Source organism: Paenibacillus oryzisoli (assembly GCF_050467285.1).
GTDB classification, from domain to species: Bacteria; Bacillota; Bacilli; order Paenibacillales; family NBRC-103111; genus Paenibacillus_E; species Paenibacillus_E oryzisoli_A.
In genome coordinates this window covers 1-42,049 of record NZ_JBCMUN010000023.1, presented here as the reverse complement: position 1 = coordinate 42,049, position 42,049 = coordinate 1, and the positions used below count along the sequence as shown (strand labels likewise).

Below are 42,049 nucleotides of genomic sequence, written 5' to 3'. Positions count from 1 at the left end.
ATCCCCCGTCTTACTCTACTTTTCAGCATGGTTGTTAAGCTAACTATTTTTGCGAAAAATGAAACATTTGTGACTTTCGTGCGTTTTAATTAACAGTTTGAATAAACGTGTAAGGTAAGGGAGGAAATCAGAATGACGATTACGTTTTATGAAAAGCTTCCTGGTGGCGAGCTTCGCAAAATCAGCGATCGCCCATGGGATGAAAAGGTGATTCAATCTTTGCAGTCGGCCAATTATATTTATATTGATGGGAAAGAGTATGAAATGATCGAGGGGCGGTTGAACCTGGATTTGTATGTTTTTGAGCTTTTGTTGGTCAAAGCCGGCTCTGAAGAGGGAGGCGCTGAAGCGTGAAGCGACCGCTAAAAGTATTCTCAGCCTCGCTGACGCTTTTGCTAGCAGGTCAATTGATGCTCGTCTCGGCTACTAACGCGGCTGAATCGTCATCTCCGGCTGCGAACGGAGCCACGCTGGTAGAGTGGTCGAACGATGAGGTCAAAGCTTATTACGACCCGACAGTAGACTGGAGTTTGCCGATTCCAGACGAAGCAGGAGCCGGTTCGCCAACGCCGACACCGACACCAACGTCAGGGTCCAGCTCCAGCAATAACACGACCATTATTAATAATAACAGTTACGGCTACGGAGGTTCCCATTTCGGTTGGGATGATCTGCTGCTGTATCATTTGATTTTTAACAGTATGCGGCCGTATTCTTCCAGCGGATGGACGAATACGCACACAACGACCTATTATCGGTCGAATACGCCGTATGTGAGCAAAACGTATCAACCAAGCCAATTCTCGAATAAAACGACGACCAAAGCGCCGACAACGTCCAGCGGAACAGGAACGTTTACGGTGAACAAAACGAGCGCAAGCAAGTCGAGCAGCGCCAGCACGCCGAAGAGCGGCAGCAGCACTGGCTCAAGCAGCGCGGGCACGGTGAGCGGAAGCAAAACGACCGGTACAACTTCGGGCAGCAGTACCGGCTCAAGCGCGTCCAGTTCCAAAACTAGTACCAGCACAGGTTCTAGTTCCAGCTCAAACATTAGCTCCGGCACGAGCTCAAGCACCAAATCAAGCACAAGCTCTAGCTCCAGTTCTTCCTCGAAATCGACATCGACGTCGTCAGGCAGCATCGGCGGCAAATCGAGCGGATTCAGTTCAAGCTCCAGTTCAGGGAGTTAATCGCCTATGGTATTTCAGATTATTGGAACGCCGGCAGCGGATCGCAAAGAAAGGGTTCGGCAGTTGGCGGAACTCGGGTTCACCTGGGCCGATTTGGAAGAGGAAGCCTACTGGATCGATCAACTGGTATGTATGGAGCGGGATGTCTATGAAGAGTTGATTCAAGCTGCGGAGAAGCTTTGGCTGATTTTTGACAAAGCCGGGCGCTATGTGCAAGGCAACAGAGAGTTTTACGCGCACCTGAGCATCCCCGAAGTGCTGTGGGATGGTTTGGATCGGCTGCCGATGAACGAAAAAGGCTGGATCAGCCGTTATGCCAGATTTGATTTTAGCGTGAATCAGTATGGAGAAATCAAGCTTCTGGAGCTGAACAGCGACACGCCGACAGGCTATGTGGAAGCCGCTATCGCCACGCCTTGGCTGTGTAAGGAGTATGGAGTGGACTCGCCGAATGCGGCGATGAAAGATTTCATTCGAAAGGCCTGGGCGATTGAACAGCCGGATTACGCTTCATGCATCGCGTACGGCACGCATTTGGAGGATTCGGGGACAATCGATGCACTGGTCAAGCACAGCGGCAGAAGCATCACCTGTCTGGACGTGTTAGATCTCTGGATTGACGAAGGCGTTGTTCGAAGCGGCCAAGACCATATTATCCGCAAAATGTTTGCCCTGTATCCGAAGGAATGGATGGGCGTCGATGATGGCGGCGAAGCGCTGTCCTATGCGATTGAGGAAGGTTTCGTCGAGTTGTTCAACCCGCTGCACGCGGTAATTTTGCAGTCGAAAGGGCTGCAGGCTTTGATCTGGGAGCTGCAGGAGCAAGGCGAGCTCTTTACGGAAGAGGAGCAGCTCTACATTAAGGCTTACATGCTGCCTACGTATACGGAGCCGGTGCTGGCTGGCAATTATGTGTCCAAAGCGATGTTCGGCCGAGAGGGCGGTTCGGTAGAACTGTATAATCATGAGGGCGAACTTGAGCAAAAGGACGACGCCGGTTACGATACGAGCATTTTTTTCAAACGGGTGTATCAGCAGCGGGCGGATCTTCCCGAGCTTCATTTTGCCCATGGCAGCGGGCATTTGCTCACCGGTCTGTTTATACTGAACGGAACGCCTTGCGGCCTTTTAGGAAGAGCGGGCGGTATCATTACAGGAAATGCAAGTCAATTTGTTGGAATTGGAGTGAGTTCAGCTTGAAGCATGAAGGGTTATCAGGCAAGTTTCTCAAGTTGATCGGAATTATTGCGGTTATCTGGTTCTTTGTGTGGGTTTGCCAAACGATTTATTCGAAAGCGAACCCGGAAAGCAAGAGCGTGGCATCAAGTAGCGAGACCGCCGCACCGGCAACAGTGCCGTGGGACTATCAAATTCAAGAAGCCAAAGTGAGCAGCATTGATGGCGGGGATCTGATTCTGACGCCGGGAAATGGCCGGATTTCCAATGATCAGAACTTGGCAATCGGCGACTCCCTGTGGGTCATGGATTATAAGCAGGCTACGACGGATGCTGACGGCAAAAGCACGGTTTCCGATTGGAATCCGATCAAAACTTTTAAGACCAAGGAAGATGCTGAGAAGGATTTAAGCGAGCTGAAAGTGGAGATTAAAACAGATGTTAAGCTGATCGGCGTGTACAAAACGGAGCTTAGCGGCAAATTCCGCTATTTTGCGGTCGTAGAGCTGCCGACAGGGCAGGCTGTGAAGCAGCCGGTCACAGAAGCGATCTACACAGAGTTTAAGAGCAAAAAAGAGGTTGGCGCTGTGCTGGAGGAAGTGCACGATTACAACAATTATGATGAATCCATGGCCAAATTCCGGGGGTGGGCGCAATGATCGCAGTTAATATTTTGATTAGCTTGGTGGTAATCGTGGTTTTACAATTCGCAGGGATGTTCGTGTTCAGTCTTATGACACCCTTCCGAGACATGGAGGAAATCAATAAAGGCAACGTCGCTGTGGGCATTACGATGGGCGGCAAATTCATAGCAACAGCTATCATTCTCGGAATTGCCGCCTATACGAACTCATCCATTGCACATATGAGCCTTTGGTTTGCGGTAGGGTATGTATGTTTGATTGCGTCCTACTGGGTGTTCGATTGGGTGACTCCCAAATTTAAGCTTTCCGATCAGTTAAAAGAAGGGAACGTCGCCGTCGGTATTTTGCTTGCTTCTGTCTATATCGGGATTGCGATCGCGGTGAGTTCCCTGATTATTTAAATACAAATGTTGGAAATTTCAATGTTAACAAGTTGGCTAAGATCCAGGAACTGGTTGTTGATTTTAATGAGCGGCCGGAAAAAATCGGTAGGATTGGTCATGACGATCGTGCCTTCTCTCCCGTCGCTCAGCACCACCTTTTTCCCGAGGAAGTTAGGGATCATGTTGCGGATAAACACCTGTGTGATTTTCGGATCCAATTCGCCGAAACTCATCCGGTGAAGCTCGCGCAGCACGAAGAGCAGATCGCGCTTGTCGCGGTATACACGTTTGGAAATCATGGCGCTGTAGACATCGGCCACCGCAACAATACGAGAATAGGAATGGATGTCCGTGCTGGATTTGCGAAGCGGGTAACCGCTTCCGTCCATACGCTCGTGGTGCTGCAGCGCAACAAGTGCAACTGTATCATCTTTCAGCGATTTACGGATAATGTCATAGCCGTAAATGGTATGTTTCTGAATTTCATTAAATTCATCCGCCGTCAGCTTGGACGGCTTGTTTAGAATCTCATGGGGAATTTTGCATTTTCCGACGTCGTGCAAGTAGCCGGCTTTCCCAATGAGGTGAGCTTCTTTTTCACTTTTATTCATCCATTTGGCCAAATAATAGGAGAGCATACCGACCTGAACGCTATGCTGCAAGGTGTAGTCATCCTGACTGTTCAATGTGAGCAGCAGGGAGACGACATCTTTTTCCTCTTTGATATTATCGAGAAGCGGATTGAAAGCGGATTCCACTTCATCATCATGAATCGTACTCCCGCCTTGAATCGATTCAAAAAGCGATTTAATGCCAGTGATTGCGTTTTCAAATAAACGAAGCTGAGTGCTATGTATAGGCCGGCCAGCCTCTTGGGGAGGAGCCGGCGCTGGATCGTCTGTTCTTGGATAAATCTCAACGTAATCGACGTTGTGACGGTTGAGCATGTGTATGTCTGATGAATCCAACACCGTGCCGGCCGAAAGGAGATGAAGCCCTACCGAATTGAAGGAATCGGAAACCAATTTGTCGCCAACGATCAATTGAAGCACATGAACACGCATAGAAGCTCCTTTCCAAGTCCTAGTCTCATGTAGGTATATAGTAGTTATACTACATCCCAATATAGCGGCTGTAAAGACTTTTGGCATGAATCACATCGTCTGTTCCTTGAATCACAACTCGCCCGCCTGGGAAGAGGATCATCTGAATGTCCGGTGTCGGACTGAATTTTAGCAGGAAGCGATTTTTCTCTACAGGTCCGAGAGGTTTAAGGCGGGTTTCCCAGTAATCAAGCGGCCCAGAATGAGGGACAACGGGCAAAATTTGCACGGAATTCCGGCCGCATAGTGACTGAATCGTATCGCTGTCCACGATCGCGTCCAAATAGTCATACTGTTCCTTCGCACAGGCCGGGCAATCGGCTTTTTTAGCCCCTCCGACACGGATGGCGGACTGTTGGTTGAACCATAAGTCCCACTGCTGCATGCCTAAATTAAGCTGCTCTCTGGCGCCGACCAGCAGCTTGAGCGCTTCCGTCGCTTGGAACGAAGCGACGAAATGAATGATGCCGCCAATGACGCCGGCGGTATCGCACGTTTCCGTCGTACCGGGAGCGGGCGCTCCTGTGAACAAACAGCGCAGGCAAGGCGTTTCGCCCGGCAGGATTGTGAGCGCGACGCCTCTTGAAGCGACAGCGCCGCCGTAAATCCAGGGAATGCCGTGCTTCTGGCTGACATCGTTCAGTAGGAAGCGTACGTTAAAATTATCGGTACCGTCGAGAATGACATCGACGTCCTGCAGAAGCTCCTCCGCATTCAGCGCATTGAGATCCGTGACGTGAGGCTCAATCACGACCTGTGAGTTGACGCGGGACAAGCGAGCGGCCGCCGCGATCGCTTTCGGCGTGGTGGAAGCGGCATCTTCCTCGTCGTAAAGCATCTGCCGCTGCAGATTGCTGCGATCGACAAAATCGCGATCGATGAGCCGGATAAAGCCAACGCCTGCGCGGACCATATGATTCGCCAGCACGGTGCCTAAAGCGCCCATGCCGACGATCGCGACACGGCTGCTCCCCAGCTTGCGCTGGCCTTCCGCTCCGATCGGCGCAAAGAGCACCTGGCGGGAATAACGTGCATCTATGTCAGCGGCATCTGAAGGTTGAGATGAGTGTAGGGTCATCGCGGTTAGCTCCGTTCTTCTTGGGAGACTGGCGGTTCGAGCGGGTTCCAAGGGCCGGTTTGGCTGCCCTTCCATGCCGAGCCGTCTTCCCAAATTTCTTTTTTCCATATTGGTACGATCTGTTTCAAGCGTTCAATCGCATACCGGCTTGCTTCATAGCAATCCGCGCGATGCGGGGACGAGACGGCGATGACGACGCTCGCTTCCGCGATGGCGACTTGGCCAAGGCGGTGCGTAATGGCGCACAGCGTACCCGGCCAGCGGGCGTCGATTTCTTCGCCGATCGTAGCCATCGTTTTGAGCGCCATCGGTTCATAAGCTTCATACTCGAGCAGCACGGTGCGCTGACCGTACGTCATCTCGCGGGTAGTCCCGATAAAAGCAAGGGAAGCCCCATGGTTGGGATGGTTCACTTTAGCTGCAACGGAGGCGACATCGATCACCTCATAAGTGATTTCATACAAGGTGGGCTGTCCGCCGGAAACGGGTGGAATGAGCGCCAGCTCGTCCGCTTCGGAAACCAGCTCCTGTTCGCCGGCATAGGCTTGATTGACAGCCAAAAAGCAGATGGCAAGCTGCGGCGCCGCGTTGGGGTAGTCGCGCGTCAGCTGCTTTTTCAGCGCCTCTACGGTAATGGACGGAGCCTCAACCTGTATATGAAGGACGTTCGTCCCCAGTAGATCGACAAGACCTGCAAAAACTTGAATAGAGAGGTTCATAGCTGCTGCTCCTAAAGGTTGGTGTTAGAATCCCTTACAGCATATCATATTTTGGCCTGAAAATGGTATAATGGGTGGTGAGTTTGCGTACGGAGTGCGGAACCACATTGACGTCGGGAGGGATGGGCAGCATGCAGAAGGAACTATGTATTGAAGTAGCGGATATTCGGAAAGGAACGGCTTCGTTTACTGTTCAGGAGATGGCGGCGATGACCGGCGAGCAGATTGCGCTTGAGGAGCGGGTGCCCGGCGTGAGCGGGGAAGCTTTTGGGTTAAAAGCTTGGTATCGCAGTTGGCGGCAAAGCGAGCCTGGGCAAGAACCTACGCATGTTCGCGTAGAGGCGGTGGACGAATTTCAGGCGCAGCTGCCTTGGGCGGAGGCGGATCTGGCGGTTTTCCTGTATGCGCAGGATGGCGAGCCGATCAAGAAGGGGTACCCGATGCGGTTGTACGTCCCGGACGGAAGCAGCGAGTGCCTGAATGTGAAAAGTATTGTGAAAGTCTGGTTTCTTCAGGACGCTTCGTTGGAAGCCGAAGCGACCTACGGCTTTAAAAATCGCGTGACGCTCAGCGACATGAAATTAAAGAAATGAGCCCCGCAGCGGGCGCATACATATCATAGACATGCTGTTCAGGCAAATACGAAGAGAGGTGACGGGATGTCGGACACGTTGCAGCGGCTTGTTGTCTTGCATACGAACGATTTGCACAGCCATTTTGAACAGATGCCCAAAATCAGCGCTTACTTCGATCGTGTTCGCAGGTTGTGGCCGCCGGATCAGGTGCTGACGCTCGATATTGGCGACCACATGGATCGGATGCGTCCGGAGACGGAAGGCACGAATGCGATTGCCAACATCGAAATCATGAATGCGACGGGCTATGATGCCATGGTTATCGGCAACAACGAGGGGCTTACCTTTACGCCGGAATGGCTGCGAGGCGTGATTGAAGAGCACGCGCGGTTTCCACTCATCGGCAGCAATATTCTGGAAAGCGCAACGGGCGAGACGCCGGGCTGGATGGTGCCGAGTCTGATCGTTGAGCGGTCGGGCCTGCGGATCGGCCTGATCGGCGTAACCGCGCCGTATCAGGCTTATTACGGCCTGCTCGGCTGGGAGGTGACGGATCCGATGCAAGCCGTTGCCGCATATGCGCAGCAGCTCCGGCCTGAAGTCGATCTGCTGATCGTCATGTCGCATCTCGGCTTGCGGATGGATCAGCGGATGGCGGAGGAGCTTGACGGCATTGACCTGATTCTGGGCGGGCATACGCATCACTTGCTGGAGGAGCCGCTGTACATCGGCGGCACCTACGTTTGTGCGACCGGCAAGTTCGGCCAATACGCCGGTCATCTGGAACTGGCGTACGACCCGGCGCAACGCCGGATCGTCCATATGAACGGCCGCGTCATCCCGATGACGGACGGCCGCGAAGAGGACAGCAGCATCACGACGCTGCTGGATCATTTTCGCATCGCCAGCCGCGCGGCGCTGGACGAGGAGGTCGCGCAGCTGCGGCAGCCGCTGCGCCTCGATTGGTACGGCGAATCCCCCCTGGGCAACTTGCTTGCCGCGGGGATTCGCCGCTGGACCAGCGCCGACATCGGGCTGGTCAACAGCGGGCAGCTCCTTCAGTCCCTGAAGGAGGGCCGGATTACGCGGGGCAGACTCCTCGAGATCTGCCCCGGGCCGATCAATCCGTGCCGCTTGCTGCTGCGCGGCTCGGACCTCCTGCAAGCGCTCGAAGAGTCGCTGCTTGATGAGTTCATGGAGAAGCCGATCCGCGGCTTCGGCTTCCGGGGGGAGGTGCTTGGCGTGCTGAGCGTGGACGGTTTGACCGTCCAGGTGGACAGCACACGCGCACCTTACGAGCGGGTGCTCGCCGTGCACGTCGGCGAGGCCCTGCTGGAGCCGGACCGATCGTACGTTGTCGGCACGATCGACATGTTCACGTTCGGCTCAGGCTACTTGTCCCTGAGCCGCGGGGAGCAGATTTCGTATATGCTCCCGGAATTTATTCGCGATGTGCTCGCGGCGCAGCTGCAGGACGTAGGGCTGATCGCGGAGGCGCACCGCGCGAGATTCGAAGATGTTGCTAGAAACAGCGGGAAAAAGGTAGAATAGAAGGCGGAATAGGAAGTTGAAGCTGAGCCATATCAAGTAGGGGGATACCATGCATAGTATTTTCGAAGCGATCGTGATCGGGATCGTAGAAGGTTTGACTGAGTTTTTGCCCGTTTCATCAACGGGACACATGATTTTAACACAAAGCTTGCTGGGCACGCATGACGATGCTGTCATGAAAACATTCGACTTTGTCATTCAATTGGGCGCGATCATGGCGGTCGTCATTATTTACTGGAAACGTATTTTATCGCTGTTCGGGCTTGTCAAACGCAGATCGGAAAGCAAGCACGGCAGAAAGCTGAACCTGCTGCACATCTTGATCGGCATTTTGCCGGCGGGCGTAATTGGCGTACTGTTCAACGATATCGTCGATGAAAAGCTGTTTAATTCCACGACGGTGCTCATCGGGCTCGTGCTCGGCGGGATTCTGCTGATCATTGCTGAAAGCCGTAAAGAAGCGCCAACGACAACCGTACTTGACGACATTACGTATAAACAGGCGTTCTTCATCGGGCTGTGGCAGCTTGTCTCGATCTGGCCGGGATTCTCCCGTTCGGGCTCGACCATTGCCGGTGGGATGCTCTCCGGAGTCAGCCGCGCGGCGTCTGCGGATTTTACTTTTATTATGGCGATTCCGATTATGTTCGGCGCATCGGGGGTATATTTCCTCAAAAATTACGACGCGCTGTCTTCCGCTGACTTGCCGTTTTTCATTACGGGCTTCCTCGTCGCCTTCGTCGTCGCGCTGCTCGCGGTGGTCACGTTCATCAAACTGGTGCAAAATATGAAATTAACTTATTTTGCCTACTACCGTTTCGCGGTTGCGATCGTTTTTGCCATCTATATGTTCTTCCAATAAAAGCGACAAAAACAGCCGAAAAAGCACGGCAGCATCATCGAACCGCGTCGAACGACGCGGTTTTTTGTGTTGAACTTTTGTTTAAAATCTATTACATTTAAGTAGAACGTAATGCTCACCTAGGCGGGGGTCCTGAAATGCTGTTAATGCCGATCAACATGTGTCGACCTGGAATGCGGTTGGCTAAGAATATCTACAACGACGATGGTATGGTCCTGCTAGCCGTTAATGTTGAGTTGTCCCAACGATTGATCGACCGGTTATTTTCTTACGGGATTGATTACATATACATCGAAGATTCGCGCACGGATGACATCATTCAGAAAGACATCATTCAGGATGAGACGAGAGTGAAGGCCGTAACTGAAATTCGCAATACGTTCAAGAAAGTCATGGAAGACTCCAATAAACGCGGTGCCGTCAGTTACTACGATATTGGACGGAATTTTCGCGATGTCATGAAGATGATCATCGATGACCTTAGCGCGCATGAAGGCGCGATGGTGATGCTCAATAATATTAATGTAAAGGACAACTACTTATTTCAACACTCCGTGAACGTCAGCATTTATGCACTTATGCTGGGTATCAGCTACGGCTATAGTCGGGACAAGCTGGAGGCGCTAGGGCTCGGCGCGCTGCTGCACGACATCGGCAAGACGAAAGTGCCGCTCGGTATTCTTCGCAAGCCGTCGCAGCTGACAACGGAAGAATATAACGAGATGAAGAATCATACGACGTATGGTTTTAACATCTTGAGGGAAGAACCGAATATTCCGCTTCTCTCGGCGCATTGCGCTTTTCAGCATCATGAACGGATTAACGGCACCGGATATCCTCGGGGGCTGCGCGGAGATGAGATCACGGAATTTGCCAAGTGGATCGGTCTGGTCGATTCCTACGATGCCATGACGACGACGCGTGTCTATCGCAGGCCGCTGCTGCCGCATGAAGCGATGGAGCAGCTTTTTGCCGGTTCGGGTACCCTGTACGATCAAAGTCAGATTGCCCTCTTTCGTGATAAAATTGCCATTTACCCACTCGGTATTACGGTTCGGTTGAACACAGGTGAGTATGGGATCGTATCGAAATTAAACATAGCCGTTCCGCATCGTCCGATTGTCCGTGTGCTGCACGATGCGGGGGGGACGGTGCTGAAGGAACCTTATGAGATGGACTTATCCAAAAAGCTATCCATATTAATTTCCGAAATTGGGGAAATTAAAGTTGGCGATATCAACATTGATGCCGATAATCCGACAATCTTAAAATAAATAGAGAAAACAGCGAGAAGAACCTGGGCAACCAGGTTCTTTTTGCAAACGGCCTACTTAACAAGAGATGGAAGCGGAAAGGAAGTCGACCATGAGGGAAACGACCGAGAAAGGCTTATTTTGGCAATGGGGCTACGCGATGTTTCGCTTTCGCTGGCTCGTTGTTGTGATTAGCGTGCTGCTGCTGATCGGGTTTGCCGGATTTGCCCAGAAAACGCCGAGCATGCTGAAGGATAACGGATTTACCCCGAAAGGCAGTGAATCCGATCGGGGGCTTGCGATCATGCGGGATGAACTCGGCATGTCGCAAACGCAGCTGAGCATCGTGTACGAAGGGAAAGCATTGAATTTGACCGACAAGGCGAATCAGCAGGCGATTATGGATTCGCTTCAGGATCTGAAAAAGCTGCCTTATGTAGCAAGCGTAGCTTTTGTAGCAGCGCCGCGCAGCGAAGGCTATGCGGATACGCAGGCGGTGGCGGTTTCGTTGAAGCTGGACACCGATCAGGCGCTGGACAAATATCCCGAGCTGAAGGCAGCGGTACATAAGCCCGCAGGGATGAATGTTTACGTGACAGGCGGCCCCGCCATTCTGTACGACATGCAGCAGGCGAGCAAGCACGACATCGCCAAGTCGGAGTCGATAGGCCTGCCGATTGCATTAGTCGTCCTGCTCGTTGTGTTCGGGACGCTGGTGGCGGCGTTCGTCCCGATGATCGTTGGCCTCATGAGCGTAACGTTTACGCTTGGGATCACGTATTTTATTGCCCAGCATCATTCGTTATCGAACTTCCTGCCGAATATGGTGACGATGCTGGGGCTAGCGGTCGGCATTGATTATGCGCTGTTCCTCGTCAGCCGGTTCCGTGAAGAATTAGGCGTTCAGAAGAGTGTAGCGGAAGCGGTTGCGATGACGTGCCAAACGGCCGGAAAATCGATCTTTTTCTCCGGAATCGCCGTGCTGATTGGACTTTTCGGTATGCTGTTCGTCAACTTGACGTTCTTCCGTTCGCTGTGCTTGGGCGGCGTCATCGTCGTGTCGATCTCGGTCATTGTGGCCAATACAATGCTGCTTGCCGTCCTTGGTCTCCTTGGGCACCGCATTAATGCGCTGCAAGTGCTGCCGAAGCGACTGCGTAAAAAAGAGTCTTCGATCTTCTGGGAGCGGGTCGCTTATGCGGTCATGCGCCGCCCCATTGTGCTGATCGTAGTTGTAGGCGGCTTGCTGATCTATAGCATGGTGCCGGTCAGCCATATGAAGCTCAGCGTGCCGAATGCCGAGGTGCTGCCGCCAAGCTATGAGTCGCGCTACGGGGCGGAGCTGATGAAGGAGGCGTACGATGCCCGCGCAATGAATCCGATTCAAATCGTCGCCATCTCCAAGGAGGATGTGTGGCAGGCCTCGTCAATTGCGCAGATCCGTGCGCTGACCGATCAGGTGAAGGGCGTGCAAGGCGTCAAGGACATGCAAAGCATGGTCACCGTGCTTGGCCCTGGCTCGCATACGGATGCCGAGCTGGCGCAAATGTTAGCCGGCGCGGATGTACGGGCCAGCTTGGAAGCGAAGCAGCTCGCCAAGGGACATACGGCACTGGTGGTCGTGACGCCAGCGTCGCAGCCGGATGATGAGGCCACGGACGCGCTTGTCAGGGAGCTGCGGAAGCTGGAGCAGCCTGGGCTCGATCTGGTCGTGACCGGCGGCGCTGCGTACCGGATCGACATTATCGACCGGATTCAGAATGAAATACCGGCCGTCCTGCTTTTTGTCATGGGCATTACGTACTTCGTGCTCCTGCTTGCTTTCCGCTCACTTGTGCTGCCGCTGAAGGCGGTGCTGATGAATATGCTGAGCCTGGGGGCCAGCCTCGGCATCGTGGTGCTGGTGTTCCAGCACGGTTACATGGCCGATATGCTGCATATTACGTCGATCGGCTCGGTCAGCGCCACGCTGCCGGTCATTATTTTCTGCGTCGTGTTCGGTATCTCGATGGATTACGAAGTGTTCCTCATTTCAAGAATTATGGAGGAGTATGAGGAGAGCGGCGACAATGACCGGAGTACGGCGCAAGGGCTTAAGAAAACAGGCAGCCTCATTACGAGCGCGGCGTTTATCCTTGTTGTCGTGGTGGGATCGTTTATTTTTACAGATATTGAAATCATGAAAGCGCTGGGGCTCGGACTTGGCCTTGCGGTGCTGATCGACGCCTCGATTGTGCGGGTGATGCTCGTTCCGGCGCTGATGAAGCTGCTCGGCGATGCGAACTGGTGGGCGCCGAAATGGCTGCGCGTAAAACCGCAAATCAAAGATACGCCTTAGCGGAAGGGAGGCCGTCATACATGACGGTTTCCTTTTTTGTCAATCATAAGTTACAATATAGGGCATAGGTATATAGGCAAGTAGCGTAGCGATACGCATGATTAGGAAATGATAGGTCAGGTGTAAACAGCATGAACAGGAACGGAAGTAATGTCATTTTACAAGCGATTACCCCGGAGTACGATCCTTGGGATCCCCTTCGGTCTATGCGTACATATGGCAGGCACGTGCTGACCAGCGTGGAGCTTACCATTACGAATTTGTGCAATATGCGGTGCGAGCACTGTGCGGTCGGCGACTCGCTGACGATGTCGGAAGGCCCGCGGATTCCCGTGGCGGACATCCTGCGGCGGTTGGACGAAGTCGAGCATCTTGAGACGCTCTCACTAACGGGAGGAGAACCTTCCTACCATATCAAAATCGTCAAAGAATACATGCTGCCGATTCTGAAATACGCCAGAGAGCGCGGCATTCGGACGCAAATCAACTCGAATTTGACGTTGGATCTGGACCGGTACGAGATTCTCGCGCCGTATCTGGACGTGATGCACATCTCGTTCAACTATTTAAATGCGGACGATTTCCATCGGGTCGGTTTTGTGAATTCGGAGCGGGCAGTCGGGTACGCTACGGCGTCTGTGATGTACGAGCGCATGGTGAACAATACGATTGCGCTGACCAAAGGCGGGTTGTATGTCTCAGCCGAGTCGATGATCAATACGCGCACACATGAGAAGTTGCCCCAAATTCATCAGCTTATTCATGAAATGGGTTGCCAGCGCCATGAGGTGCATCCGATGTATGCGAGCTCTTTTGCCGCTCATCTGCCGATGGTTTCGCTGGAAGAGCTCCGAACCAGCATTCATCGTCTGCTCGACAGCCGCCATCAAGAGATGTGGATGCTGTTCGGTACGCTGCCGTTCTTCGCTTGCAGCGAAGTCGAGGCGGATCGGGAGCTGGTGCGGAGGCTGCGCCAGGAACCGAATGTGACGGTGCGTAACGATCCGGACGGCCGCAACCGGCTGAACGTCTCGACGTTTACCGGCGAGGTGTTCGTGACGGATTTTGCGGACGAACCGCCGCTCGGGAGCATTCATCTCGATGATCTCGACACGATTTTTGCCCGTTGGGAGCACAATCCGCTAAATCAGCGTGTGAACTGCTACTGCCCCGCAGCTGCCTGCTGCGGACCGAATCTGCTGGTTGCGGATTCGTATTATAAAACAGTGGATTTTAAAAAACGCAAAGCAATCATTTAATTCTTTTAATTAAAGTGTGTGTTCAAAAAGTCGGGTTTTCAGCACCGAGAAGGTTGCGAGAAGCTGAAGAAGGAGGAGCGGAGTGTAGGCAAAACCTACATGGCTACCTGCCTTCGAAGGTGAACGCAAGATTCGAAGTCGAGTCCGCTTCATGGATTGCATCGTGATCAAAAGACGACTTTTTGAACTACCTCTTAAAGGAGATTGTCCCTGTTGCATACATCCTTTGACATCGGCTCGATCGTACTCAATTTGGTTCTCGTGGTTGTCTTGGTCCTACTCAATGGCTTTTTCGTCGCGGCGGAATTCGCTTTAGTGAAAGTACGCCAGTCCCGTCTTCAGCAACTGGTGAACGAAGGCAGCGGAAAAGCCAAGTACGCGAGCAAAGTGACCTCACAATTAGATACGTACTTATCTGCGACGCAGCTCGGCATTACGCTGGCTTCCCTTGGACTCGGATGGATCGGGGAGCCTGCCGTGTCGGAGTTGATCATGGAGCCTTTGTTTCACATGTTAGGACTTGAACCTTCGGTGTACACATCGGCGATTTCCTTTATCGTCTCCTTTGGTTTCATCACGTTCCTGCACATCGTGCTCGGTGAGCTGGCGCCCAAATCGTTCGCCATCCAGAAAGCGGAGGCTACATCGTTGTGGCTGTCTGCGCCGCTGCTCTACTTCTACAAGCTGTTTCGGCCGATCATTTGGCTGCTGAACGGTACGGCGAACAAATTCCTCTCCTGGATCGGTGTGGAGCCTGCGAGCGAGCATGAAGCCGCCCATACGGAGGAAGAGCTGCGCATCCTGATGGACGAAAGCGTCAAAAGCGGTCATATCAATGAAGATGAGATGACGCTGTTCGACAATATTTTTGAATTCTCCGACCTGGTTGCCCGCGAAGTGATGCTCCCCCGCACCGATATGGACTGCTTGTACCTTGAAGTCGGCTTTATCGAAAATTTGCGGCACGTTCACGAGACGAAGCATACCCGCTATCCGGTCGCGAACCAGGATAAGGACAATATCGTCGGATTCGTGCACATCGCCGATCTGCTGACAGCCGATCCTGACGTCGAGCAGGACATACGGAATTTTATCCGTCCAATCCTGAATGTGCCGGAGTCCATGGAAGTGAGCCGCGTGCTGAAGCTGATGCAGAAAATGCACTCCCAGCTCGCCATCGTCATTGACGAATACGGCGGGACTGCCGGGCTGCTGACGCTGGAAGACATCATGGAAGAAATTGTCGGAGAGCTGCATGATGAGTTCGATACCGATCGCCCCGGGGTCGAAGTGAAAGACAAATACACGTCCGTCGACGGCCGGGTGCTGCTCGAGGACTTGAACGATTTGCTCGATCTGAACATTGAAGATGAGGACGTCGACTCGATCGGCGGTTGGCTCTTCAAGAAAGTCGAAGGCGAGCCTGTCAAAGGGCAAAAAATTACTTATGGCGACCATATATTTGAAATTTCAGAGGTTGACCGCCTGCGTATTTTGCGTATACATATAACGAAGAACAACACCGTGCTGCCCGGAAATGAATAATCGGAGGAGTCCTTATGTCGACGAAGACGACCATACTTTTGCTTCTTGGCGTTGTGGTCTTGTATGGGTTGTTTACAATAGGACTGCCGTTCCTACTAGCCCTCGTGACGGCGATTTTTCTGGATCCGTTGATCGGTTTGCTGGTGCGATGGGCCAAAATGACCCGGTTTATCGCCGCGACGATCATCGGCACACTGTTCACGCTGGTGCTGCTGGCGCTCATGTATTTTATCGGAATGAACGTCGTGACTGAGCTAATCGAACTTGGCCGCAAGGCGCCGAATTATATGGATCAGGTCAACCTCTACGTGGATCAGGCTGTCGACCGGACACAGGGCTTCTATAACTCGCTGTCCCCGGAGATGGCGGCACAAGTTCAGACATGGCTCGAAAAAGGCACGGAAACGCTGACAGGAGCTTTAACCAGCTTCCTTAGTAGTGTATCCGGATTTTTCCTCAATATGGCGAGTAAAATCCCAAATTTCTTCCTGCTGATGTTGATTTATGTCATTGCCCTGTTCTTAACCTTGTACAGCCTGCCGAATATGAAGGCGGCGTTCCTCTCCATGTTCGAGGAGACGGCGAGAGTGAAGATGGAGCGGGTGCTGAGCTATTTGCGCGAAGCGATTTTCGGCTTCGTACGGGCGCAGCTGATTATGGCGCTGTTCACCTACGTCGTGACGTTTATCGGTCTGCTCGTGCTTCGGGCTGACTATCCTTTGGCGATCTCGATGCTGGTGATGATCATGGAATTTGCGCCGATCATCGGAACTGGGCTTGTTTTTATCCCGTGGCTGCTCTATCAGTTCCTGGTCGGGCATACGGCGATGGGGATCGGCCTGCTGGTGCTGTTCCTCGTGCTGTCGATTATGCGCCGGATTATCGAGCCGAAAGTGCTTAGCGATGCGGTAGGCATCAATTCGCTGGCGGCGCTGATCTCGCTGTTTATCGGTTTCGAGTGGTTCGGGTTCGCCGGGCTCTTTCTCGGGCCGTTGGTCGTCATCATTTATCAGTCGCTCCGGAAGTCGGGTGTGCTGCATTTTAATTTTAAATTGGATTAAGTTCCTCTGAATCCCTGCCTGGTTGCTTGCTGCGATCGGGCGGGTTTTTTTGCTGTTTTTTGCGGGCACTCCGGCTTGTCATTGCAGAAAAGTGTGATTTTGGTCAAGTTCTCCCGCATATAAGAACAGAGAGGTCCTGTAGAGGAGGAGACATATGCATACGCAATTCAAAAAATGGTATCCGTACATCGGTCCATTCGACCCTTGCCCGCCGATCCGCTGCAAATGGTATAATACACCACCGCAATTATATATGACTTTTCAGCCCCCGGGTCTGCCGCAATTCAGTCCATATGAAGCGCTTCGCACCGGCACGCTGTGGCCTGCGCTGTATGGGCCATACACGCCGAATCTGACAGTAGGAGGGCCTGCCTGATGGAGGAGCGTTCACAAGAGACGCATGCCATGCCGGAGAGCTTTTACAAGCAGCTGCACGACCTGCAAGCGGTCGATTTTGTGCTGGTCGAGCTGACGCTGTATCTGGATACGCATCCGAATGACCTTGCCGTCATCCAGCAATACAACCAATTTGCGCAAAAAAGAATGGGCATGGTTCAGCAGTTTGAATTGGAATTTGGCCCGCTCATGCCATTTGGCCACAGCTTTACCAGACAGCCGTGGCAGTGGATCGAGTCGCCTTGGCCGTGGGAAGTATAAGCATGCGGAGAACAGGAAGGAGGAAGCGGCATGTGGGTTTATGAGAAAAAGCTGCAGTATCCGGTTCGGGTCAGCAAATGCGATCCGCGCATGGCCAAACTGCTCCTGGAGCAATATGGCGGCGCAGACGGAGAACTGGCGGCCGCCCTGCGATACTTGAATCAGCGGTATTCGATTCCAGGCAAGGTCATCGGGCTGTTAACGGATATTGGCACAGAGGAATTTGCGCACTTAGAAATGATCGCGACAATGGTGTATAAACTGACGAAAGACGCCACGATGGAGCAGCTGAAAGCAGCGGGGCTGGACGATCACTATGCCGCCCATGACCGGGGGCTGTTCTATCAGAGCGCCGGAGGCGTGCCGTGGACGGCTACATATATTCAGGCGAAGGGCGATCCGATCGCGGACCTGTATGAGGATATTGCCGCCGAAGAGAAGGCGAGGGCGACGTATCAATGGCTGATCGATCTTACGGATGACGTGGATCTTCAGGACAGTCTCAAGTTTTTGCGTGAGCGTGAAATTGTGCATTCCATGCGCTTCCGGGAAGCTGTTGAAATTTTGAAGGAGGATCGGGAGGTTAAGAAGATTTTTTGATGAAAAGGCTGCCCGTTCCAACTTGCGTTGGAGAAGGCAGCCTTTGCTTTGTGTGGCGTTGGGCGCGTCTGTTTACTTGCCTTCCAGACACAGCCGAACGAGGTCGTCGACGTGCGCGGTCGCCAAGCATTCTACGGTGTCGGCGGCGCCGTAATAGATTTTGACTTCGCCGTCGTCTTCCAGAATCATTCCGCCTGGGAAAATCACGTCGTTGCGGAATCCACCGTCCGTTTCATAGCTCGCTTCCGGCGCGATCAGCGGGTCCTTGTACATGCCGACGATTTTCTTCGGATTGTCCAAATCGAGCAGCATGATGCCTGCGCAATAACGTTTTTTCCAGCTGTCTTCCCAGCCGTTCTTGCCGCGGCTCGGATCGAGGTCGACCGAGTGGAAGGTGGTCAGCCAGCCTTTGGACGTTTTGATTGGCGGTGCGGCAGGTCCGATTTTGTCGTTGGCGTAAGCGACATGCTCGACGGCGAGCAGCAGATCGGTGTTGCCCCAATATTTTAAATCGGGAGATTCTGAAATCCACATATCGAATCGGTCTTTACCGCCGCGGCTGTATACCGGGAACGGGCGTTCTAGGCGTACGTAGTTGCCGCCGATTTTTTCCGGGAACAGCACCATGTTCCGGTTGTCCGGTGCCGTCATATGCAGCACTTCAAACTTCTCGAAATCATCAGTTACGGCGATGCCGCCGCGGACGCCATGCTTGGTGTCGACAGCAAAGCACATATACACGCGCCCGTCCATTACGGTTAGACGCGGATCGTAGGTGCGGATGATTTCGTCGTCTTGGAGCCCGAAGCAGGGACCTGGCTGCACGTCCCAATGAATGCCGTCATGGCTGTAGGCAAGTCCTAGGTTAGTGGTCGAGCTTGGCAGCAGCGTGTGCTTCTCGGGATCGCCGTAGTCGTTGCGGAATACCATGATATAGCGGCCTTGGTATTTGGTTACGCCTGCGTTGAAGACGAGCGCCGGGGCATAAGGCACATCGCCTGCGGTAAGAATCGGGTTAGCCGGATGACGCGTAATGATCGAGCTGGACTTGAGCGCGCCAATGATTGGACTGGACATTGCGTAGCCTCCTTGTGTGCTAATATGATTAGGTTGCTGATAACCTCATCATAGACTACAATCAGAAGACAGATAGGACAGTTTCCGGTGAGACTATCTCAATTTTTCGTTGCAGGAGCGTGCCGAACGCATGAGCCTATACCCAACTAACAAACACTTGACCGATTATCCTTGGATTCATCCCAGTTTTCCGTTCCATGTTTCGATTAACGAAGTCGTGCGGCATTTTCCCCCGCATCGCCACGATTTTCTTGAGTTTTCATTGGTCATTGCAGGCTGCGGCGTCGAAATCATCAATGGCGTCCGCCATTCGCTGAAGCCAGGGACAGCGACCTTTTTACTGCCGTATCAGGTGCATGAGCTGCACGTGGAATCAGCCGAGCCGCTGCGGCTGTACAACTGCATGTTCGATATGGAACTGTTGTATCAGTCGTTGGAGGTTGGACCGGGGCTCAAAGAACTTCTGACGGGCGAGGAACTGTCCGCTCAGGTGCATCTGAATGAGCAGCAGTCCAACGTGCTAGCCGGCGCATTTGAGGACATGCTGGTCGAATATGCCGGCAGTGAGGTGTGGCGTATGACGCTGCTGAAGCTGAAGCTGTTGGAAGCGCTCGCTCGATTTGACCGTATGCGGAGAAAAGCAGGGGAGTATCCTGTGTCGCCGCCAAACGGGAATGGAAAAAAATCCGCATGGCCGATCATTCACTATATCCATGCCCATTATAGGGATCCCCTTACGTTATCGAGCGTGGCGGAGTTATTCGCCATCAGCAGCTCGTATTTGAGCGAGGAGATTAAGCGGCATACGGGGGCCGGGTTTGTTCGTTTTTTGCACGAAATTCGCATTCGACATGCGTGCAGTTTGCTGTCATCGACGCAGATGCCCGGGATCGACATCGCAATCGAGGTCGGTTTCGGCTCGTTTAAGTCATTCTCGCGTATATTCCGCGAGTTGAAGGCGATGACGCCGGGTGAGTATAGGAGAGCGCATGCGCTGCAGCCAGCGGAGTTGAGTTAAAAAAGAGCGGACGACCGGGGCATCGGTCGTCCGCTTTCTTTGTGTCAAGCTAGGATTTGCTTGCCGCGCACCCATACGCCGTCCAGCGCAAGGTCTTCGCTGACGAGCAGCACATCAGCCTGCTTGCCGGCGGCGAGTGAGCCGTGCGTTGCGCTGAGGCCGAGCTGCCGCGCCGGGTTGGCGCTCGCGAAGCGGCTCGCGTCCTCTACGCTGACGCCAACCTCGCGCACCATAAACCGGAGCGCGTCGATCATCGTCAGCGTGCTGCCGGCAAGCGAGCCGCCTTCCGTCAAGCGAGCGACGCCCGACTTCACGGTCACGGCCTGGCCGCCCAGGTCGTATTGGCCGTCGCCGAGCCCGGCGGCGGACATCGCGTCCGTGATGAGCAGCACGCCATGCGGCGGCTTCGCCAGCGTCACCAGCCGAAGCGCGGCCGGGTGGACGTGAATGCCATCAGCGATAATTTCCGCGCTGATGCGGGCGTCGGTGAGCACGGCACCGACGGTACCGGGTTCGCGATGATGCAAGGGCTTCATCGCATTGAAGGTGTGCACCGCTTGCGAGAGCCCCGCGTCCGCCGCCGCCTGAATGTCGGCGTAAGTGGCGTCCGTGTGGCCGCAAGCGGCAACGATACCGTGATCGCGCAGCCACGCGATCGCGGCCAGGCCCCCCTCGCGTTCGGGGGCCAAGGTCAACTGCTTCATAAGCCCCGGATAGCGCTCATCCCAGTCCTGGAGCCAGTCAAGCTGCGGATCGAGCATCAGCTTGGGGTCTTGCGCCCCGGCCCATTTCGGCGAAACGAAAGGGCCCTCCAGATGCACGCCAAGCAGCTGGGCATAAGGCATTTCCTTGCGCGAGTATGCATAGATCTCGCCGAGTGCGCGATCAATCGCTTCGCGCGTTTGCGTCATCGTCGTCGCGAGCATGCCGGTCGTGCCGTGCTGCGCGTGAAACTTCGTGATCGTCTCCAGCGTCTCCGGATTCGCGTCCATAAAATCCGCGCCGTATCCGCCGTGCACATGCACGTCGATAAACCCGGGCAGCAGCCAGCGGCCTGCCGCGTCGATCCGTTCGGCAGCCGGGCTTGCCGTCTCCGGCTGCCATGCCGCTTTGCCGCCGGCAAAGGCAATGCGGCCTTCCTTGGCGTGAAGGACGCCGTCTTCAATCACGCCCTGCTCCGTTACGATGCGGGCGCCTGTGATCAGCAGCTCGCTCATTTGAACAGCCTCCCAGCTTCCGCATCCAGCAGCACGACGAGGTGCGGGTGCGTTTGCAGCAGCGTGGCCGGCACTTCCGTCGTAATCGGGCCGGTGAGCGCACGGTGAACGATTTCCGCTTTATCGGCGCCGCGGACGATGAGCAGGATTGTTTTCGCTTTTAAAATCGTACCCACTCCCATCGTCAGCGCATGCGTCGGCACCTCGTTGATGGAGTCGAAGAAGCGGGCGTTCGCTTCGCGCGTTTCCTCTTTCAGTTCGACAATATGCGTGCCGCTGGTCAGCGCGTCGTCAGGTTCATTAAAACCGATATGGCCGTTATGACCGAGGCCGAGGATCTGCAGATCAATTTGCCCGGCTTCCTCAAGCAGGTCGTTGTAGCGCTGGCACTCTGCTTCCAGATCTCCCGCGTTGCCGTTCGGAATATGTGCGGAGCTTGCAGGAAGGTCGATGTGAGAGAACAAATGATGGTTCATATAAGCCTGATAGCTTTCGGCATGATCGGTCGGCAGGCCGACATACTCGTCGAGGTTGAACGTCGTGACTTGCTTGAAGGAGACGCGTCCCTTATTAAACGTTTTGACAAGCTCCTCGTAAATCCCTACGGGTGTGCCGCCGGTCGCCAAGCCAAGCACCGCTTTCGGCTGCATTTGGACGAGAGAAGTGATAATGCCGGCTCCGGCTTCATTTAGCTCCTGCTGATTCTGAAAAACATGAATGTTCATCAACGTGTTCCTCGCTTTCGGTAGATGGAAATGATCGTTTTATTGAATGAAAATTTCATTTTGTCATATAAATACTTCACATTTCAATCATAACTGAATTTATTTCCTACGGCAATAACCATTTTACCCGGATGTGCATTGACTTCTAAGGGTATGTTTGCCATCCTTAATGAAGATCATGAAGATTTTTTAGCATATCAGAAAGTATATCCTCGAAGTGGCTCTATGCCATCAGTAAACGCTCCCGTCCTTGAAAGGACGGCGAAGCCGTTTATCTTTGGAGAAAAAAAGGAGCGAAATCATGCTGACTTTGACGAAACCTCAAGCGATGCTGTTCGATCTGGACGGCACGTTATTTCAAACGGAGACGCTGCTGCTGCCCGCTTATCACGCCACGTTTGACGCGCTGCGAGCACGCGGCTTATACGAAGGGGCAACGCCGCCGGAAGAGCGGATTCTTGGCGCTTTGGGCATGCTGCTGGAGCAGATTTGGGAACGCGTCATGCCGGAATCGCCACAGGAAGTGCGGGAGGAAGCGGATCGGCTTCTGATCCATTATCAAATGGAAGGGTTAAAAGATGGCCGCGGCGTCTTGTATGAAGGCGTTTCAGACACGCTGCGCACGCTGCACGGGCAAGGCATCCGGCTGTTCGTTGCCAGCAACGGGCTTGAAGACTATGTCAAAGAAGTGACGAAGGCAATGGGAATTTCCCCTTTGTTCGAGGGCTTGTACAGCGCAGGGGAATATAAGACGAAATCAAAGGTCGACCTGGTTAAAATCCTGCTGGAGACGCACGGCGTCGAATCCGCGTGGATGGTCGGCGACCGCTCCTCCGATGTGGAGGCCGGGCTGCGCAATAACCTGACCGTCGTAGCGTGCGATTATGCCGGCTTCCGGGAATCCGGCGAGCTGGAAGGGGCGCACGTTCGCTTGACGCGCTTTGCTGAACTGCTGGATCACGTGCCTGCGCAATAAACTGTCGCAAACGCCGCCCGCCCGGCATAGACTGTAGCACATTGATGTAAAGGTGCTGATCAGCATGCCTTCTTTTGTAGGAATATTCAACATCATCAGGAATGAAGGAAACCTGGTCAACGGCGATACTTGCGTTATCGCACCGACCAGCGCCTCGAAGTCGTATGCGGGTGCGGGCGGCGGCATCACGGGGGATTTCTCGATTTCTACGACACTGTTTAATGCGACGATCACTTTTGATCCCGACGTTGTGGAAGCGGGTGCGAACAAAGCGGCAACAGGAACGTGAGAGGTTTACTCTCCCGAGGGGCCCTCGAGGGGCTCTTCGTGAAAACCTGCATTTAAGCAGGAATTCTTTTTTGCATGGCCCGCCTAGTTTCGGGGCAAAGCCTGCAATATGGCAGGTATTTTTAACGGATCGACCCGATTTGAAGAAAACGAAGGAGAAAAACTGCTCTATCGCAGGAATTATCTTGAATTAGCCTAAAATCCAACAAATTCATGCCAAATTGCAGGCTTTTTCGCATTGGCGGCACGATTCCCCGAAAAGCGTCACACTGAGCTGAAACAACAACCGGGTCATTTCTCCTATTTATAGATCGTTCTTTCCCCTTTAAACCAAGGGGGAAGGCGGTCTTTTTGCTTTGCCGACAAGTTTCGCGGCTGCCCATTGACTTTGGCTTGCTCGATTCGTTATGATGAACATATGAGTAATTGTTCATATGAATGGATGTTCAGATAAGGAGGGGAGTCCATGACGCAAGAATCTCAACATCGGCAAGGGTGCAGCCACACGCACGGTGACGATCATGCACACGACAAAGACCATGACCACAACCACGATCATAGTCACGCGGGCCACAGCCATGATCACCATCATGGCCATCATCATGGGCATCATGGCCACCACCACCACGGGGCGGGCAATCGCAAAGGTTTGACCTATGCGCTGCTGATCACAGCCGGTATCATGATTCTGGAGTTTGCCGGCGGGCTGTGGACGAACAGCCTGGCGCTGCTGTCGGATTCCGGTCACATGCTGAGCGACGCAGGTTCGCTGGCGTTAAGCCTGTTCGCGCTGTGGCTGGCGGCAAGGCCGGCTTCGCCGCGCAGATCGTTCGGTTTTCATCGGTTTGAAATTTTGGCGGCTTTGTTCAACGCCGTGACGCTGTTCGTCATTGCCGGTTTCATCCTTTGGGAGGCCGTAGAACGGTTCCGGCACCCGGCCCCAGTGGCGAGCGGCACGATGATGGCGATTGCGCTCGTCGGGCTTCTCGCAAACTTGCTCAGCGCGTGGTCGCTGATGCGCAAAGGCGATGTGCACGGCAACTTGAACCTGCGCAGCGCTTATCTGCACATTCTCGGCGATGCGCTCGGTTCTGTCGGAGCGATCCTGGCCGGGCTCGCGATGCTGCTCTTCGGCTGGTATGCGGCCGATCCGATTATCAGTGTCATCGTATCGCTGCTTATCTTACGTGGAGCATGGAGCGTGCTGAAATCGACGCTGCACATTCTCATGGAAGGCGCACCGCTTTCCGTCGAGCTGGAAACTGTCAAGCAGGCGCTGGCCAGCATTACCGGCGTTCGCGATGTGCACGATTTGCACGTATGGACGATTACGTCCGGCATGGATTCGCTGAGCTGTCATCTGCTGATCGAAGATGATCAGGACAGTCAGGCTATTTTGCAGCAGGCGCTTGAACGGATTGAGAAACGTTTCAATATTACCCATGCGACAGTGCAGATCGAGAAATCGACGAACGAGCACCCCGCATTGCCAGTATAACCAGACGGAGCGGAGGGATTCATGCAATGGAAAAAATGTTGATGCAAACAGGCGCGGACGCCTCCTGCTCCTGCTCGCATGCCGATGCGATTCCGGCCGACCGCCGAATTACGGATCAGCAAGCAGTGGGCATGGCCGATATTTTCAAAGCGCTCGGCGACCCGACGCGGGTAAAAATCATATTTTTCCTCGTCGAACAGGAGCTTTGTGTGCACGATTTGGCAACGCTGATCGGCATGGAGCAGTCCGCGGTTTCCCATCAGTTGCGCTACTTGCGCGATCTGCGTATCGTCAAGCGCCGCAAGGAAGGCAAGACGGTTTACTACTCGCTGGACGATGAGCATATCGAGCAAATTTTCGTCCAGACGATGGGCCATCTGGGGCATTTGGAAGCGTAGGGGGTGCCACGGCAACCTCTCGCATACCCCACCCGCTTGCCCCCGCGCCCAACGCGAAAAGAAAGCCTTTCGATCACTCGCCAGGCTTTCTTTTCGTTTATGTGGACTCCGTCTCTGTTTCTTCCGAGAGCGGAGCTTTTTTTTGTTTAGACATCCACAGCGCGTATTCCAGTGGTCGGGAGACCGCTTTCTGATAGACAGCGTGCTGTCCGATGCGGCGGAACACTTCGCGCGAAGGCTTCGGGTTCACTTCCAGCAGCCAGACGCCGCCTTTGGGATCCACGGCAATATCCATGCCCAGCTCGCAGAGCTTGCCGAACTTGACTTCGAGGAATTCAGCCAGCTTATGGGCGAAACTGTTCATTTCGTTTTTAATGCCGGCAATCTTGTCGGGCGAGAACCGATAGCCAAGCAGCCGGTCTTGGGCGACGGCGCTTCCGCCTCCGTGCAAGTTGGACGTAATACTGCGATGCGGGCCGATCCGGCCGGCACAGCCGGTCACTTCCCATTCGCCTTGCCCGTTCTTTTGGATCAAGAGCCGGTAGTCATGCACCCGTCCGTCCCGTAGGGTCAACGGAATGCCCTGCTGCACGACATAATCAGGGCTTAGGCGCAGTGAGTGCAGCTTGATTTCAAGCTGCCGTTCATTCGCGCGAAACGGCGAGATGATCGTCCGGCTATGATTGCGGCCCTGCAGCAGATACCGATCTGTCCCAACCTGTTCGATGCGAAGGATGCCGCGGCCCCCGGTGCCGTTTTTCGGCTTGACGTAAATCAATTTATGCTTTTTCAAAAAGCGAAGCAGATCGGATACCGACGTATAGCGAACCGTCGCCGGCAAATACGGCTTAATCGTGGCGCTTTGAGACAGCGTTTGATGCATCGACCATTTATTGGCGAGCGGCCTGCTTAAATAAATCAGTTTGGAGTGCCGATTGCGAAAAGCTTTCAGCATCTGATAGTTCGCTGCGGCTTTGTACCGGCAGCGATCGTAGATGACAGGCGGCAGGGGGGTGAGTTTGCGCGTCCAAGTCCCTTTTTCCGGGACATAGGTCAGCGTTCGCGCCGATTCCCCACTGACATCGCCTGGTGTGAATACTTCAACTTGAACCCCGATTTTTCTGCCTTCCTGACTGAGCCTTTTAAAGAACGACAGTTCTTCGAGCCTCGATCCCCCTAAATATATCGCTAGTACGCCGAGTCGTAATGGAGCCAAGCTTCATCACCTTCTTTTTCGGTTGTGGATTAAATACAAACTGTACTCAATAATCCGGTCGAGCGATTTGCGGCGAATGGTCGGTTCGTCAAATTTCATCGGCTTGGAATTCGCTTCGAAAAACCAGATGCGCCCTTTGCTGTCAACGCCAATGTCCATGGACATTTCTCCGAGCTGGGCGCCAGACGATTTCTCGATCTGTTTGGCAAGCTTGATAGCGGCGGTTCGAACCTTTTTGAGCATGTTCTTGGCTTCCTTGGCGCCGAACGCATGCGTCAGCAGCATTTGCGGCTCACCGATGGATCCGCCGCGGGGGACGTGCGTTGTGATGCTCGCCTTGCCGGCAACTCTGGCTCCGATGCCGGAGACACTCCAGCTGCCTTTGCCGTTCTTTTGAATCAACGCCCGCAGATCATAGGCGCGGTCCTTGTGGCGGGTCAGATCGATGCCCTGCTGGGCGATATAGTCCTGGCCGATCCGATGGCGGTTCCATTCCTTCCAGATGTCGTCCGCCGTTGGATGAAAGCTGTGCACCATCTTTTTATCCTCTTGGCGGCTGAGACGATACGCTCTGTCGGGGCGGCCTGCCGGCCGATCCACGCGCATGATGCCTTTGCCGGCCTTGCCTTTGACAGGTTTCAGATAGAGTACGGGATGTTTCTGAATCAGTTGAGACAGATCGCTGACCCCGTTCAGCTGAACCGTTTCGGGAATGTAGAGTTTGCTCTCTGCGGCGCCGCTCAGCCAACTAAACAACGTCCATTTGTTAAAAAAAGACGGATTGAACAGCTCCACGCTAGTGCTTCGCTTGCACGTTTGGAGCGTCTGCTGGACTTCGGGCCGCATTTCCATTTTCCGGTAAGGGATGCGGTTGTACACCACCTGCGGCGCAGGTACGAGCTCGCGAATCCAGCGTTTGGAATCACTGTGGTAGCGGTAGCCGTACATTTCCTCGCTGCTGAGCTTGAGGTCTTTCGTCGTGGCCACGTAGACGTCGACACCGTGCTGTTCGCCGGTACGGATCAAATCCACAAAGTTATTCAAATTCCCCCGGAACACGCGATCGCTGTCTTTCACCGTTAGAATCGCCATTGTCGGGCGTTGCTTTTTTTCATGAAGGGTGAGTCCCATCTAGCCATCCCTCCTTGAGCGGAAGCGGCTCAAAAACAAACAGTGATCGTATACGTTCTGAATCGTAGCGACATCGCCGGCTTTGAGCGAGGGATGCTTGAAGATGGAGCGTCCCGGCTTCGCGTTCGCCTCGAACATCCAAACGCGCTCATTCTGGTCGATGCCAAGATCGAAACCGAGCTCGCCGAGCAAATGGTTGTAATTGCTCTCGATGCCCGACGCAAGCTGAATCGCGGCATCTTTGGCGTTTTGCAAAATCTGCTCCGCCCGAGAGCCGTACACATGCCGCAGCACTTGCTCCGGTGTCATCAACATGCCGCCGTTGCGGATATGCGTCGTAACACTGCCTTTGCCGGATTTCTTCGCGCCGATGGCAGCGACAACCCATTTATTGCTGCCGTCCTTGGTCAGATGGAAGCGGAAATCGATTGGGCAGTTGTCGATCTCGATCAGCCGGATGCCTTGCTGCGCCACGTAATGAGAGAGGCGCCCACGATCGGTCCCGAGCATCCCCATGAGCCCTTCGAATTTGGCGTAGCGGATCAGGACGTTCTTGCCGGCTTTGCGATAGCGGACAAAATACCCGCGCTTCGGATTGTAGGTAACGCGGAAGATCCCGATGCCGAGGCTGCCGGCCGTTGGTTTAAGGTAGATGAATTTATGTTTATCGAGCATTTCCCGAATCTGTTCGGACGTTGGATTGATGCGCGACTCCGGTACGTAACGGAACGCGTCGTGGCCGTCGAGCAGCTTATACACGTCCCATTTGTCGAAGAAGCTCCAGTTGAAGATCGGAATGCCTTTGCGGACGAAGCGGTTTTTAAAATGCTCCATGCCCGCCGATTTCTCCGCTTTCCGGGAGGAAAGCCTGTTGTAAACGACGTCCGGCAGCGGGAACGTTTTGCGCGCCCAGCCGCCGCTTTCGGTCGGAACGATGCCCGTCACTGTTCCCTGAATCCAGTTCACGCTGCGCGGGCTGAAGGCGAAGCTGAACGATTTGGCGGAATTCGTTTTGATGACCTGCCGAATGAACCCCGTTTTGGAGCCAAAGGGTCTGGAACTTCCTTCAATGTTGGTGAGGACGCCGATGACCGGCCCGATGCGCAGCTCTCGGCTGGAATTGCTGACGACCATGACATTGCCGACGCGCGGGATGCGCAACGTAGTCATGAGGGATGTCGGGATGTGCATATGCTGGCCGCTTTTTTTGATGAGTCGGATTGGGAGTATGGCGGATTTGCTGCCAACCTTTAAGGTTATCGTGCGATTGCCGGTTAACCGCAAAGCTTTGGCGAGATCGCTGGTCAAGTAGACGGATTTGTCGGTTCGAGGTGCGGCGTGGAGCATACAGGATGTCAAACTCATTAGGTTACCCTCCTAAACTTGTTGCCCTTCCAGGGCTCTCCGTGGCAAAACAGGCAGCGAATTGCGCTCTGCCTCCTTGTCGCGGACTGGTTCGCTAAGCTGCCCTAGCCAGGCATTCGGTGAAGCAAAAAACGTGCATATCGGATCGGATTGGCGATCGAGTCGGCTCGGGCGCGCTCGTCGCGCAGTTCGGCAAACAAGGTACGTCCCGGCTTGGAATTGATTTCGAGAATCCAGATACACCCCTGGGTATCAATGCCAAAATCAAGGCCGAGCTCAACCAGCCGTCCGTGGTCGTTTTCAAGCAATGGCGGGATGCGCAAGGACAGCTCCGTGATGACGCTCAGCAGTTCTTTCGCCTTGGCTTCGCCAAACTGTCGCGTCAAAAAGGAAGAAACCTCCTCCGCGCTGCCCCCGCCATGAAGGTTGGATGTCAGGCTGCCGGGCTTGCCGGCGCGCACGCCGACCCCGGTCATCTCCCACAAGCCGCGCCCGTTCTTTTGCATGAGCGATCTGACGTCGTAGGCGATGCCCTCAGCGGTATGAAGCGATAAGTACGCTTGAATCAGGTAGGGTCTAGCGCCAATGACCATGCGAAGCCACTGCCAGCAAGATGGGAAATCGGGGAACGCCCTTGACAACGGCTGATTGCGCCCATCGCGCCCCTCTGCCACGTAGCGCTCGCTGCCGGCTTCTCTTGTGTGCTGCACATGCAGGGCACCCTTGCCTTGACTGCCGCCTTCCGGCTTTAAGAACGCCTCCTGCTTCTCGGCCAGCCACGCTTTCAATTGTGCGCCGCTGTGCAGCCTTGCGGTTTCAGGCAAATAAGGGAGCAGTGCGCTGTCTTTCGCCAGTATCTGGGCTACTTCCCATTTCCCCCCGAGCCCGTTGCCTAGGAACCGGATGTCCCGCCGGGCGCGCAACTTGCGAACGTGATGGCGATAAACGGTATAGCTTTCTTTGCCCGAAAAAAAGCAGCGATCATAGATCAGCGAAGGAAGCGGGAACTTACGCGCCTGCCAGCCGTCCGCTTCATCGTAGACGTAGCCCTGCACGGTCGATTGCGTCCAATCGATACGATTCGGCGAAAAGACGAACACCTCGATGCCCTGTTTGGCACCGCAGGCGGTCAGCATGCGATAGAAGGCGGCGTCTGCAAAAGGAAGCGGCCGGTTTCGTTCAGTCACCATAATCCCAAGCCGCGGACGGCGATGCGGTGTCCAGCGCATATGCTCACCTCAAAACTTCGCTAAATAACGTGCGTATTTCACCAATGTTTTGACAGACGGCCGAATTTTTTTATCGGCGTTCAAGGCGGTATTGTCGTCTTTAGATGGCTTGGAATTGACCTCCAGCAACCACACTTTGCCGCTCGTATCGACGGCAAGGTCAATGCCTAACTCGCCAAAATGGCTCTGGATTTGCGTCTCGACCCCTTTGGCAATATCCAGGGCCGCTTTGCGCATACGCCTTTTAATGGCGACACGGTTTTCAGGGCTGAAGCCTGCTCTGGCCAGCGCTGCGGGCACGGTGCTGAGACTGCCGCCTCGCGCCAAATTGGAGACAAAGTGCTGGGAGCCTGCGATGCGTCCGACGATCGATGTAATCTCCCACTGACCGGTGGCTCCGCGCTGTACGAGCGCACGGAAATCAATCGGATTTCCTTCCGCCGTAATCAGGTTCAGACCCTGCTGAATTTGATAGCGCTGCGCCCGCAGCTTGCCGGCGAGCGCCTGGAAAGCGGCGGAAAGACTCGGGAATGTCTGTCTCCGCACGCCGGAGAGCGTCGTGGAATGCGCGGTGAAGACATCTCCCTCACGTCGGATACGGATGATGCCTTTACCGAGCGAGCCCGTGATCGGTTTCAGAAATAAGACCGGATGACGTGAAGCCATTGAACGCAGCATGGCATAGTTTTTGAACAGGTGCGATTCCGGCAAATAGCGGTGCAGCGAGCTGTCCTTGCGCAGGGCGTCGAACACTTCCGTTTTATTCAAATATTTCTCGTTAAAAATTTGCGTGCCGTGGTTCGTCTTGGCATCTTTCAGAAATTGCTGCACATTCGGCATATTTTCATATCTGCGGGAAGTGAGCCGATTGTAGATCACATTTGGAATCGGAAACGTTTTTTTCGTCCAGCTGCCGCCAGAGTAGGAATGGGCCGCAATGGACTGGGCATTGGCATGCATTTCTTTGGGCGGAAAAAAGTAAACGACCGCGCCTACCTGCTCGCAAGCAGTCGTCAATTCACGGCAAAAAGCCGTAATCGCACCGAAAGGCCGGCTTGGCGAGCCTGCATAGACACGGCTGATCATAACGCCGATTAAAGGTCCGACCGACAGCGTATTGGCTTGCTGTTTATAGTGGAGGTTGACTTTAGCGCCTTGGTGCAGCCCTAAACGGTTCGCGAGCTTCGAGTCTACACGAAGGCAATTCGAGACTTTCGCTGTAATCACCCTGACATCGTGAAGCGAAGAACCAAATCGCAAGGTTATCGGTTGATTAGAGGACACTTTCCATTTTCTTGCTATGCCTTCACTTAGAACAACGGTCCGATCATCCAAAAAGATGCTGGGGCTTTGAATGGATACTCCAACTTTCGTTCTGGTCATTAGCATACACTCCTTCCAGCATCAAAAATGGCATTGCTTAAGCAAAGTAAACTACTCCATCATATGAGGACATATATCCCTTGGTGCTTAGGCGGATAGCCCAAAACGCCCATTCTTTGGGCTGAAGAACGTTCAGCAGAGATTCAGCCAGAATTTAGGGAGTTCTCAGGACGAAGGTGAAAGTTCCCGCTATAATCAAGTTATTAGATCGCCAAGGTTGAGAGGAAGGGATAACATAGATGAACGCGATATGGAAATGGACGAAATGGACGAAGTGGCAAATTGGCATCGTACTGGCTGTGGTGCTGTTTTATTTGTTTCAGCACATTAAGGGCAGCCCCGAATTTCTAACCGCGGTGAAGAAAGCTTCTCAGGCGCAGGAAGAGCCTGCCGTTGCCGCTGCTCCGGAACGCCAAAGCGAGCAGTTGCTGGAGCCGCCAAGTCAGGGAAAGGGGAGACACGGCCGCAATCGCGGCTTCGACGGCGATAGGCAGTCACAGCCGAATGCGCAGGAGAGAACAGAGCCGCAAATCCAGCAGCCCCAGTCCCAGACATCGCCGCAATCTTCTCAAAGCCAGAGCAGAACCCATACGCGCAGCACGGCATCTTGATCGAAACGGAGGGGGAAGGCATGATGCGTTCTTATCACTTTCGTGCCATGAATACCGCAATCGAAGTGGTGCTGGGCTCGGAACGGGATGAGCCTCAACTGGAGTCGCTGATCAAGCAGGGATTTGACCGCAGCGAGCAGCGTTTCAGCCGGTTTCTGTCGGAGAGCGAGCTTTCCTGGCTGAATCGGGAGGCGGGAAAACGATGCTTCGTTTCCGAAGCGATGTTGGATGTGCTTTCGCTATCACAGCATTATATGGAAGTAACCGAAGGCGCTTTTAACATTTTTATTCTCCAAAGCTTGCAGCGTGCGGGCTACGATCGTTCGTTTGAAAAGCTGCCGCAGTTTGCAGGGGCTGCTGCTAGTGCGGAGCAGGCTATTCGTCCTGTTCAATATGAATGCCTGCTGCTTGATCAGGTGATGAAATCTGCGCAAATACCTGCGGACGTCACGATCGATTTGGGCGGCATTGTCAAAAGCTGGACTGCCTCGCAAATCGCCTCGGGCCTTCGCAAATGGTGGGCAGTGCCGCACGGGCTTGTGAACGCCGGCGGCGATGTAGCAGTGTGGGGCGGAGCGGCGCCGGAGGAACCGTGGCGCGTTGGCATCGCGCACCCGTACGGGCTTCCGCCGGAAGAAGAGGCGGTTGCCGAGCTAATGGCGGGCGCGGTCGCGACTTCCAGTACGTTGCGCCGCAGATGGCAAGGGGCGGAAGGGTGGCGACATCATTTGATCGATCCGCGTACGATGCGGCCTAGCGAAGCTTCCGTTGTACAGTGTACGGTTGCAGGCCCCAATCTCCTGGATTGCGAGGTGTGGGCCAAGGTGCTCTGCCTGCGAGGATTGGAGGAAGGCGCAGCACTATTTAAGAGAAATGCGCCGGATTTGGAAGCTTTGCTTTATACGGAAAGTGGAGAAAGTTATTTGATTCGAGCGAGCCGTGCCAAGCTGGAGCTCGCTTGGCACGGACTGAAGGGAGTGAAAACAGGATGATAACTTGGTTCTTGCAATTTCCGACGTGGACACTGATTCGAGTTTTGGGCATCGGCTCATTTCTGAGCTTGTCGGCAGGTATGGTTATCGGGATTATGTATGGCTACCCGCAAATGAAAGGCAGGAAGAAAGCGCAGCTCCACCGCTATCATACGTTTCTAAACAACGCGGGGACGGTTATGGCGCTTCTGCATGCCGTGTTGCTCATCATTGATACATTTATGCCGTTTGACTGGCATGAGATTTTAGTTCCTTTTACGGCTAAGCACAATCCTGTTCTGAATGGAATCGGCACCGTTGCGATGTATGGTCTGCTGCTTGTGCTCCTCACGACAGATCTGCGCCAGAAGCTTCGCAGAAAGCTGTGGCTTGCGCTGCATATGCTGTCGTATCCGATTTTTGTATTGGCTTTGATCCACGGGCTTATGTTGGGGACTGACCGGCATCTCGGCATCGTACAAGCGATGTATGCGACTGCCTTGCTCGCGCTCATCGCGGCCACAGGTGGGCGCTACGTGTCGATGCGTTGCGAAAAGCGTCGAAAGGGGCTATATTAAAGGTATCTGAGCAGGAAATGAGGATCGCATCACACCGTGGCCAAAAAAGCGAAGATTACCGAACTCGACATCGTAAGAGCGATTTCCATACTGGCGGTGGTGTTAATCCACGTCACAGCCGATTGGACCGTTGATCCGGCGCTGAAAGGGAGCAGTACGGCGCTGCTGGTTCTGTTTATAAATAAAATCAGCTATTTTGCTGTACCTGTGTTTATTTTTTTGAGCGGTATCGTGTTGTTCTATATTTATACTGATAACTGGAGCGGTAAGCAGGCGTTTATCTTCTATTGGAAGCGCGTCCGCCAAGTGTTGGTGCCGTATATCGTATGGTCGTTCTTCTACTATATATACAATCCGTGGCTGTGGACGCCCGGACATCCGATCAAGATCGAACCGGAGGTTTTTCTGAAGCAGCTGAAATGGGCTGACTCCGGCTATCATTTGTATTTTATGATCATCATCGTGCAGTTTTATTTGCTCTTTCCGCTGCTCGTGTGGGCCGTCCGCAATGCGACCTGGTTCCGCCGAACGCTCGCTTTCTGGGGTCTGGCCATCCAAATTGGCGTATACATCTACACGCATTGGTTCGGTACCATCGATCATAAGCCTGAGCTGTGCATCACCTATTTCGGCTATTTTCTGATTGGCGGCGCCATCGGTATGAACTATACGGCGTTTCGAGCGTGGCTGGAGCGCAGCAAGAGCTGGTTCATTCCCGCCTCCTTCTTGTGCGGCTTGATTTATACAGGGCTCTATCTAGCGGGGCTGAAGGGATATACGTTTGAAAATACATGGTACGAGCTGTTCTGGCTGCTGTACAGCCTCGGTATCGGCATCAGCCTGATCTGGCTGTCGAAGTGGCTGCTAGAGAAGTGGGCGCTTATCGGCAAAATGTTCGTTTCCCTCGGCGCGGTCTCCTTCGGTGTGTATCTCATGCATCCCGCACTGCTCTCGCTTTGGAAGTATAAAGTGCAGACGCCGGGCTCGATCGTTCTTTTTAACCTCTACAATCTCATCGTCTTTGTGCTGATTGTGACGATCCCTTGGTTGTTGACCTTACTGTATCGTCAGGGGCGGAAACGATTGAAAGTGTAGTGCTTTGCAGAAAGGAAGTTTGAATCATGAACGAAGTCATCGATTTACTTCTCCGTCACCGTTCCATACGCAAATTTACGCCGGAGCCTGTCAGCGCTGAGCAGCGTACGGCGATTCTGAGAGCTGCGCAGGCCGCATCCACCTCAAGCAACATGCAAGCCTACAGCGTGATCCATGTGACGGATCAAGCGCTGAAAGACCAGCTCGCTGAGCTGGCCGGCGGCCAAGCTTACGTCAGCGAGTGCCCGCTCTTCCTCGTGTGGTGCGCGGACCTGCACCGCTTCGCGGCGGCGGCGGGCCGCCACACGGACGCCCCCATCACCGGCAATGCTGAAAACTTCATCATTGCCACGGTCGAAGCTGCATTAGCTGCGCAAAATGCAGCCGTTGCCGCCGAGTCGCTCGGCCTCGGCGTCGTGTACATTGGCGGGCTGCGCAACAAGCCCGCCGAGGTCAGCGAGCTGCTGGGCCTGCCGCAGCTCGTGTACCCGGTGTTCGGCATGTGCATCGGCATGCCGGATCAGGAGCCGCTGCTGCGCCCGCGGCTCCCGCTCGAAGCCGTGTACCACGAGAATCGGTACACGGACAACCCCGCCGCGATCGACGTCTACGACGAGACGATCCGCGAGTATATGCACCGTCGGACCGGCGGCAAGGCCGATACGACGTGGTCCAAGGAGATGGCCGCGAAGACGCAGCGGCCGCGCAAGCATATGAAAGCCTTCTTGCAAGGGCAAGGCTTTGAGCTCGAATAGCGCAGGCGGGTCACGCCCCCAGTCATATAACCACAACTTGTCTCATACATTGGGAGAAGGTGTGGTTATTTTGCTAGGGAAAGGTGTGATGATCCCATGAAAGGTTTCAAAAATGTCGTGTTCATGAGCATGGCGGCAGGCATGCTGTTCTATTCCATTCCGATGCTGGAGTTCAGGGACGTCGGTTCCATTCAAATGGTGTTCAGCTGTGTCTGGATTGTGATGGCGCTGCTGGTGGTCGCGGCCCATCTGCATCAAATTCTGGGTGTGGACGAGGAGAAGCGCAGAGAGCTCAGCCGGATCAACCGGATGAAGAAGTGGCAAACGGAGCAGCTCCTCCAAGGCCGCAAAAAGCTGCTGCAATTCCGCAAATAAGCAGGAAGTCGCAAAACTTTTTGACATCGAACATATGTTTGTTATAATGGAAATGTAACATCCGATCCTGTATAGGGTTGGATGTTTGTTTTTCCACAGCCATAGCCGGAAGCAGATTGTCCTCCTCCTGCAAAAACGCTATACTGATAGTACAGAATAGTACAGGATACGATGAGTGAGGTGGTACAGTTGGAACTGCAAACGGGAGATACGACGACGAAGCACGAGCAGATCCTGCGGCATATTGAGGAGCTTCCATTGGGTACCCGGATTTCCGTGCGGAAGATCGCCAAGGGGATGGACGTCAGCGAAGGCACGGCCTATCGGGCGATTAAGGAAGCGGAGAATCAGGGACTCGTTTCGACGAAGGAACGGATCGGCACGGTGCGGGTAGAGAAGAAGCTGCGGCAAAATATCGACAAGCTGACGTTCGCCGAAGTCGTCAACATGGTGGACGGACAGGTGCTCGGCGGTGCGCGCGGGCTGCACAAAACGCTGAACAAGTTCGTCATCGGCGCGATGGAGCAGGATGCGATGATGCGCTACATTGAAGCGGGCAGTCTGCTCATTGTCGGCAACCGCAACCGGGCGCATCTGGGCGCCCTGGAACAAGGGGCCGGCGTGCTGATCACCGGGGGCTTCAACACCTCCACGGAAGTGAAAGTGCTGGCCGACGAACTAGAGCTTCCGATTATTTCTAGCAGCTACGATACGTTTACGGTCGCGTCGATGATTAACAGGGCGATCTACGACCGTTTGATTAAAAAGAAAATTATGCTCGTGGAGGACATTTTGGCCTCGGGCGTCACCATATCGGCTTTAAAAGCCAACAGCACGCTGAAGGATTGGCAGCGCCTGTCTGAGGATACCGGCTACAGCCGGTTTCCCGTCGTCGACGAGTGGAACCGGATTATCGGTGTCGTGACCTCGAAAGACATGGTCGGCGCGCACACTTTGCAGACGGTCGATAAACTGATGACGCGCAATCCGCTGACGGTCACGCCGCAAACCTCCGTCGCCTCGGCGGCGCACATGATGGTGTGGGAAGGCATTGAACTGCTGCCCGTCGTGGACGGCAACCGCAAAATTCTCGGCGTCCTCAACCGCAGCGACGTGCTCAAGGCGATGCAGTACATCCAGAAGCAGCCGCAGAACGGCGAGACGTTCGAAGATTTGATCTGGTCGGGGCTGGAAGAGGTGCGGGATGAGAAGGGGACTCTGCAGTTCCATGGCGTCATCACGCCGCAAATGACGAACCATCTCGGGACCGTATCGGAAGGCGTCTTGACGACGCTGATGACGCAGGCGGCTTACCGGATCGTGCAGGAGTTCAAGAAGGGCGATCTCGTGATGGACAACATGTCGACCTACTTCCTCAAACCGCTGCAGATTGACGCCAAAATAGAAATAAAGCCCACCATCATTGAGGTGAGCCGGAAGTTCGGTAAAATTGATGTTGAGATTTATCACGCGGGGTCGCTCGTGTCCAAGGCGATGCTGACCGCGCAAGTAATTTAACCGCGCAGCTGCCGGTCGTAGTGGCCGTGGTTGCGCACGCCGACGAAGAAATTGAAGACGCCGATCAAGACAAGCACGGTGCCGAAAATGCGGCGGAAACTGGATTCGCTGAAGAAGAAAATTTGCGTAATCGCGATGAGCACCAGCATGAGGCCCATGCAAATGTTCATGCGCGCCGTATAGAGGCCGCGTTTGGTCGGCTCCGCTTCCCGGCGGTACCGGAAGCTGTAGAATACGGTCAGCGCCAGCATGACGCAAATGAGTAAAAAGAGGATCGTTTGTGCTGCAAGCATAAGTGAAAACCGTCCTTTAGTCCATTTTACTGTTAACTTTAGCGATTTTCACCGGAGATTGCAATATTTCGCGCGTATTCGCGATTATGTGCGCTTCTCCTCGGCGGTGATCCAGACCGTCAGCTCGTTCTGAATCAGGACGATGGATTTCACTTCGACCACATATTTTTTTTCGTGCAGGACGTAGGTCCGTTGGGTGATGAGCCTTTCGTAGAGCGGCTGGGAGTCGCGGACGTAGGCGGCTTTTTGGCCGATGACGAGCTTGAGCTCGCCTTTGACGTCGCCTTCGATTTCCTTCTGGATATCCTCGCTGATGAGCTCGTCCTGGTTTTTGGGGAGCAGGTGGACGTTAACGACGCTGACAAGGGATTGCTTGTTTTTCGTTTTTGTCAAGCTGTCCAGATCGTCCTTGAGTTCGGCGTTCTCCTCCAAATATTTGTGCATTTGGATATATAGTTCATTGTACGCATGCTGGTGGATGCTCATATAGACCGCGCTTCCGATAATGGCGCCCGATAAGACGAGTGCGAAGCCTTTGAAGAGATGCGCATACATCGCAAAATGCGGGATTCTCAAGGCTGGGTGCCTCCCTTGCAGATCATTTGGATCAAGGAGGTGCCGAAATGCGCGCCGATAAAGGCGACGACGATATACACAATCTGCTTGATCGCCGGGTTCAAGTGCCCGATGGCGACATGGCTTTCAATATAGCGAATGGGGTCAATGGTACCGCCGATGGAGGCGACCATCGCCCAGATTTTAATGTTTTCGGCGATGGTTAGCATTTTTTCCGTGGGAGATTGAAGGGTGAGGACGGCAGCGACGCCGCTGAGCATACTGCCTCCGAAGACGACGCCGAAGGCAATGGCGAAATGCATAATAACAGTGGCCCAAAAGCTAACCATGGTCTGCTCGCTTCCTTTCCGGTAATGTAGGGACAACTTCCTCTTTTACTGTATGGGACTGGCTGGGTGGATTATGATAAAATATAAGGAATAATTATGGACGGAAGGGGGAAAAGCTGATGAGTTCATTTGTCCATCTCCATGTTCACAGCGAATACAGCCTGCTCGACGGCGCCGCACGTATGGAAGAGCTGGTAGGCCGAGCGGCTGAGCTTGGCATGACCTCGCTGGCGTTGACGGATCACGGTGTCATGTACGGAGCGATTGCGTTTTACAAAGCATGCAAGCAGCGGGGGATCAAGCCGATTATCGGGTGCGAGGTGTACATCACCGCAGGCTCTTTGCGTGACAAAGGCTCGAGGCAGGAGCAACCGATCTATCACTTGATTTTGCTGGCTCGGAATATGCAAGGCTACCACAACCTGATGAAGCTCGTCTCGCTCGGGCATCTGGAGGGTTTTCATTATAAACCGCGCATCGATATGGCGCATCTTGCGCAGTATGCCGAAGGGTTGATCTGTCTCAGCTCGTGTCTGGGCAGCGAAGTGTCGCAGCATCTGCTCCACGATCGCTATGAGGAGGCGCGGAACACGGCGGAGCGGTACAGGAACATTTTTGGGGACGATTATTTCCTGGAAATTCAGGATCACGGCATGATCGAGCAGAAAAAAGTGATGGCTGCGATGATCAAGCTGAGCCAGGAGACCGGCATTCCGCTGATTGCGACGAATGACGTGCACTACGTGAAGGAACCGGATCATGTCGTGCAGGATATTCTGATTTGTATTGGAACGGGCAAAACCGTGGCCGACACGGATCGTTTGAAAATGGGCACGAGCCAAATGTATTTGAAAAGCGACGACGAGATGCGGCGCCTTTTCGCGCATGCGCCGGAGGCGCTGGCGCACACGGCGGTTGTTGCAGATCGCTGCAATCTCGAACTGACGTTCGGGAAGTCGATTTTACCAAGCTTCCGGCCGATTCCCGAGGGCTTGACGGCGGGCGCTTATCTTGCGCAGCTATGTCGGATTGGGCTGGAGCAGCGCTACGGCGCCAAACCGCAGTGGCAGGATGCCTCGGACCCGCTCAAACGGCAGGCGGAGGAGCGGCTCTCCTACGAGCTCGGCGTTATCGAGAACATGGGATTTTCGGACTATTTCCTCATCGTGTGGGATTTTATTCGCTTTGCGCATGAAAAAGGCATTATGACCGGCCCTGGCCGGGGCTCATCGGCAGGCAGCCTCGTGGCGTACGTGCTGCGGATTACGAATGTGGATCCGCTGGGGTATAAGCTGCTCTTCGAGCGGTTCCTGAACCCGGAACGGATTACGATGCCGGATATCGATATTGACTTCAGCGACGAGCGGCGGGACGAGGTCATCGATTATGTCGTGGCCAAGTACGGGCGCGAGCATGTCGCACAGATCATTACGTTCGGAACCATGGCGGCCAAAGCGGCGGTGCGCGACGTCGGGCGCGTGCTTGGCATCCCTTACGGCGATGTGGATCGTGCGGCCAAAGCGATTCCGCACCAGCTCGGCGTAACGCTGGCGGAGGCGCTGCAGACGAGCTCAGATCTGAAAGGGCTTGTGCTGCGCCAGCCGAAAACGGCGGAGCTGCTGAACATGGCGATGCGTGTGGAAGGCATGCCGCGGCACGCTTCGACGCATGCCGCCGGCGTTATCATTTCGCGGGAGCCGCTGACGCAGTACGTGCCGCTGCAAGAAGGCACGGCACAGACCGCGCTGACGCAGTATACGATGGAGCATCTGGAATCGATCGGGCTGCTCAAAATGGACTTCCTGGGCCTGCGGACCCTGTCCATTATTGAACGGACCGTCGATTGGCTGGCGGACATGGAAGGCGTCGAGATCGTGTTCGACGGGCTGGACATGGACCGCGATCCGGTCACCTACGAGATGCTCAGCCGGGGTGAAACGACCGGTGTCTTTCAATTGGAGTCGAGCGGCGTCCGTAAGGTGCTTAAGGAGCTTAAACCATCGGAGTTCGAAGACATTATCTCTGTCGTGGCCTTGTATCGTCCGGGTCCGATGGAGTTTATCCCGAAATACATTGCAGGCAAGCACGGACAGGTAGAGGTCGTCTATCCGCACCCGACGCTGGAAGGGATTTTGAAGGATACGTACGGCATTATCGTGTATCAGGAACAGATCATGCAGATCGCCTCCTCGATGGCGGGCTTCTCGCTCGGCGAAGCGGATTTGCTCCGCCGTGCTGTGTCGAAGAAGAAACGCGAAGTGTTGGACGAAGAGCGTGCACACTTTGTGGCCGGCAGCTTGAAGCAAGGCTTCACCGCGGAGGAAGCGAACCGGGTGTACGATATGATCGTGCGCTTCGCCGACTATGGCTTCCCGCGGGCGCATGCGACGGCTTATGGCGTTCTGGCATTCCAGACGGCTTATCTCAAGGCGCATTATCCGATCTATTTTATGGCGTCGATGCTGACTGCCGTCATGGGCAATCACCGCAAGGTGGCGGAGTACGTCGACGAATGCCGCCGTGTCGGGTTAGCGGTGCTGCCGCCGGATGTGAACGGCAGCGGCACGGTGTTCACACCCGATCCGCAGGCTGGCGCCATCCGCTTCGGTCTCGCCGCGATCAAGAATGTCGGCACGCACGCGATCGACGCGATTCTCAGCGAGCGGAAGAAAAGTCCGTTTGAGAGTTTGCTTGATTTTTGCCGCCGCGTCGATTTGCGGGTGTGCAACAAGCGGGTCATCGAGTCGCTGATTCAAGGCGGCGCGTTCGATACGTTGGGCGGCCACCGCGCGCAGCTGCTCGCGATTTTGGACGAAACGATCGCATCTGCGGCCAAATGGCGCAAGGAACGGGACGACTTACAGCTCCACCTGTTCGGGTTCGTCGAGGAGCCGAACTGGGAGGTTGAGGTGCCGGACATCCCGCCGCTGCCGCAGAGCCGCCAGCTCGAGCTGGAGAAGGAACTGCTTGGCATGTACATTTCCGGTCATCCGCTGGACAGCTTCACGGAACAGCTGGCCGCGCTGGACGCCGTCATGCTGCATCAATTAGTCGAGCTGCCGGATAACAGCGAGGTGCTCGTCGCCGGCATGATCCTGGGCAGCAAGACGATCGTGACGAAAAAAGGACAGCCCATGGCCTTCATGGACATGGAAGATCGCATTGATAAAGTCGAGGTGGTCTTGTTCCCCGAGACCTGGAAAACCGCCGCTCCGCTGGTGCAGAAAGGGCGTCTCGTCCTCGTCCGCGGGAAGCTGCAGCTGCAGGACGAGGACCCGCCCAAGCTGCTCGCGGAGCAGCTTGCCGCGCTGGATGACCCTGCGGGCATCCAGCGGCTGCGCCGGCCGCTTGGCGCGCCGAGACGATCCGCTGACCGTGTCAGCGATCGTCCGGCGCCCGCGGCCGGCCCGAGCGGCGCGCGCAGCGCCGCTCC

Annotated in this window: 43 protein-coding genes; 29 read left to right on the top strand and 14 right to left on the bottom strand. The window is 54.4% G+C overall.

Annotation, left to right across the window (positions count from 1 at the left end; translation table 11 throughout):
* Positions 1-132 precede the first annotated feature (132 nt).
* The 5 genes from ABE504_RS30065 to ABE504_RS30045 are packed head-to-tail and all read left to right on the top strand — an operon-like array spanning position 133 to position 3,411.
* A complete protein-coding gene (locus ABE504_RS30065) occupies positions 133-354 on the top strand; it encodes a hypothetical protein (RefSeq protein ID WP_430096100.1) in 222 nt (73 codons plus the stop codon).
* The gene (locus ABE504_RS30060) at positions 351-1,190 is read left to right on the top strand and encodes a hypothetical protein (RefSeq protein WP_430096097.1); all 840 of its coding nucleotides are present in this window, start codon (positions 351-353) and stop codon (positions 1,188-1,190) included. The genes ABE504_RS30065 and ABE504_RS30060 overlap by 4 nt, the downstream gene beginning before the upstream one ends.
* Positions 1,191-1,196: 6 nt before the next feature.
* Positions 1,197-2,390, top strand: coding sequence for a glutathionylspermidine synthase family protein (locus ABE504_RS30055; RefSeq protein WP_430096094.1), 1,194 nt, complete (start codon positions 1,197-1,199; stop codon positions 2,388-2,390).
* Entirely contained in the window at positions 2,387-3,025 is a 639-nt protein-coding gene (locus ABE504_RS30050; protein WP_430096093.1) for a signal peptide protein, read from the top strand. Before ABE504_RS30055 ends, ABE504_RS30050 begins: the two co-directional genes overlap by 4 nt.
* Positions 3,022-3,411 (top strand): DUF350 domain-containing protein, encoded by a 390-nt coding sequence (locus ABE504_RS30045; protein ID WP_430096091.1) that lies wholly within the window; start codon positions 3,022-3,024, stop codon positions 3,409-3,411. The genes ABE504_RS30050 and ABE504_RS30045 overlap by 4 nt, the downstream gene beginning before the upstream one ends.
* On the opposite strand, the gene ABE504_RS30040 is transcribed toward ABE504_RS30045, so the two are convergent.
* The 3 genes from ABE504_RS30040 to ABE504_RS30030 are packed head-to-tail and all read right to left on the bottom strand — an operon-like array spanning position 3,408 to position 6,293.
* Complete coding sequence (locus ABE504_RS30040) at positions 3,408-4,457, bottom strand: HD-GYP domain-containing protein (protein ID WP_430096089.1); 1,050 nt, start codon at positions 4,455-4,457, stop codon at positions 3,408-3,410. The genes ABE504_RS30045 and ABE504_RS30040 overlap by 4 nt on opposite strands.
* A gap of 49 nt (positions 4,458-4,506) precedes the next feature.
* Entirely contained in the window at positions 4,507-5,574 is a 1,068-nt protein-coding gene (locus tag ABE504_RS30035) for a ThiF family adenylyltransferase (RefSeq protein WP_430096086.1), read from the bottom strand.
* A gap of 5 nt (positions 5,575-5,579) precedes the next feature.
* Positions 5,580-6,293: a molybdenum cofactor biosynthesis protein gene (locus ABE504_RS30030; protein WP_430096083.1), complete on the bottom strand. Its 714-nt coding sequence runs from the start codon at positions 6,291-6,293 to the stop codon at positions 5,580-5,582.
* 131 nt (positions 6,294-6,424) lie between these two features.
* Here ABE504_RS30030 and ABE504_RS30025 point away from each other — a divergent pair, with 131 nt between their 5' ends.
* From ABE504_RS30025 to ABE504_RS29975, 11 genes are all read left to right on the top strand, one after another.
* Positions 6,425-6,886, top strand: coding sequence for a hypothetical protein (locus ABE504_RS30025; protein ID WP_430096081.1), 462 nt, complete (start codon positions 6,425-6,427; stop codon positions 6,884-6,886).
* A 66-nt stretch (positions 6,887-6,952) separates the two neighbouring features.
* Positions 6,953-8,419 carry a bifunctional metallophosphatase/5'-nucleotidase gene (locus ABE504_RS30020; protein ID WP_430096078.1) on the top strand — a complete coding sequence of 489 codons (1,467 nt, stop codon included), beginning with the start codon at positions 6,953-6,955 and terminating at the stop codon, positions 8,417-8,419.
* A gap of 49 nt (positions 8,420-8,468) precedes the next feature.
* The gene (locus tag ABE504_RS30015; RefSeq protein ID WP_430096075.1) at positions 8,469-9,281 is read left to right on the top strand and encodes an undecaprenyl-diphosphate phosphatase; all 813 of its coding nucleotides are present in this window, start codon (positions 8,469-8,471) and stop codon (positions 9,279-9,281) included.
* Positions 9,282-9,418: 137 nt separating this feature from the next.
* Positions 9,419-10,555, top strand: a complete 1,137-nt coding sequence (locus tag ABE504_RS30010; protein WP_430096073.1) for an HD-GYP domain-containing protein — start codon at positions 9,419-9,421, stop codon at positions 10,553-10,555.
* 91 nt (positions 10,556-10,646) lie between these two features.
* Positions 10,647-12,872, top strand: coding sequence for an MMPL family transporter (locus ABE504_RS30005; protein ID WP_430096070.1), 2,226 nt, complete (start codon positions 10,647-10,649; stop codon positions 12,870-12,872).
* 131 nt (positions 12,873-13,003) lie between these two features.
* Complete coding sequence (gene yfkAB, locus ABE504_RS30000) at positions 13,004-14,131, top strand: radical SAM/CxCxxxxC motif protein YfkAB (RefSeq protein ID WP_430096068.1); 1,128 nt, start codon at positions 13,004-13,006, stop codon at positions 14,129-14,131.
* A 210-nt stretch (positions 14,132-14,341) separates the two neighbouring features.
* Positions 14,342-15,676 carry a hemolysin family protein gene (locus ABE504_RS29995; RefSeq protein ID WP_430096103.1) on the top strand — a complete coding sequence of 445 codons (1,335 nt, stop codon included), beginning with the start codon at positions 14,342-14,344 and terminating at the stop codon, positions 15,674-15,676.
* Positions 15,677-15,690: 14 nt separating this feature from the next.
* Entirely contained in the window at positions 15,691-16,737 is a 1,047-nt protein-coding gene (gene ytvI / locus ABE504_RS29990) for a sporulation integral membrane protein YtvI (protein WP_430096065.1), read from the top strand.
* A gap of 154 nt (positions 16,738-16,891) precedes the next feature.
* Complete coding sequence (locus ABE504_RS29985) at positions 16,892-17,113, top strand: spore coat associated protein CotJA (RefSeq protein WP_430096063.1); 222 nt, start codon at positions 16,892-16,894, stop codon at positions 17,111-17,113.
* Complete coding sequence (locus tag ABE504_RS29980; RefSeq protein WP_126141639.1) at positions 17,113-17,394, top strand: spore coat protein CotJB; 282 nt, start codon at positions 17,113-17,115, stop codon at positions 17,392-17,394. Before ABE504_RS29985 ends, ABE504_RS29980 begins: the two co-directional genes overlap by 1 nt.
* Before the next feature lie 30 nt (positions 17,395-17,424).
* Positions 17,425-17,994: a manganese catalase family protein gene (locus ABE504_RS29975; RefSeq protein WP_430096061.1), complete on the top strand. Its 570-nt coding sequence runs from the start codon at positions 17,425-17,427 to the stop codon at positions 17,992-17,994.
* 72 nt (positions 17,995-18,066) lie between these two features.
* Here the strand turns inward: ABE504_RS29975 and ABE504_RS29970 are convergent, their stop codons facing one another.
* Positions 18,067-19,071, bottom strand: coding sequence for a glycoside hydrolase family 130 protein (locus ABE504_RS29970; RefSeq protein ID WP_430096058.1), 1,005 nt, complete (start codon positions 19,069-19,071; stop codon positions 18,067-18,069).
* Between the two features lie 130 nt (positions 19,072-19,201).
* Between ABE504_RS29970 and ABE504_RS29965 the strand changes: the two genes are divergently transcribed.
* Complete coding sequence (locus ABE504_RS29965; protein WP_430096057.1) at positions 19,202-20,089, top strand: AraC family transcriptional regulator; 888 nt, start codon at positions 19,202-19,204, stop codon at positions 20,087-20,089.
* Between the two features lie 44 nt (positions 20,090-20,133).
* Here the strand turns inward: ABE504_RS29965 and nagA are convergent, their stop codons facing one another.
* Together nagA and nagB are read right to left on the bottom strand one after the other, a co-directional pair.
* Positions 20,134-21,306, bottom strand: coding sequence for an N-acetylglucosamine-6-phosphate deacetylase (gene nagA, locus ABE504_RS29960; protein WP_430096054.1), 1,173 nt, complete (start codon positions 21,304-21,306; stop codon positions 20,134-20,136).
* The gene (gene nagB, locus ABE504_RS29955; protein ID WP_430096051.1) at positions 21,303-22,031 is read right to left on the bottom strand and encodes a glucosamine-6-phosphate deaminase; all 729 of its coding nucleotides are present in this window, start codon (positions 22,029-22,031) and stop codon (positions 21,303-21,305) included. The genes nagA and nagB overlap by 4 nt, the downstream gene beginning before the upstream one ends.
* A 301-nt stretch (positions 22,032-22,332) precedes the next feature.
* On the opposite strand from nagB, the gene ABE504_RS29950 reads away from it, so the two are divergent.
* The 4 genes from ABE504_RS29950 to ABE504_RS29935 all read left to right on the top strand — a co-directional run bounded on the left by ABE504_RS29950 (position 22,333) and on the right by ABE504_RS29935 (position 25,191).
* Complete coding sequence (locus tag ABE504_RS29950) at positions 22,333-23,007, top strand: HAD family hydrolase (protein ID WP_430096048.1); 675 nt, start codon at positions 22,333-22,335, stop codon at positions 23,005-23,007.
* 64 nt (positions 23,008-23,071) lie between these two features.
* On the top strand, positions 23,072-23,296 hold the full coding sequence (locus ABE504_RS29945; protein WP_430096046.1) for a spore germination protein: 225 nt from the start codon (positions 23,072-23,074) through the stop codon (positions 23,294-23,296).
* A gap of 465 nt (positions 23,297-23,761) precedes the next feature.
* Positions 23,762-24,793, top strand: a complete 1,032-nt coding sequence (locus ABE504_RS29940) for a cation diffusion facilitator family transporter (protein WP_430096044.1) — start codon at positions 23,762-23,764, stop codon at positions 24,791-24,793.
* Positions 24,794-24,819: 26 nt separating this feature from the next.
* Positions 24,820-25,191 carry an ArsR/SmtB family transcription factor gene (locus ABE504_RS29935; RefSeq protein ID WP_430096041.1) on the top strand — a complete coding sequence of 124 codons (372 nt, stop codon included), beginning with the start codon at positions 24,820-24,822 and terminating at the stop codon, positions 25,189-25,191.
* A 97-nt stretch (positions 25,192-25,288) separates the two neighbouring features.
* Here ABE504_RS29935 and ABE504_RS29930 read toward each other — a convergent pair whose 3' ends face one another.
* The 5 genes from ABE504_RS29930 to ABE504_RS29910 form a co-directional block, all read right to left on the bottom strand.
* On the bottom strand, positions 25,289-26,407 hold the full coding sequence (locus ABE504_RS29930) for a YheC/YheD family protein (RefSeq protein WP_430096039.1): 1,119 nt from the start codon (positions 26,405-26,407) through the stop codon (positions 25,289-25,291).
* A 6-nt stretch (positions 26,408-26,413) separates the two neighbouring features.
* Positions 26,414-27,538: a YheC/YheD family protein gene (locus ABE504_RS29925; RefSeq protein ID WP_430096037.1), complete on the bottom strand. Its 1,125-nt coding sequence runs from the start codon at positions 27,536-27,538 to the stop codon at positions 26,414-26,416.
* Entirely contained in the window at positions 27,539-28,903 is a 1,365-nt protein-coding gene (locus tag ABE504_RS29920; RefSeq protein ID WP_430096034.1) for a YheC/YheD family protein, read from the bottom strand.
* 104 nt (positions 28,904-29,007) lie between these two features.
* Positions 29,008-30,132 carry a YheC/YheD family protein gene (locus ABE504_RS29915; protein WP_430096031.1) on the bottom strand — a complete coding sequence of 375 codons (1,125 nt, stop codon included), beginning with the start codon at positions 30,130-30,132 and terminating at the stop codon, positions 29,008-29,010.
* Positions 30,133-30,141: 9 nt separating this feature from the next.
* A complete protein-coding gene (locus tag ABE504_RS29910) occupies positions 30,142-31,515 on the bottom strand; it encodes a YheC/YheD family protein (RefSeq protein ID WP_430096028.1) in 1,374 nt (457 codons plus the stop codon).
* 239 nt (positions 31,516-31,754) lie between these two features.
* On the opposite strand from ABE504_RS29910, the gene ABE504_RS29905 reads away from it, so the two are divergent.
* From ABE504_RS29905 to ABE504_RS29875, 7 genes are all read left to right on the top strand, one after another.
* Complete coding sequence (locus ABE504_RS29905) at positions 31,755-32,126, top strand: hypothetical protein (RefSeq protein ID WP_430096025.1); 372 nt, start codon at positions 31,755-31,757, stop codon at positions 32,124-32,126.
* Between the two features lie 20 nt (positions 32,127-32,146).
* Positions 32,147-33,118: an FAD:protein FMN transferase gene (locus tag ABE504_RS29900; RefSeq protein WP_430096024.1), complete on the top strand. Its 972-nt coding sequence runs from the start codon at positions 32,147-32,149 to the stop codon at positions 33,116-33,118.
* On the top strand, positions 33,115-33,675 hold the full coding sequence (locus ABE504_RS29895) for a ferric reductase-like transmembrane domain-containing protein (protein WP_430096021.1): 561 nt from the start codon (positions 33,115-33,117) through the stop codon (positions 33,673-33,675). The genes ABE504_RS29900 and ABE504_RS29895 overlap by 4 nt, the downstream gene beginning before the upstream one ends.
* Positions 33,676-33,711: 36 nt before the next feature.
* Positions 33,712-34,770 carry an acyltransferase gene (locus tag ABE504_RS29890; protein WP_430096018.1) on the top strand — a complete coding sequence of 353 codons (1,059 nt, stop codon included), beginning with the start codon at positions 33,712-33,714 and terminating at the stop codon, positions 34,768-34,770.
* A 26-nt stretch (positions 34,771-34,796) separates the two neighbouring features.
* On the top strand, positions 34,797-35,525 hold the full coding sequence (gene nfsA / locus ABE504_RS29885; RefSeq protein WP_430096015.1) for an oxygen-insensitive NADPH nitroreductase: 729 nt from the start codon (positions 34,797-34,799) through the stop codon (positions 35,523-35,525).
* Between the two features lie 96 nt (positions 35,526-35,621).
* The gene (locus ABE504_RS29880; protein ID WP_126141621.1) at positions 35,622-35,900 is read left to right on the top strand and encodes a hypothetical protein; all 279 of its coding nucleotides are present in this window, start codon (positions 35,622-35,624) and stop codon (positions 35,898-35,900) included.
* Positions 35,901-36,071: 171 nt separating this feature from the next.
* On the top strand, positions 36,072-37,418 hold the full coding sequence (locus tag ABE504_RS29875; protein WP_430096012.1) for a DRTGG domain-containing protein: 1,347 nt from the start codon (positions 36,072-36,074) through the stop codon (positions 37,416-37,418).
* Here the strand turns inward: ABE504_RS29875 and ABE504_RS29870 are convergent.
* The 3 genes from ABE504_RS29870 to ABE504_RS29860 form a co-directional block, all read right to left on the bottom strand.
* On the bottom strand, positions 37,415-37,711 hold the full coding sequence (locus ABE504_RS29870) for a YtpI family protein (protein WP_430096009.1): 297 nt from the start codon (positions 37,709-37,711) through the stop codon (positions 37,415-37,417). The two genes, ABE504_RS29875 and ABE504_RS29870, sit on opposite strands and share 4 nt — an antisense overlap.
* Before the next feature lie 84 nt (positions 37,712-37,795).
* Entirely contained in the window at positions 37,796-38,287 is a 492-nt protein-coding gene (locus ABE504_RS29865) for a hypothetical protein (protein ID WP_430096007.1), read from the bottom strand.
* A complete protein-coding gene (locus ABE504_RS29860) occupies positions 38,284-38,616 on the bottom strand; it encodes a YtrH family sporulation protein (RefSeq protein WP_430096004.1) in 333 nt (110 codons plus the stop codon). The genes ABE504_RS29865 and ABE504_RS29860 overlap by 4 nt, the downstream gene beginning before the upstream one ends.
* A 119-nt stretch (positions 38,617-38,735) precedes the next feature.
* Between ABE504_RS29860 and ABE504_RS29855 the strand changes: the two genes are divergently transcribed.
* Positions 38,736-42,049: DNA polymerase III subunit alpha (locus tag ABE504_RS29855; protein ID WP_430096001.1), on the top strand; the 3,314-nt coding region annotated here is incomplete at its 3' end.

Bases quoted from the DNA above. Each gene is read 5' to 3' on its own strand.
- ABE504_RS30065 (WP_430096100.1), top strand. From the start codon at position 133: ATGACGATTACGTTTTATGAAAAGCTTCCTGGTGGCGAGCTTCGCAAA.
- ABE504_RS30055 (WP_430096094.1), top strand. From the start codon at position 1,197: ATGGTATTTCAGATTATTGGAACGCCGGCAGCGGATCGCAAAGAAAGG.
- ABE504_RS30045 (WP_430096091.1), top strand. From the start codon at position 3,022: ATGATCGCAGTTAATATTTTGATTAGCTTGGTGGTAATCGTGGTTTTA.
- ABE504_RS30040 (WP_430096089.1), bottom strand. From the start codon at position 4,457: ATGCGTGTTCATGTGCTTCAATTGATCGTTGGCGACAAATTGGTTTCC.
- ABE504_RS30035 (WP_430096086.1), bottom strand. From the start codon at position 5,574: ATGACCCTACACTCATCTCAACCTTCAGATGCCGCTGACATAGATGCA.
- ABE504_RS30030 (WP_430096083.1), bottom strand. From the start codon at position 6,293: ATGAACCTCTCTATTCAAGTTTTTGCAGGTCTTGTCGATCTACTGGGG.
- ABE504_RS30025 (WP_430096081.1), top strand. From the start codon at position 6,425: ATGCAGAAGGAACTATGTATTGAAGTAGCGGATATTCGGAAAGGAACG.
- ABE504_RS30020 (WP_430096078.1), top strand. From the start codon at position 6,953: ATGTCGGACACGTTGCAGCGGCTTGTTGTCTTGCATACGAACGATTTG.
- ABE504_RS30015 (WP_430096075.1), top strand. From the start codon at position 8,469: ATGCATAGTATTTTCGAAGCGATCGTGATCGGGATCGTAGAAGGTTTG.
- ABE504_RS30010 (WP_430096073.1), top strand. From the start codon at position 9,419: ATGCTGTTAATGCCGATCAACATGTGTCGACCTGGAATGCGGTTGGCT.
- ABE504_RS30005 (WP_430096070.1), top strand. From the start codon at position 10,647: ATGAGGGAAACGACCGAGAAAGGCTTATTTTGGCAATGGGGCTACGCG.
- yfkAB (WP_430096068.1), top strand. From the start codon at position 13,004: ATGAACAGGAACGGAAGTAATGTCATTTTACAAGCGATTACCCCGGAG.
- ytvI (WP_430096065.1), top strand. From the start codon at position 15,691: ATGTCGACGAAGACGACCATACTTTTGCTTCTTGGCGTTGTGGTCTTG.
- ABE504_RS29985 (WP_430096063.1), top strand. From the start codon at position 16,892: ATGCATACGCAATTCAAAAAATGGTATCCGTACATCGGTCCATTCGAC.
- ABE504_RS29980 (WP_126141639.1), top strand. From the start codon at position 17,113: ATGGAGGAGCGTTCACAAGAGACGCATGCCATGCCGGAGAGCTTTTAC.
- ABE504_RS29975 (WP_430096061.1), top strand. From the start codon at position 17,425: ATGTGGGTTTATGAGAAAAAGCTGCAGTATCCGGTTCGGGTCAGCAAA.
- ABE504_RS29970 (WP_430096058.1), bottom strand. From the start codon at position 19,071: ATGTCCAGTCCAATCATTGGCGCGCTCAAGTCCAGCTCGATCATTACG.
- ABE504_RS29965 (WP_430096057.1), top strand. From the start codon at position 19,202: ATGAGCCTATACCCAACTAACAAACACTTGACCGATTATCCTTGGATT.
- nagA (WP_430096054.1), bottom strand. From the start codon at position 21,306: ATGAGCGAGCTGCTGATCACAGGCGCCCGCATCGTAACGGAGCAGGGC.
- nagB (WP_430096051.1), bottom strand. From the start codon at position 22,031: ATGAACATTCATGTTTTTCAGAATCAGCAGGAGCTAAATGAAGCCGGA.
- ABE504_RS29950 (WP_430096048.1), top strand. From the start codon at position 22,333: ATGCTGACTTTGACGAAACCTCAAGCGATGCTGTTCGATCTGGACGGC.
- ABE504_RS29945 (WP_430096046.1), top strand. From the start codon at position 23,072: ATGCCTTCTTTTGTAGGAATATTCAACATCATCAGGAATGAAGGAAAC.
- ABE504_RS29940 (WP_430096044.1), top strand. From the start codon at position 23,762: ATGACGCAAGAATCTCAACATCGGCAAGGGTGCAGCCACACGCACGGT.
- ABE504_RS29935 (WP_430096041.1), top strand. From the start codon at position 24,820: ATGGAAAAAATGTTGATGCAAACAGGCGCGGACGCCTCCTGCTCCTGC.
- ABE504_RS29925 (WP_430096037.1), bottom strand. From the start codon at position 27,538: ATGGGACTCACCCTTCATGAAAAAAAGCAACGCCCGACAATGGCGATT.
- ABE504_RS29920 (WP_430096034.1), bottom strand. From the start codon at position 28,903: ATGAGTTTGACATCCTGTATGCTCCACGCCGCACCTCGAACCGACAAA.
- ABE504_RS29915 (WP_430096031.1), bottom strand. From the start codon at position 30,132: ATGCGCTGGACACCGCATCGCCGTCCGCGGCTTGGGATTATGGTGACT.
- ABE504_RS29910 (WP_430096028.1), bottom strand. From the start codon at position 31,515: ATGACCAGAACGAAAGTTGGAGTATCCATTCAAAGCCCCAGCATCTTT.
- ABE504_RS29905 (WP_430096025.1), top strand. From the start codon at position 31,755: ATGAACGCGATATGGAAATGGACGAAATGGACGAAGTGGCAAATTGGC.
- ABE504_RS29900 (WP_430096024.1), top strand. From the start codon at position 32,147: ATGATGCGTTCTTATCACTTTCGTGCCATGAATACCGCAATCGAAGTG.
- ABE504_RS29895 (WP_430096021.1), top strand. From the start codon at position 33,115: ATGATAACTTGGTTCTTGCAATTTCCGACGTGGACACTGATTCGAGTT.
- nfsA (WP_430096015.1), top strand. From the start codon at position 34,797: ATGAACGAAGTCATCGATTTACTTCTCCGTCACCGTTCCATACGCAAA.
- ABE504_RS29880 (WP_126141621.1), top strand. From the start codon at position 35,622: ATGAAAGGTTTCAAAAATGTCGTGTTCATGAGCATGGCGGCAGGCATG.
- ABE504_RS29875 (WP_430096012.1), top strand. From the start codon at position 36,072: ATGAGTGAGGTGGTACAGTTGGAACTGCAAACGGGAGATACGACGACG.
- ABE504_RS29870 (WP_430096009.1), bottom strand. From the start codon at position 37,711: ATGCTTGCAGCACAAACGATCCTCTTTTTACTCATTTGCGTCATGCTG.
- ABE504_RS29860 (WP_430096004.1), bottom strand. From the start codon at position 38,616: ATGGTTAGCTTTTGGGCCACTGTTATTATGCATTTCGCCATTGCCTTC.